We start from the raw sequence: 56,664 nt of genomic DNA on the forward strand, positions 1-56,664 counted from the left end.
TCAGATTGACTTGCAGACACTGAGCTTGATTCAGATTGTGACGCACTCACTGACGAGCTTTCGGATTGACTTGCAGACACTGAGCTAGACTCAGACTGCGAAGCACTTACTGACGAGCTTTCTGATTGGCTGGCGCTTACTGAGCTGGACTCAGATTGTGATGCGCTTACTGACGAGCTTTCAGATTGACTCGCAGATACTGAGCTAGACTCTGATTGCGAAGCACTTACTGAGGAGCTTTCAGATTGACTCGCTGACACTGAGCTTGATTCAGATTGTGACGCACTTACTGACGAGCTTGCAGATTGACTTGCAGACACTGAACTAGACTCAGACTGTGATGCGCTTACTGACGAGCTTTCGGATTGACTCGCAGATACTGAGCTTGATTCAGATTGTGACGCACTTACTGACGAGCTTTCAGATTGGCTGGCGCTTACTGAGCTGGACTCAGATTGTGACGCGCTCACTGACTGTGATTCTTCTACTGCTGAAGCTGAAGCACTTTGTGACGCGCTCACTGACTGTGATTCTTCTACTGCTGAAGTTGAAGCACTTTGTGACGCACTTACTGACTGTGACTCTTCAACTGCTGAGGTTGAAGCACTCTGAGATTCAGATTGAACAACAGATTCACTGTTTGAAATACTATTGTTATCTTTCGTCACATTTACTGTAACCTTAGTATCATCTTTTGTTCCATCTGGATAATTAACCACAACAGGAATCGTTACCGTACCGTCTTCAGGACGTCCCTTACCCGGAGTAAAGGTCACTTGACCAGTATTAGGATCGATCATTGCTGTATCTCCAGTGTTCGGATCAGTCCAGTTCGTACTCCCATCCCCAAAAGTAAAGCTTGTACCAGCTGGTGGTGTCACATTATCTTGATGGGTCTTCGGACCAGTTGGATTGTTTGGATCATTTGGAATTTCACCACTGAAGCTTGGAGTTACAGTCGTTGATGTTGGGTTTTCGCCTGATTCTACTTGTCCAGTTGGGTAAGTTGGTTGATAAGTTTCATTGTTTGGATTATCAACAATCACTTTTACCGTTGCTGGATCTGTCGTCCCATCTGGATAAGTTACAGTTACAGGAACTTCATGAACACCTGGCGTGTTGCCGTCTGGTAAAGCACTTGGATCATCAATCGTTACGGTTGGCGTTTTACCTGGATAAGATGGGTTTTCTTGGTAATCAGGTACAGTTACCGCATTCTTGATTTCATCTTCACTTGGCGCTTGACCATAGTCTTTCTCAACTGGTGTTACAGTTGGATCATAGAGTTCATTCTCAGGCTTGCGGGTAATGTCAACATAGACATTGACGGTATCTGTTGTGTTATCCGCATAAGTAATGGTGACTGGAATTTGAACCTTTTGGCCAGCCTTGCCTTCAGTAAAGCTTGCAGGGATAGTGATTGAGCCGTCAGCGTTGACGGTGACACCTGCTTCGCTTGTTGTGAATTGGCTAACTTCTGGCTGAGCCACTTGACCGTTCTTGATGAAGGTTGGTGCAGCGACGGTGTCAGCTTTACCCTCTTCAACAGAAACATTGTCATAACCTGGCTCGAATTCTTCAGCCATGGTAACTTTTTGCCATTGGGCATAGACGGTGGTTGAGTTTTGGAAGGCGGTTTCCCGAGTAATGTATTCTCCTGAACCATCCTGAGCGGTATTCCAGCCTAAGAAACGGTAACCTTCCAAGGTCGGATCCTTGGCCATATTGCCTTCAAGACCGTTGTTGGTGTAGCCCACTTCATTGGAGAAGTCTTCGTTACGAGGAACATCAGAGTTCTCGATGGCTGTCGTGTTGCCTGCTGCATCATTAGTTTCTACTGGCGCTGCGTAGGTCATCACGCGACGAGCAGAGCTTCCGTTAGGATTGTTGAGATCATAGGTAACCTGAATGAGAACCCGAGCGATAACCGCATCTGAACCTACAGATGTTTGGATGGCTTCCTCATCTTCAGAAAGCGCTCTTTCTTCAACGTCTTTAGCTGTTTGATAGTTAAAGGATCTTGCCACAATTGGTGAATCCTTGACTACCCGGTCTGTATCCGGAATGGCATATTCAAACTTATACAAGCCCTTGCCTGCTTCTGGATAGGTCTTGTCGCCTTCCACCGTATAGGTCGCACCAGGTTCTGCCGTGTTGCCTGACATGGCACGGACATAACGGGTCTGGCCAGAGTTAGCATCAATATAGGAAATTTCCACTAATTGGTTAGGCACATAGGTATAGCCGGTAATCACCTTGTCAAAGTCATACATGTCCTTAACGACTGGCATGTATTGGGTTCTGTCGAGTAAGGCTGAAGAGTTCACTTCTGTCCCGATGATTAAACGTGGGGCATAGGATGTTTCAGCCTGACCTTGACCAAATTCGGCAACCTTGACACCATTGATGTAGACTTCCCCGCTGTTATTAACTAGTTTACCGTTGGCCCCGGTATAAAGGCTAATATCGGATCCAGCGGCTAACTTGAAGTCATGAGGCAAGATATAGGTATAAACCGTATTATTGGCATTGACATCAAAGTCGTAGCGGGCATCCGACCCTCTGGCACCACGGGAAGCTGGGTAAACCCCTAAGTGACCGATGATTGGCGCTTCGCCAGCTTTCATGGCTAATTTAGAAGCAGAAGCTGCCCAATAGAGGATCTCACTATTGATCAAGTCTGACCGTTTGACACCCTGGTTAGTTGGTCTAGCAAAGCGGATTTCAATCTTATCCCCTTGTCTAGCTACAACATCCTGATTTGTTCTCATCTTCACCCGGTCAATCCCATGGTCATTTTCAATGATCATACCCGTATGGACTGAGATCGCAGTCATTTCAGGTTGTTGGTTATTGATGGTTGGGTAAAGTTTCTTTAGGTTGTCTGAGTCAACATTCAAAGTCGTTAGGGTAAATTGTTGGCCTGATAGCTCAGTCGAAACATTATCGATAAAGCCTTGGGTTCCCTTGTTGGTGTAAACAATCTGGCCGATTTCATCGTTGGTGTCGAACTCTTCAGGTGCATAGATGACATAGGCCATGTCTCCTACCACATTGACCTGGCGTCGAGTGAATCCTGTGCGGACATCATTTGGATTAACGGCGCCCTTCATTCCTGAAGTGATAGAAGGCTCAACATAACCGATATAACCATTGTCATCTTCTTTTAACACATCCAATAATTCCTTATCGAAAGCTAAGCGATAGGCAATGGATTGTCCGTTGAGATTCTCATTTCGGTTATTAGTATCCTTCTTGTGGAATTGACTCGCCACATAGAGCTTGTTTTCAGACGGATTGTAAGAAACCGTATTTTGGCTGGACACAAAATCTGGGGCCTGGTCGACAGAAGACTTAATCTGCAGGTAAGGATTAAGCCCTGTCTTTAGGTTAGTGGAAGTCGTCTTAGGAATAGTCACGGACTGGGTATAGGACCCATAGCCGGTTAAATTCATGTTGGAATCATCTGTACCACCCATAAACTTAGTGTAAACATTCCCGTTACGATCGAGAAGCCGAGCCTGGATCGTCGTGTCAATGTTATCCAATTCTTCTCGGGTCACATTGTCCCGCAAATAGAGGCGGATAGGTGAGCGCTTGGTCTCCGTTCCGGTCTCGATATCATTCATCATTAAGATCTTATCGTTAGCGTAAGTTCCGTTTGTAAAGCGATATACCTTTCCATTTCGGTCTTCATAGTAAGACTTGGTCCAGTCGATCCGTTTTTGCAGGTCGTCAGAAATTCTTAGATTAAGTCGATTCCAAGCGTAAGCTGAACGCGGGGTGTGGGTATACATCATATCAATCACTTGGTCCCCATCAGCTGTCTCATGGAAGCCTTTATATTTCAGCTGTTGGACACTCAGGGGTTCGGATGGGTTATTGATGAGTCTTAATTGTTGTCCAGGTTCCAATTCCCAACGCATGGAATTTTGACCCTTAATGGAATCTTCATTCCAGTTAGGCTCCAGATAATACTTCTTACCCGTATCCATATCTTCAAAGTATTTCCGGCCATCTTGGTCGGTCTTTGTTGTCAAGATCGTATCCGCTGTGGTTGAATCGTTGAGGTCAGAGATAATCTTATCGATCTCTGCAGCGGACTTAGCCTCATCAATCCTAGCTTGAACAGCTGCCACATGAGCGGGGTCAGCGCTAGTTGTTTGCGAATTAGTCGCCTGGGTTCGTGCGTCTAGGATGGTCTTGGCGCTCGCTTTAGCAGACTCTTTGATGCGATTAAGTTCCGCTTCCTTCTGCGCTTTTTCTTCAGCGGTTTCCTCTTGAGGCTCTACATTAGCCGCAGGATATTTTGTTTGAGCTTCTTTGACTACCGCACCAATTTCTTCAATGGTGTTGGCAGCGTCGATTCGAGACTTGTAGAAAGCTAAATCACTAGCTGCTCCATCATTATGAGCTAGAGCTTTTTCTAGGTCTTCCTTGACCTGTGCCTTATTGCCTGCGAGATTGCTTACAGCTGCATAGTAACCTGCTTGGCTGCGGTCATCTTCTTGGGCAGTCGAACGTTCTAAACCTGCTTGGAGATTCTCATCTTCACGTGCCGCTTCGTCCTGGGTCTTACCATTGGCTTGAACACTTGCTGCACCAGCCAGAGCAGTTACTTCCGCACCATTCTGGGCAATGACTGGATTGACTGCTGTATCCAGGTCAAAACGAGCCTGGTCCACATTAAAGACCTGGCTGCTTGTTCCCGCTTCAAGACGTGTTTGAGCCTGAGCTTGTGGTGCTTGATCAGCGGCGGACTGGTCTTCTAGAACGGTTTCACGGCTTGCTTCATCGGCAGATTGACTGTCTCCAGCTGCCTTATCACTTGTTTCAGTTTCAGAACTTGCCTCTGATTCAGACTTACTCGCTTTGTATCCTTCAGAAGTCGAAGTTTCCGCACTTTCAGACAAACTAGCCGCGTCAGAGCTTGATCCACTGGCTGAAGCGGATTCAGATTCTGAGGCACTGATAGAAGCCGACTCGCTCACAGAAATTGACAGTGATTCACTAATTGAGAGCGATTCGCTGATGGAAGCAGATTCGCTTAAAGATGCTTCATCTTCTTGACCAGTTGCTGTTTCACTCACTATATCTTGGTCTGGTGCTTCAGATCCAGCCGATAGTTCTGCTGTTTCTGCTTCAGCTAGGGTTTCCTTCTCATAGGTCTTCTCTGTGGGGAGTTCATCCGCAGAGACCTGGGCGGACGTTAATCCAGCCCCACCAACTAGGGCTCCCAAGGTGGTTAGCCCCTTGAACAAGTGGCCCTGGCCGCCGAGGTCAAGGTCTTGTGAAATTTCAACATTTTCGACAACTTCTTGGCTGCCAAAGAAACGCAAAAGGCCAAACTTCGACAGGCAAGTACTAACCCAGTTCTTCCCTGACTTATGAAGTTTGACACGGGTCTTGCGTTCCGTCTCCAAAAAGTCGCCATGTCTAAACTTTCTCTTCATAGACTCTCCTTCTTTTCTTATAAAAACTCACGAATAGACATAATAAATGCTTAAGTACTTTAGACTTAAAAATGACCGCCAATGTGATCATCACGGGCAGTTATAACCATTTAAGCAAAAAATAATTATAGTTTCAAATTATTATATTTTTCTTCTATGAAACACTAAAAAAAATTCCTTTTTGTACTAAAAACAGGTAATTTTGTATTCCATTTTGTTTTTATTATTATAATTTTTATCATCATTTGCTAATAAATAAATCAAAATGTTCTTCCCTTAACGAATAAAAAGACCACCTCCTGCTTAAATAAGCAGGAAATGATCTTCCTTACCAAGTGGCTTAATTGCCTCGTGCCAGGCTTTCCTTGTGGTCGGCTTGGATTTGGGCTAGGGTGTCTGGTTCTAGAATCAAGTCGAGGGCAGTGCAAGCTAGGAGGATGGCTGCGATGCGAATCGAATCCAGCCCTTCTTCAGAAGCTGCCGCATCCACCAAGGCCTGAGAATGTCCAGGAATGTTTTCCTTGGAGATAGCGAGGAAGGGCTGGATAGTTGGTACGGCATAGCTGACATTGCCCACATCAGACGAACCGTGAGCCTGGCTGTCAGCTTCCCCGATGTCGTCTGTTGTCAGTCCAGCCCAGGCGATCTGCCTGAAGAAGAGGCGGTCGAAACTCTCAGTAATGATCATATCGTCCACCTTGTTCTGGAAGAGGCCGAACTTGAGCTCAGCTCCTGTCCCATGGGCAGCGCCTTCCGCAATCCGCTTGACCTTCTCGCGGACCTCGTCTAGAGTCTTCCGGTTCTTAGCCCGGATATAAAAGCGGCCCCTGCTGTAATCCGGTACCACATTGGCCGCCTGACCCCCGTCCAGGATAACGCCGTGGATGCTGACGTCCTTGGGTAGGTGGAAGCGGAGGGCGTCGATCCCGACAAAGGTCTGGATCAAGGGGCTAAGGGCAGAAATGCCGTCTTCGGGTGCGGCCGTGGCGTGGGAGGACTTGCCGAAGAACTCAATGTCTACGGGGTCATTGGCTAGGAGATGGCTGGTGGGAATATGCTTGCTCGATCCCGGATGGGCGCAGAGGGCGGCATCGACATCATCGAAGAAACCCTCACGGACAAAACTTTCCTTGGCCGAGCCATTCTCGCCCCCTTCTTCTCCCGGCGTCCCATAGACCCGGATCTCACCACCAACTTGGTCAATCACAGACTTCAGGGCAGCAGCGGCCAAGCTTGAATAATTGCCGAAGAGGTTGTGGCCACAACCATGGCCCAGCCCCTCTAAGGCATCAAATTCTGCCAGAAAAGCCAGAACTGGCCCTTCCTTAGCGGCTTGGTAGCGGGCATCGAAGCCGGTCGGATGGCCGGCAACATCCCGCTTTACGTTAAAGCCCTCAGCCTCCAATTGCTTGGTCAAGACATCCTGGGCAAAGTACTCATGGTTAGAGGTCTCTGGTTGGCTATGGATACGGAGAGCGTTCTCCTGGTAGGTCGTCAAGTGTTGGTCGACGAAGTCTACAATCTGTTCTTTCAACTGGTCTGCTGTCATCAGGCAGGCTCCTTTCTTATTTTTTACCGAATTCTTCCCAGGCTGCTAGATTAGCGCCTTTACTCTTCTCATCAATGACTTTCTTGGTCTCATCTGTTTGATAGCTGTCTACTACTTTTGCATAGACCGGATTGTCCTTGTCTTCTTTACGAGCAGCAACGATATTGACATAGGGTTTTGACCGTTCGTCGACTGGCTCGGTAAAGAGGGCATCCGTCTTAGGATCCAAACCCGCATCGACAGCATAGCCTGAGTTCACGAGGGCAATGTCCACATCACCGAGGGCTCGAGGGGTTTGTGAGGCATCCATTTCTTCAATCTGCAAGTTCTTATCGTTTTTCGTGATGTCATTCAAGGTCGGGGTGATTCCAGCGGCGTCGTCCACTTCAATTAGACCAGCTGATTCTAAGAGGATGAGAGCCCGACCTCCATTGGTCACGTCATTCGGGATAGCTACCTTGGCCCCATCTGCCAAGTCCTCGATCTTATCAATCTTATTGGAATAAATAGCGAGTGGAGCAACCACTGTATTCCCAATCGCAACTAAGTCTGTCCCAAATTGTTCGTTAAACTTATCCAGGAAGACCTGGTGCTGGAAGGCATTGAGGTCAACAGCTCCCTGGGCTAGAGCCTGGTTAGGCTGGTTATAGTCTGAGAATTTGACGTATTCTAGCTTAATTCCTTCATCTGCCAAGCGGTCACGGACACTGTCCCAGTCTCTGGTATCATCCCCCACGAGGCCGAGTTTTACTGTTTCCGTCTCTTGCTTAGCTTCCTGGCCATTCCCACAGGCGGTGAGACCTAGGAGAGCAGTCAGTCCAATGATTACTGTTTTAGTCCATTTATTCATTTTATTCACTTCTTTCTATTTGCTTATTTCTTTCCAAATTCTTTCCAGGCGGCAATGTTGACTCCTTTGCCGATTTCATCGATAACTTTGGCTGTTTCATCGGTCTGATAGGCGTCAACCACCTTGGCGTAAATGGCATTATCTGCATCTTCTTTACGGGCGGCGACAACATTGACATAGGGTTCTGACTTCTCATTAATCGGTTCGGTGAAGATCCCGTCAATCTTAGGGTTAAGCCCTGCTTCTACGGCATAGTTGGAATTGATCAGAGCAATATCCACATCCCCTAAAGAGCGTGGGGTCTGTGAGGCATCCATCTCTTCGATCTGAAGATTCTTGTCATTCTTAGTGATGTCACTGAGGGTTGGCGTAATCCCAGCTGCATCGTCGACTTCGATCAGACCCGCTGATTCGAGGAGAATGAGCGAGCGCCCGCCCATGGTCACATCGTTAGGGATTGACACCTTGGCCCCATCCGGTAGATCCTCAATCTTGTCATACTTGTTGGAATAGATAGCTAATGGGGTCACTACTGTATTCCCAATCCCTACTAAATCCGCCCCATACTGTTCATTGAAGTTATTCAAGTAGACCTTGGTCTGGAAGGCGTTGAGGTCCACCTCTCCTTGGGCTAGGGCCTGGTTGGGCTGGTTGTAATCTGAGAACTTGACATATTCTAAGTTAATCCCTTGGTCAGCTAGGGTCTCCTTGGCAATATCCCATTCCCTGGTGTCGTCTCCGACCAAGCCTAATTTAACGGTCTCTATCTTTTTCTGAGCGCCTTGGCTCCCGTTAGCGCAGGCGGTCAGACCTAGGAGGGCAGTCGCCCCAATGACCAGTGCTTTCGTCCATCTCTTCATATGAACCGCTCCTTATCTTTCCAATAAAAAAGTCCCCTGCCCGGTTTATCACCAGACAAAGGACGACGTATCGTGTTACCACCTTTAATTCAGAGCCTCAGCTCCCTTAACCCAACCACTATTATTAAGTGAATGGTGCTCCAATTAGCGACTGAGCTAAGCCGGGAAGAACTCTGATTGCCCTTCCTCTCTCCAAGGCCATCTTCAATCTTCCTTCACTTAGCCCCTTCCACCACCAGGGCCTCTCTAAAAAGTTCGAAAGATTTACTCTCCTTATCAACGAGAACTCTTTATTAATGATAGATTTAGTCTAACATAGGCTAGCTGTTGGAAACAAGCTAGGCCACGATATCAAAAATTCATCATTTATGATCGCTTATACCGATATCAAATGATGACTAAAAGGCTTAGCCGATCGCATAGCTTCAGCTAAACTTACCAGGCTGCCTGGCTGGCTCCCCTGCTGGTCTCTTGGATCAGAGCTTTCATATCAGCTACTTGGAAGGCTTCCACCAGCTTCCGGTAACGGGGATCGCTAGCCTCGTCCTCTCTCACCGCAATCACTTGGCTATAGGCTGCCGCCTCTTCTTCTGTCAAGTCTTCGCGGACCAAGGCCTCTTTAAGGGGGTCCATCTTGGCATCCAAGGCAAAGTTGGTATTAATGACTACCGCATCGGCATCGGTCAATTTAGGTGGTGTCTTCGAAGCTTCCACTTGTTCAATCTTGAATTCCTTAGGGTTATCCTGGATATCTTTTAAAGTGGGATAAGTTTCTAGGGTCTCCTTGAGGGTAATTAAACCGGCAGCCTCCAACAAGTTCAGAGCCCGTCCGGCATTGGTCGGGTCCTTGGGAATAACAATCCGCGCCTTGTCCCTGAGACCATACAAGTTGTCGACCTCATGGGAATAGAGGCCAAGGGGGCTGAGCATCGTATGGGCAATAGGGGCCAGTTGGGACTTGCGGTCCCCATTAAAGTCGTCCAGATAGGCTAGCGTTTGACTGGCATTAGCATCGATACGGCCAGCTAATAGATCCTTGTTGGCTTGGTCATAGGTCATTATCTTAACCAGGTCTAGCTCAATCCCTTCCGCCTTGAGACGCTTTTGGACGGGCTCCCACAGGCGGGTATCATCCCCCATGATCCCTAGGCGAATCCTTGTCTGGTCATCCTCGGCAGAGCTGGACGGTAGCTTCCCACTTTCCAGGTGCAGACTAGTACAGCCGGTCAAAGTGATCAAAGCAAGCAAAAACAGCATCAAGAGTGCTTTATACCCCTTCATTGTCTTCCTCCTCATAAGTTCCCCTGCCCCTTCTTTAGGCTAGGCAGCGCATTTTGCTAGGAATATCTTAGCACGACCAGGCCCTAGGAACAAGAGCGGAGAAAAAGCTTTAGATAAACAAAAAGAAGCCCACACCGGGACTTCTCTTGCGTGTAAGTATTAGTTATCCTCTGCGTCATCTGTCATCGTCTGACCGAGTTCGGTCACTTCATCATAGAGTTCCTTGTTATCGACCCGTGATTCATCGTAGAGGGCCCGCATGTCAGCCGCTTCTTCCCGGCCAAATTCATAATCCTCATCTTGGCGGTTCACTTCCATCTTAATCAACTCATCACGCACCTGGATTTCCCGGTGGATGTGGCGGTAACGAATCGCCCACTGGATAATTAGAAGGGCAATCACGAAGAAACCGCAATAGCCGATGAAGGGATAGAGATAGGCCACTAAGGTATCAAAACCGGCGAAGGAAAGCACGAAGCCGATCCCAACCAAGATGATCATATTCCGAGTAAAGTTTTCTGGTTTTGACCGGGAAACCCGTTTGGCCAAGGCGTAGTACATCCCGATAGCCGTATTGTAGATCATCCCGAAGATGATAATGGCCATAGCCACTCCCAATCTTGGGTCTAAATTATCGAAGAGGGTCAATAGCGGCATAGAAGAGCCGAGAACCCCGTCGATATTCAAACTGATTGAGAAGAAGGAAGCAAAAAGTAAGCCGCCGACGAGGACCCCACCAAAGAGGCCACCGAGTCCTGCTTGCTTAGGACTATATTCCTCGCCCCCAATGACCACCGCCATAGAAATGGCTAGCATCAGAGCCAAGCTGGTATAGTTCAAAGTAGAGATCAACCAGTTCGGCAGGGTCGTCGCTTGGGCAGCTGCCGTCGCCATGGCTTCCTCATAGGGAATCGGCATTGTATTGAGGGTATGAATAAAGATCCCGAGCAAGAAGACAATCACAAAGGGCGTCACCATCCCGATCAAGCCCGTTACTTTATCCACATCCATAAAACCAGTCACAATGACCAAGGCTGAGACTAGGAGCGCCCCGGCCCAAATTGGCCAGTTGAATTGCTGGTTGAGGTTGGTCCCTGCCCCAGCAATCATAATAAAACCAGTACAAAAGAGTGTCATATTGATTAAGAAATCAATCACTTTGGAAATAAATGGTGATGAGATGTGGTTAAATACCTCACTGTGCTCCTGGACCTTGTAGTAGCTCCCGAATTGCAAGAGGACGATCCCTCCAACAATAAAGAGAATAGAGGAGATAACCAATCCCCAAATCCCCATTTTACCAAAACTTACAAAATACTGGAACATTTCTTGCCCAGAGGCAAAACCTGCTCCGATGATCACGCCGAGATAGGCGAGACCAATTTTTACCATACTTTTAAATGTATTCATATTCCTTCCTTTCCTTACACTGTTTACTATTATAAGGAAAATTAATGCAGATGCATATTTTATGTTTTTTATAGATAGCCAAATGCGATTTAAGCTTATAAAGTAAGAATAAAGCCTATTGTTAAGCTTATCTTAAGCTTTGTACCAATGAAAAAGGAGTACAATTATTGTACTCCTCGATTAATCAAATTTTATTACCTTACATTGGTGAGCATCTATTTCGTTAACCTAACAAAACTGGTCCTAGTCTTCAAGCAAGACCCATCGTCCAGTCAGCATATCCATCTGGTAGACCTGGCCTGTTGCTTCGTCAACTTGGTAGAGACCTTCCAAATGAGATACCCGACCATCGGGGCTATCGACCCGGTAGTCGTACTGGGTCCGGCCGGTCTCAGGATCTTGGCTTGGGCCCATCAGATAGCTCTTTTGGGTTGCTGGAGCCTTTTCTTCCATCGGTTCAGCTTCCCTTTGTCTTGCTGGAGCCGGCTTAGTGGGCTGTAAGTTTTGTTCAGGAGCTCTTGCTGGTTGGATAGCTGCAATCTCCTGGTTTTGACGGGCTTGAACTGGTGCGATATCTTGGACACTGGTTCGAATATCGACAATGTGGGGAGCTGCGGTCAATTGATTGATGACTGGAATTTCTTTAATAAAGGCTTGACTGGCTTCATTCGGATTCATTTCTACGAGCGATTGACTAGCCGTTGCATTTGGCGCATTGAGGGCCACCAGTAAAGCGGCGAGTCCAACACTGGCAATAACACTCTTTTTCATGGGGATCCCTCCTCTGTCCTTCTTACCCTCATTGTAACACACTTGTAACATTTTGTTAATTATTATGTAAAAGAAAAACTGTGTTATGATTAAATAAAGGAAAGGAGCGATTCCATGTGCGGACGCTATGAATACCAGCTCAAGGACCCCCTCTTGGCCCACTTCTACAGGAAGTTGAGCCAGGAAAGCGCGGCTGCGACAGGCACAGTCTATCCCGGCCAAGAGGTGGTCTGCCTGGGTCTGGACCCCCAAGCCAAGGTCCGGGTAGCCAGTATGCGCTGGGGCTTTGATGGTTTCAAGAAAAAACAGCTTCTTATCAATGCCCGGTCGGAAAGCATCAACGATAAGCTAGCCTTTGCCCAGGCCTTCCGCTACCGCCGCTGCATCTTCCCCATGTCCGCCTTCTATGAGTGGTCGGCCGACAAGACCCGCTTCCTCTTCTCAGCCAGCGAGGTCCTCTTCGTGGGTGGCTGCTACCAGGTTCTTCCGCAAGCAGATGGCCTAAGCCAGGCCCAGGCAGTCCTCATGACCCGGGCTGCTGACCAGGTTGTCGGCCGCGTCCACCAGCGCATGCCCTATTTCATCCACCAAGAAGACCTCCGCGCCTGGCTCAATGACTGGGACTACGCCTCCAACTACCAGGGCCAAGCCCCCGAACTCGCCATGCAAAAGGACAGCCCCGACCGTCTCAGCCACTTGGTCACCCTGGACTTAGAATAAGAGAGAATCACTTTTATCACATTGTATTATGAGCATCCGTTTCACTTTTGCTCAAAAGTAGCTGTTATGGAGATTATTCTTTCATGTCCAATCAACTCCTTTGAAAAAATGACTAATCACAAAAAGCAACTGGACTGATAACGCCAGTTGCTTTTCTTATGGTTAATTCTTAATATGGTCTACCAATCAATCCAGTGGTAGAGGTAGAGGCGGTAGCCGATCCACTTCAGGACTTCCATCCGGGCCATGCGGCGGCCATTGGGGGTTGCCCGGTAGCCGTGGCCATCCCGGTGGGCACTGACAAAAGTCAGGTCAAAGCCATACTGGCGGTTGGCCCGGCGGAAGGTCAGCATAGTCCGACGCATATGGTAGTCGCTAGTCACCACATTGGCACTGGTCCAGCCTCGGTCGGCCATGATAGCGAGGCTGTTCACCGCATTGGTCCAGGTGGAAGTCGCCTGGTCTTCGGCCACTAGACTCTCCGGCGGCGCCCCCTTCTTCACATAAGTGGGAAAGATATCAAAATCTTCACGCGCATGGCGGGGCGACACCAAGAGATAGCCCGTCTGGCTGTAGCCCGCCCTTAAGAGATCCACAGCCTGGTCACTCCGTTCAGGTGCCGGCCCCTCAGCCACCAGAATAATATCAGCCAGCTGGGGTGTTTGGCCGGTGTCCAAATGATAATAGAGATAGACTAGGCGGGCAATCATTAATAAGATAGCAAGAAATCCGATTCCCAGATACAACACGACAAGCCCTCCTTTCAGCGCTTGCCCTATTCTAGCAAGTTTCCGAATACTTTGCTTATTTTAGCTCTCCAAGAGCCTTTTAATCCCTGCCTGAGCTTAAATAATTCACCAAAAACGCCTCAATCCGTTCATAATAGCCTGGCTGGAACTTAGCTTCGGCATGGCCTCCATTTGGCAGGAGGAAGAGTTCTTTAGGTCCCTGCTTCTTACTGGCATAGAGTTGGTGGGCCATTTCCACTGGCACGAAGTCATCTTTTTCGGTATGGATAAAGAGAATGGGCAATTCACTCTTAGCCACATAGTCCTTGGGTTCAGCCCAGCGGATATCGTAGCCCGCCTGGAGCCGGCCCATGAATTCCGCCATATAGAGGACAGGAAAGGCTGGGAGATTAAAGCGCCATTTCAATTCTGAGGCAAAGATATCCCAAGTTGAGCTATAGGCACAGTCCGAGACAATGGCCTTAACTTGCTTGGGAAGCTCCAAACCCGAGGCCATCAAGACACTTGCCCCACCCATAGAAGTGCCATGGTAGACAATCTCCGCGTCTGGATTTTCCTGGATCAGCCACTTGGTCCAAGCCAAGAGGTCGTCCTTCTCAAAGTAGCCCATCCCAATATACTTGCCTTGGCTGGGCGCATGGGCACGTTGACTGTAGGTCAAAACATTATAGCCGGCCTCATCGAAGTGCCTGGCCAACAGATTAGACTCGTCTTCACTGGACTGGTAGCCATGGACAATAATTACCCAGCGCTGACTGGCTTTGTCCTGCTTAATCTGGTGGCCGTAGAGCTTCAAGCCGTCAGTTGACTGGATGGTCACCGGTTGGCGTCGCTCACCTACTTGGTCTAACCAAATCGCCCGCTCTTCTTCTTCCTTATCCCGGGCCCGATCAATCGCCAATTGGCCCGCTGACCGATCAACCACTTCTTCACGCTTCTCTGCCCCTTGCTGGGGAACCAGGGCATAATTAACGAAATAAGAGCCCACCCCATAAGTAGCCAAGCCCAAGAGAAGCAAAATTATGACTAGACCGTACAGGCAGCCTTTTCTTCTTTTTTCTTTCAACTGATCGCTCCTTATATTGTTTAATAATTTATATTTTAAACAATTAAGGCTCGCTCTTCAAACTTTTTATTAATAGCAATTTGCTTGAGGGCATCGCGGAGCTCTTCAAGTGCGGCATCCGTCGTGGCCCAGCTGGTGACAAAGCGGAGGACCACTTGGCCATCAAGGTCTGGATTCCAGACGCTAAAGCCGACATAATCAGCCAAGCGCTCGGCTTCTGCTGGCGACAGGCAGACAAATTGTTGGTTGGTATAGGAATCTGTATAGAAGCTATAGCCCGCCTCCGCAAATATTTCTTTGACAGTCAGGCCCTGCTTGACCGCATGCCGGCTCAGGTCAAAGTAGAGGCCATCCTTAAATAATTCCTCAAATTGGATGCCGAGCAGGCGACCCTTGGCGACCAAGCCCCCATGTTTTTTCACCAGGGCGGGGAAATAGGCCGGTGCTTTCCTCTGGCTAAAGACTACAGCTTCCCCACAGAGGGCACCGATCTTGTTGGCCCCAATATAGAAAACATCGCACAAGTGAGCCAATTCAGCCAGAGTCAGGTCGGCTTCGGGACTCATCAGGCCGTAGCCGAGCCGGGCCCCGTCAATGTAGAGGGGTAGGTCGTGGGCCTGGCAGACCTGGTAGATGGCCTGCAAGTCTGCTTTAGAGTAGAGGGTGCCGAGTTCACTTGGATAAGTGATGTAGACCATGCCCGGAGCCACCATGTGGGCGCGGTTGGGATTAGCTTCAAAGGCTTGCAGATAGGCCTGGAGCTGGTCAGCTGACAGTTTACCCTGGTCATTCGCTAAGCTTAGGATCTTATGGCCACAGGATTCAACAGCCCCGGTCTCCTGGGTGTTGATATGGGCGGTATCTGCCGCCACCACCCCGCGGTAGTCCGTCAGCAGGCTATCAATTACCAGCTTATTGGTCTGGGTCCCTCCTACCGTAAAATAAACTTCTGCTTCAGGGCAAGCACAAGCACGCCGGATGGCTTGGACCGCCTGATGCGTATAAGGGTCCTGCCCATAGCCTGGCACTTGGTCACGGTTATTTTCCATCAGACGACTGAGCAAGCGTTCATGTGCCCCCTCTAAATAATCACAGGCAAAAGAAAACATATTGAGCCACCTCTCATTTTAAGTTTTAATTCCTTTTCTTAAAATTATATGTATAAATAATAGGATGTCTAATCAGTTTTTTACTCTTCTATCATAAAAAAAACTTTATTCACAAGAGCTTAGAACAGAATTTTCACGCAATTCATGTTAGAGTAAAGATAGGTTATTTTTATACTTTAAATCAAAAAAGGAGGTTTTTTATGCCATTTTTACGTTTTCTTCTAGCCATTGCCTTGGTCTATGGAGCAGGCCGCTTAATCCAAAAAATCAAACTGCCTGCCATCCTAGGCTGGCTCCTATGCGGCATGGTTGTGGGGCCTAACCTGCTCAATCTTTTTCACGAGAGCATCACTGGCCACCCCGCCTTCCAACTCTTGGCGACCCTGGCCCAAGTCATTGTCGGTATCATGATTGGGTCCAACTTAATCGTAAGTAAAATAAAAAAAGTTGGGACTTCCATCTTTAAACTCGCTATCTGGCAGATACTAGGTATTTTCCTGATGGTCAGCCTAGCTTTTGGCTTGATTTTCTCTTGGATAGGGGTGCCTTTCCTGATTGCCATTATTTTCGGGGTCATCGCCATGGCCACAGCCCCGGCCCCCGTGCTATCGGTCATTAACGAATACAAGACAGATGGGCCACTCTCACGGACAACTGTTTCCATGACCGTCATGAATACCCTCTTAGTAAACATAATCTTCTATTTCTTCATTTCGGTCGTCCAATCACAAGTGACTGAGGCTTCAACTTCGGCTGTACTCAACCTGTCCTTGATGATGGTCCTTCCGATACTGGTCGGTGTCGGCCTAGGTTATCTAGCCGGTCGTTTCTTATCCGGAGCGGAAGAATCAGGTATCGGTCGCTTCCTCACGACTATTGTATTGACGACTGCTATCATGCTAGCAATTGACCATTGGCTCTACCCTAGCCCCATGGCCAATTACATCATCCTGGGAGCCGCCTTCTCAGCCGCCCTAGTCAACGGTATTTCAGATGACCAACGCGAAGCCCTAAGTGATGACTTTAGCCCCATCCAATCAGCTGGACTCTTGCTTATCATCTTGAACCTCGCTGCCCCACTCGATCCTGGCTTGCTCGTCCAAGCTGGTGTCTGGAGTTTGGCCTATATTAGCTTCCGCCTACTTGGAAGCTTTATTGGGTCTTATCTGGGAGGTAAGCGCATCGAAGCAGACCCCAGCGTCCAAAAATACCTGGCCTTAACCATGATGCCCCATTCTGGTATTTCCCTCGTCTTCTCCTCCATGGCAGCCCAGGCAATTGGTCAGGCAGCCAGTGACCTCGGCGCCAGTATCCAGATCATCATCCCTGCTGCTGCTCTAATCAATGAGATTATCGCTGTACTCATGGCTAAGAAGGCCTATGAATGGGCCGACGAAACGGACCAAGCCGAAGACGATGATGACTATGTGAACGAGGACACCTCTTATTGCACACAGAGTCGGGATACTCGCTACTACGATTATTAACATTTAAATTTAAAGGAGGACTTCTAATGACTCAAAAGAAACCAAATATTATTTTAATTTTTGCCGACGACTTAGGAATGGGTGACGTATCTGCCTTCAACCCTGAGTCCAAGATTCATACCGAACACATTGATGCCCTCGCTCAGGACGGCATGCGCTTCACTGATTCCCATGCCACCAGCGCCCTCTGTACGCCCTCAAGATATGGGCTCTTAACCGGCCGCTACAACTGGCGGTCTCAGCTCAAGAGTATTGTCATCCCTGGCGACGCCCAAAGTCTGATTGAGAAAGACCGGCGCACCCTCCCTCAAATGCTCAAGGACCACGGCTATCAAACAGCAGCCATCGGTAAGTGGCACTTGGGGATGGAATGGACCTTAAAGGACCACAAAGACTATGAGCGCTATGGTGTCGACGGAGACAAGTACCGCGATCAAGAGGCGGACTATCAGAAGGGCCGCCCTTACTTCGGCAATGCCACAGCGGAACCCATCTTCCGGGGAACAGACATCGATTATAGCCAACCGATTAAATTCGGGCCGCTCAACTATGGCTTCGACTACTTCTACGGGACGGCAGCCAGTCTGGACCAAGGCCCCTTTACCATCATCGAGAATGACCGGGCCCTCTACCAACCTGAATACATGGCCGGGGACCATAATATTTCTCGGGTTGAGCCTGAAACCAACCGCTCCATCGAAGCCGGCGTGATAGCCCCTGAGCACAGCCCCTACCATGTCCCGGACCAAATGCAGGCCAAGGCACTAGACGTCCTAGATGATATGATTGAAGCGGATGCCCCCTTCTTCCTCTACTATCCTAACCACCTGGTCCACGGTCCGATTATTCCTCAAGAACGTTTCCGCGGTAAGTCAGGGATCGGTGACTACGGCGATTTCGTCCTCCAACTGGATGCCTATGTCGGTGAAATAGCCGACAAGCTCAAGGAAGCTGGCATCTACGAAGACACCCTATTCATCTTTACTTCCGATAATGGGGCCTCTCCGATTGTCGATATTGACCGCTTGAAGGAAGAAGAAGGCCACGACCCAAGTAATGGGCTCCGCGGGCATAAGATGCATATCTGGGAAGGGGGCCACCGGGAACCTACGATTGTGACCTATCCGCGAATGATTGAAGCCAACACGGTTTCTAACCACATGGTCTCCCACTCCGACTTCTACAACACCATCGCCGATATCCTCGGTGAGGACAAACGCGATAATGTCGCTGAAGATAGCTACTCCAACCTCCCCCTCTGGCAGGGTGAGGACCAGGCTGTCCGCGAAGACATCATCCATTCAGCTGGTAACGGGGGCTTCTCCATTCGCCGTGACTTCTGGAAACTCATCATGGTCAAAGATGGCGGCCTAGGCGGTTATGACCGTAATGTGGACAGCTATAAGGAAACCTTCCAAGCAACGGAGCTCTATGACCTGCGTGATGACCTCTCCGAAAGCCACAATGTTATCGACGACCATCCGGATGTTGTGACTGAATTGAGCCAAGCCTTGGTCGACTACATCAAGGAAGGCCGATCAACGCCTGGTGAGCCTCAAACCAACCAAGCCGACCTACCGACCGGTGACTGGGAACAAGTCGCCTTCATGCCAGACTATGAAGACTATGTCCAAGGCCTTAACCAGGCAGCCGTAGAAAAGGGACAAATCAGCCAGGAGGAATTGGACAAGAATTCTGCCCTTAAGGATAAGGACTAGAACTATAAAGATAATCTCTAAAAAAGCAAAAGCAGTCTAGACGTTATTTATTTGGCGCCTAGGCTGCTTTTTCATCTTCTCTTATTTGAGGCTTAGCGCTTGACTAAGCGGAGTTTTGACTTGCTAATGAGGTAGGCCGTGGTGGCAAAGACTAGACCTCCTATGACATAAATCAGGGCCTTAGCCCAGTGCCATTCGATCGGCCGCCCGTCCAAGTAAGGAAAGACCACTTCCATCCAAAAGATCATGCCCAGGGTCCACAAGAGGCCAGCGCGGAACATTTGCTGGCGGAGTTGACGGACTGCTTTCTTATAATCTTTGGCATCATAGAATTCCGTATCGGTTAGCCGGTACTTGCGGGTTTTAGCTAGGATGTAGAGGGAATTTCCCATCATGATCAGAAAGAGAAAGATGGTCCCCAAGCTGACCTGACCCTGATGGATATCCCAAATCAAGCTGATTAACATCAAGATGGCAATGGCATACTGGGTCACAATTCCAGCAAAAGCTAAAACTTCATTCAGTTTCTGTTCTTGGTATTCATCACGGTGGCCGACAAAGCCAAGGTAGTGTTGGATAATACGTTTTTTCATTTAAGTTTCCTCCCCATTCCAAAACAATTGGTTTAGATCAGTTCCCAAAGCATGAGCTAAGCGCAGGCACAGGTCGAGCGACGGATTATACTTATCATTCTCAATTAAATTGATGGTCTGCCGAGCCACCTCTACCCGCCGAGCGAGTTCCGCCTGCGAAATACCTATCTTTTGGCGGTAAAAGCGCACATGGTTCATGGCCTCCCCTCCTTACTGTCATCTATATATGACACACCTTCAGTTTACACCTGATCAGCCAAGATGTCAAATATAAATGACATCGTTAAAATAAAAAAAGCGAAAGGTCTTGCCAGCACAGGTTGAGCATCACTTTCGCTAAAAAAGAACTTAAAGCATTTCAAAATTAAAGATAAAAGGCCTGGTAGCCAAGCTGACAGCCAACAGACCTAGCAGCTGAGAAAATTGCTTCCCCGTCTACCTGGCCTGGAATGGCAGGGGTCAAGTTTAATTCACAGCGCGGCCCCCTGTAGAAGGCGAGGTGCTTGGAATCACCCTGGCCCTTACGCCATAGAATCTGGTAGAGTAAGCCCGGAATCGCCCGCCAATCCAGGTCATGGACCACTACAAGGGCCAGGTCGCCCTCTAGTTCTGCCACCCGAGGATCGAGCTGAATGCCTCCGCCAAAGTAAGGATTCAACATAACCGCTACCAAGCTAACATCAGAAAAATGTTGGCTATGACCGCCTAGTCTTACATCGAGGGCAAAATTAGGAACGCGACGCAAGGACTGAAAGAGGCTCACCAGATAGCGGACCCGGTTTGCCCAGGGGACTTGCCAGATTCCTCCCTTGGCTTTGAATCCTTCACTTTCATGGATGACCTGACCATCGAAACCAAAGCCCAGGCTATTGACAAAGACGCCCCCAGCCTTGCCTAGGCTGGGATCGATACGACCAATTCTAAGCCGGCGAACCTGGCCTTTAAACATGGGGGCGAGCAAGTCTTCGATGGTCTCTTTGCCTGCCTGGTAGTAGCGGCTAAAATCATTGCCCGTCCCGGCTGAAACAAAGGCAAGAGGTAGGTCGAGCCCCCGATCGGCCAAAAGATTCACCAATTCATGTAGACTGCCATCTCCACCAACCAGGATTAAGCTATCCTCTTCTTTAAATTGGTCCAAGCAAGCGGTTAAGAGCTCTCCCATATGACCAGGATACTGGGTCAAGTAAATCTGATAGTCCGCCCCCCAGCTCTCTAAATAGCTAGTGACTTCGTTCAAGCGTTTCCTCCCTCTCCCCATCCCCGATTTCGGGTTACAGATAATATGCATGCACTCCACAAGCCATTAACTCCTTTACTTCTCTAGATTTACCTAGAGCAATCTAAACACAGTCCTTTTTAAGTTAAATGGTGAATGCGTTCATCACATTTTGCTATTGAATTATAACTACCATCACTATAAACATTATTTTATATATTAGCAGTCAATAATTTTAAAAAAGCAATTGCTACATTAGCTATTTTGAGCAGTAGTGCTTTGAAGTTGGTCCTTAGCCATGAACAAGCAAGCAAAGCGAATTACGGATCGTTGGCGCAAGCCTTACGAGCCGTTTGAGACTTGCTAGGTGAGAGACCTTGGCTCGAACCGATGCTGCTATAGCCGTTGGAGCGCTAGCGACTTACGGATATAGTACAAAACGGCTTTAGCCGTTCTTGACCCTCTAAAATTTAAGGACCAAATTCAAAAGCGGAACGGATGCTCACCAGCGGAACGGATGCTCACCAATACAATTTTATACAAAAAAATTCATCCAACCTTTTGTCCTATTTTATCAAATTTATAAGCTAAAGCAAGCACAAAAAAAGCACCTGCCATGGGCAAGTGCTGGAAAAGTTCTTGGTCGCCAATTCTTAACGTTTTGAGAATTGAGGCGCTTTACGAGCTTTCTTAAGACCTGGTTTCTTACGTTCTTTCATACGTGGGTCACGTGTGAGCAAGCCAGCGTCTTTTAATGGTTTACGGAAGTCTGGGTCAACTTGCAGTAAGGCACGGGCGATACCGTGACGAGCTGCACCTGATTGACCAGCGTAACCGCCGCCGTTAACGTTGATGTATACATCGTATTGACCTTCAGTTTGAGTAACTGCTAAAGGTTGTTTAACGATAACGAATAGTGATGCGTATGGAAGGTAGTCTTCCATTTCTTTGCCATTGAAGACGATCTTCCCATTACCAGGTACTAAGCGTACACGGGCAGATGAGTTCTTACGACGTCCAGTTGCTTGATATTGTGCTTGTGCCACTAGCTGTTCCCTCCTTAAATTAAGTCCTTGATGTCTACAGTTTCAGGTTGTTGTGCTTGGTGTGGATGTTCCGCGCCAGCATACACATGTAAGTGTGTGAATTGTTGACGACCTAATTTGTTCTTAGGAAGCATGCCTTTAACTGATAATTCAATTAAACGTTCAGGTTTTTCCTCACGTAAAGTCCCTGCAGTAGTTTCGTAGATACCACCTGGGTAACCTGAGTGGTGGTAGTATTTCTTATCAGATGCTTTTTTACCAGTTAATTTAACTTTTTCAGCATTGATGATAATGACTTGGTCACCAGTGTCTACGTTAGGGGTGAAAGTTGCTTTGTTTTTACCGCGCAGCATGGATGCTGCAACTGTTGAAAGACGACCTAATGGAATATCTGTTGCGTCTAAGATAACCCATTGGCGTTCAACTTCGTTAGCTTTTGCCATATATGTTGTACGCATTATCTACTTTTCCTCCGTTTTTCTTGACTGATTGTTGCAATTCACAATTGATTTCCGGGGCAATCGTGGGGCAAACAATACCGTTTAATATCTTACCTTATCCGTCAAGAGAAGTCAATGCTTTAGCTTAATTTTCTTTGGAAAGATTGCTATAATATAAGTAAGGAGGTGTCCCATGAAGAAGAGCTACGCCCTTGCCTTCCTTGTTGAAGGCATCCCTATTCTAACTTTAACCAGCCTGGTCCTCTCCCATCTCTTCCACAAGAAGGAAAAGGATCTATCAACCAAATAATTCGCTAAATGAAAAAGAAACTGGAAACAAAGCCCAGTTTCTTTTTTTCGTCAACTTTAAACGCTATTGCCCACACCCTCCAGTTAGGCTCGCAAAGGCAGAAAAGGAGTGACTTCGGCAAAAGAAAACAAGCAGTTAAAAGCGTTCTTATCCCTTTTACCTCCAGTCATCCTTTTCTAACCGCCTTTGCTCACACCCTATAGGTGGTCAGCATGGAATTTCAAATGGTCTCCGATAAAGGTCGAAATGGTGTAATAGGAATGGTCATAGCCTTCTTCCTTTTGATAGCGGACCGGATAGTTAGCGACTTCTGCTGCTTCTAGGAAGGCACTTTCGTCCAATTGCTCAGGGTAAAATTCGTCTGCTGTGCCTTGGCTAATGAAGATAGGAATTTCATCTTTAGCTTCCTTAACCAAGTGGACAGGATCCCACTCAGCCCAAATACTTTCGTCAGGTCCGAGATAGGCAGTGAAGGCCTTGCGACCCCAGGGGACCTGAGTCGGATTTGAAATGGGTGCAAAGGCCGAGATGCTCTGGAAGCGATGGGGATTTTTCACTCCCATCACCAAAGCGCCGTAACCGCCCATGGAATGCCCCATGATGGCTTGTTGGCTAGAGCCATGGGGGAGGCAGTCTTCAACGAGCTCAGCAAGCTCTTCCAATAGATAATCATACATCCGATAGTGGCTAGCCCAAGGTTCCTGGCTGGCATTGAGATAGAAGCCAGCGCCTTGGCCCAGGTCATAGGCCTCATCATCGGCGACTTCTGATCCGCGTGGGGAGGTATCCGGAATTAAGACCGCTAATCTCAAGTCTGCTGCATAGCGCTGGAAGCCCGACTTGGTGGAGAAGTTCTGGTCATCACAGGTCAGCCCCGACAAGAACCAGACCAGGGGCACTGGACGGTCTTGGGATTCTTTTGGCAGAAAGAGGCTAAAGACCATCTCACAGCCAAGGACCTTGGACACATGCTTGTAGCGGACCTGGTCTCCGCCAAAAATTTTCTTACTTTCAATTAATTCCATGGTTAAACCTCCTAGAAAGTCAGAATATCTCGCAGGGATTCACCGTTCTCTTGCCATTCGATGGCTTGTTCAATATCGTCAAAGGCAATGCGGTGGCTGATGAAGGGCTTGAGGTCAATGCCACCCTCAGAGTATTCTTCCACTAATTCGCTGAGTCCCGTACGTCCAGTGACGCCACCAAAGGAAGTTCCTAGCCAAGTCCGACCGGTAATCAATTGGAAGGGACGGGTTGAGATCTTGTCATTGCCGGCAGCTACGCCCATAATAACACTTTCTCCCCAGCCCTTGTGCGTGGCTTCTAGACCAGCATTCATCACGTCGGTATTGCCCACACAAACAAAGCTGAAGTCAACCCCGCCATCGGTCAATTCGATAATTTCTTCCTGGACAGGGCGGTCCAATTCGCTCGAATTAATGAAGTCCGTCGCCCCGAAGTCGCGGGCTACTTCTTCTTTGTTAGAATCGATATCGACTGCAATAATGCGTTCAGCTTGTGACCGCTTGAGTTCTTGGATGGCAGCTAGACCCAGCGTCCCGATACCAAAGACAGCCGCACTTGCCTTCTCATAAACGGCAGCATCATTGCGGACAGCCCCAATCCCGGTTGTTACCCCACAGCCCAAGAGACAGACTTCATCCATGGGCACTTCGGGATCAATCTTGGTCAAGGCAATCTCAGGCAGGACGGTATATTCACTGAAAGTGGAGGTCCCCATGAAATGATAGATGGGCTTACCCTCATAAGAGAAGCGCGGCCTTCCATCGGGCATCACGCCTTGGCCTTGGGTTTCACTAATGGCTGAGCAGAAGTTCAAGCCTTTCTGACAATAGTCACATTTCCCACATTCTGGCTTCCAGAGAGGGATCACATGGTCGCCCACTTCAACACTCTCAACGCCATCCCCAACTTTTACCACTTCACCCGCAGCCTCATGCCCCAAGATACAAGGGAAAATAGCCGATGGGTCATCACCTGATAAGCTATAAATATCCGTATGACAAACCGAAGTGTAGGCAATCTTAACCATTACCTCACCTGGATGCGGATCCTCAACATCTACTTCAACCATTCTTAAATCATTAGGCCCAAAAGCCACTGCTGCTTTACTTTTCATGCTATCCCTCTTTCTGTTATCGCTTGCTAATTTGCACCACTATTACTGATTCTATCATGACATAAAGCCGCCCAAACTACAATTAAAAGCCCTTTCATTATCCCTTCACTTGCCTCTCGCAAAAAGAACATTTATTGTTTATAAACTGCCCAGAAACAATTAGTTTATTATTAGAAAAAGACCTTATCAAAATACATCACTCCCTGATTGACTGCGCTTTCATCATTATATCGAAAGCTTATTGATCTTGTTTAAAGTTAATGACAATTTTATTAATAGAACAATAATTGTTTTTAGATTAAGTGTTATTAGTTTGTGAAATCGCTGTCAACGTGTATAATAAGATTGTGAAAGAGTTAGTAATAGATTTAACTTTAATATAAAGGAGAATGCCAGATGAAAGTAATTGTAATTGGCTGTACCCATGCCGGAACTGCTGCAGTAACAACCATGTTAAACGAGAACGAGGACATCGATGTTACGATTTATGAACGGAACGATAATGTCTCTTTCCTCTCATGCGGGATCGCCCTCTATGTTGGTGGTGTCGTGAAGGATGTTGACGGCCTCTTCTACTCTAGCCCCGATGCCTTAGCTGAACTCGGCGCCAATGTGAAGATGGAACACGATGTCTTAGAACTCGATCAAGCCAACAAGAAAGTCCAAGTCAAAGACTTGAAAACAGGCGAAGTCTTTGAAGATAGCTATGACAAGTTAGTGCTTTCTTCAGGTTCTTGGCCAATTATTCCTCCAATTGATGGCTTGGATCTTGACAATGTTCTTCTCTGCAAGAACTTTAACCATGCCCAAGAAATTATTGCTAAGAAGAACGATAAGAAACGGATAGCTGTTGTTGGTGGGGGCTATATCGGGATTGAACTTGTTGAAGCCTTCGCTGAAACTGGCAAGGAAGTTGTCCTGATCGACGGCATGCCTCACCCACTGAGCAAGTATCTCGATAGCGAAATGACCGATATCTTAGAAGAAACCATCCAAGAACATGGGGTTGAAATGCACATGTCTGAATTTGCGGATGGCTTTGTTGGAGATGAGAATGGGGCTGTCAAAGCTGTTCGGACCAACAAGGGCGAGTATGAATGCGACATGGCTATCCTCTGTGTCGGTTTCAAACCTAACAATGAACTCTTCGGCGACCTCAAGACCTTCGATAACGGTGCTTTAATCGTCGATGACTTCATGCATACCTCTGACCCAGATATTTACGCTTGTGGCGACTCTTGCGCCGTGAACTACAACCCTAATGATGGCCATGCCTACATTCCATTGGCTACCAATGCCGTTCGTATGGGGAACCTAGTTGGTAAAAATATTAAAGAAGACCGCGTTAAATACCGTGGTACCCAATCCACTTCTGGTCTGAAACTCTTCGGCTGGAACATTGGCTCGACAGGGGTTAACGACGGCTCTGCTGAATCATTCGGCCTAGACACTCGTTCTGTCTATGTCAAAGACTTTTACCGTCCCGAATTCATGCCAACTAATGAAGTCGTTCATATGAAACTTGTTTACGAAGTAGGCACTGGTCGGATCGTTGGGGGCCAATTAATGTCCAAGTATGACATTACCCAATCTGCCAACACCCTCTCCTTGGCCATCCAAAACCATATGACCATTGAGGATTTAGCCTATGTCGACTTCCTCTTCCAACCTCACTTTGACCGCCCATGGCACTATCTCAACATCCTAGCCCAAGCGGCTCTAGACCAAGAAGCTAAGTTAGCTGAATAATTCACAGGATAAGAAAAAACTCCCAGTCCATCTGTGACTGGGAATTTTTTTGCCTTCAATAGCTGATTTAGGCCCATAAAACATGATACTAAGCAGAGATCGTCATAAAGAGCACGGCCGTCGCAAAGACCCAAAAGAAGAGGCCAATGCCAATAAAGAGCAAGTACCACTTATTGCGCGACCGTTTGTATAAATAAAAGGACGATCCTACCAATAAGAGCGACACCACAATGCCAAGAAAAATAACAACTAACAGAACAAACGCCTCCTCTTCCTATGCATCAAAATCTGCTTCCTTCTTAAAATTCAACCACTGGGCAGTCTTTTGAGCCCGGTCTTCTGCTGATAAATAGAAAACTTCATCCAAGTAGAGGCCATGAGCGGCTGCAGTGGGTCCTGCTTCATTGCGGTCTCGAACTTCAAGCAAACGGGGCATCTCCTCAATCGGCTTGAGCCCGTCACCAATTTGGAGCAGGGTGCCCACCAAAATACGGACCATATTGTACAAGAAACCATCCCCCTCGAAGAGGAAGTAATAGCTAGAAGGGTCTGGCCCTGGATGGACTTCTGCCCGGTAAATAGTCCGTACAAAATTCGTCTTATCGGTATGGGTCGAACAAAAGCTTTCAAAATCATGCTGGCCCTTAATATAACTAAGAGCCTGGGCCATACGGTCAAGATCCGTTTGATAGGGATGGTGGAGGGCATAGTGGCGCTTGAAAGGGGACATGAAAGGCCCCCCTTCCACCCGGTAGATGTAGCGCTTGCCCGAGGTGTGGTAGCGAGCGTGGAAAGTGTCTTCCACCGCTTCAACCTTCTGGATACAGATACTATCGTCACAGATACTGTTCAGGGCACGCAGGAGCGCCTCTTCAGCTATCGGCGCCGGGTAATCGAAGTGGACCACCTGACCATAAGCATGGACCCCAGAATCTGTCCGTCCAGAGCCATGGACATTAATCGTCTGGCCCTTGGTCATCAGTTTTAAAGCCCGCTGCAGTTCCCCCTGGATACTAGGTCCATTGGGTTGCACTTGAAAGCCAACATAGGGACTGCCATCATAGGCCAAAGTCAGCTTGTAACGTTGCAAAAAATCCCTCCTTAATCTTTGAGTAAAAGAAGTCCTAGGCAGACCAGACCTACCACGACAAGCGATAGCGTATCTCGGCCCTGCCAGGTCAATTCCCGGTACTTGGTCCGCCCTTCTGCCCCGCGATATCCCCGTGCCTCCATAGCCGTGGCCAGGTCATAAGCCCGGTTAAAGGCATTGACAAAGAGCGGGATTAAGATTGGAATAAAGGCTTTCACCCGTTCGAAGAGATTGCCTTCATTGAAGTCCACACCCCGCGCACGCTGGGCATTCATAATTTTATCCGTCTCATCAATTAAAGTCGGAACGAAGCGCAGAGCAATAGAGAGCATAAGCGCCATTTCGTGGACAGGTAAGACCTTACGGAAAGGTGAAAATAAACTTTCGAGGGCATCGGTTATGGCTAAGGGTTGGGTGGTCAGGGTGAGCAAGGTTGAAATAAAGATAATCAAGACAAAGCGCAAGAAGATAAAGGCCGCATTCATCAAGCCATCCTTAGTCAAAACTAGGAAGCCCCACTGCCAAATAACCTCCCCGGTCCGGGTGAAGAAGAGCTGCAAGATCACCGTAAAGAGAATCAAGACCACCATGGGCCGCAAGCCCTTGATAAAGACCGACAGGGAAATATTCGTCAAAGCCACCATAAACATGACAAAAGCAAATAAGAGGGCATAGGACCAGACATTATTAGCAAAGAAAATAAAGATCAGGAGAAGAACCATAGCCAGCAACTTAGCACGCGGGTCTAAGCGGTGGATGAAGGAATCCCCCGGTAGGTAACGTCCTAGGATAAATTTATCCTTCATTGGAGTCTAGCCCCCTTCCTAAATCTGCCAGGATAGCATCGGCTAAGTGGTCCACTGTCAGAGCTGTCCCGCTTAAGGGCCTGCCCGTTTGAGCTTCATAAGTCCGGGCAAAGTGCAGGCTATCCGGCAAGTCCAACTGGTGCTGGTGGAGCCAGTCAGGATCCTGAAAAATCTCTTCAGGACGACCTGAGCGGATACAAGTCCCGCCCTCCATAACGATAACATGGTTAGCATACTTGGCCACGTCATTCATATGATGGGAGACCAAAACCACTGTTAAGCCCTTGTCCTGGTAGAGCTGGTAGAACATTTCCAGCATTTCTTTTTGTCCTTTAGGGTCCAGACCAGCAGTCGGCTCATCCAAGACAAGCACTTCCGGTTGCATGGCGAGGATCCCGGCAATAGCCACCCGACGCATCTGGCCGCCCGATAATTCAAAGGGAGACCGGTCATGGAGATCAGGAGCTATACCCACTAAATCTAAGGCTTCCAAGGCCCGTTCCCGTGCCTCTTCTTCGCTGGCACCATAGTTCTTAGGCCCGAACATAACGTCGGCCAAAAGGGTTTCTTCAAAGAGTTGGGATTCCGGAAATTGAAAGACCATGCCGACTTTTGCTCGCAAGTCCTTCAAGCCTTTGCCCTTACTTTCCGAGTTTAGAACAAAATTACCCAAACGGACCTCTCCAGAGCTGGGAAGGAGCAAGGCATTGAGGTGTTGAATCACTGTCGATTTACCAGAGCCTGTATGCCCAACCAAGGCTGTAAAGCTCTTATTTGGGATGGTTAAGGTCGCATCGTGCAGGGCCTGCATCTCAAAGGCTGTTCCTGCACCATAAGCAAAGCCTACCTGGTCGAATTCAATTTGCATAGATAGTCCACCAACCCTTCTTCCGTTAAATAAGCTTCTGGCATGTCAAGTCCCCGTGCCTGGAGGGTCTCCTTTAATTGTTCGGCAAAAGGAACGTCTAAACCCATCTCTACCAGGGCCTGGCCCTCCTTAAAGATTTCTTCTGGGCGGCCCTTTTTGACAATTTGCCCCTGGTTCACGACAAAGATTTGGTCTGCCATAGCAGCTTCATTGAGGTCGTGAGTAATGGATAGGACCGTCATCTCCTGGCTCTCCTTAATGTCCTGCATCAAAGAGACGACCTCATGCCGGCCTTCTGGGTCTAGCATGGCCGTCGCTTCATCCAAGATAATAACTTCTGGTTGTAAGGCGAGGACGCCCGCAATGGCCACTCGCTGCTTCTGTCCGCCAGATAGGCTAGAAGGCTCCCGGTCCTTGTACTGACTCATATTGACCTGGTCTAAGGCCCGATTGACCCGTTCAACCATTTCGCTTCTAGGAATGCCCGCATTCTCCAAAGCAAAGGCCACATCGTCTTCTACTGTCGCCCCAACAAACTGATTATCCGGATTCTGGAAAACAAAACCAACCTTTTGGCGGATCTCCCACACTGTCTCTTCGGAAAGTTCTTGACCGTCCACATAAATATGGCCGGATTGGGCCTCCAAGAGCCCATCGATGAGCTTAGCCAGAGTCGATTTTCCTGACCCATTATGGCCAATAATGGCTAGCCAGTCCCCTCGTTTAATCTCAAAGGATACCCCCTGGATGGTGGGCCTCTCTTGGTCTTCTTGATAGGCAAAGATTAAGTCCTCGACACGAACGATCGTATCTTCCATAGCTGCCTCCTTAATTAAAAGGACCCTACCGCAAGTCCGGCAGAGTCCATTATTCTTTGTTTAATCAGTTGAGTTGCCAAACCGCCTCTAAAGGCTGAATGGTCAACCCTGCCACATATTAAGGTGATACTTACAGTTTACGCTAAAATGCTTAAGACTGCAATCATAAACTTATGAAGCGAGGGTCAATCTTGGCTCTTCTTTCCCTGGTCTTCAGGAAGTTCTTGGTGCTCCGATTCATAGATAGCCCGGGTCACAAAGGCCACCCACTGCTTACGTCCTTCATCATTGAAGTGGACACCATCGTCGCCTAGCCAGCTCGGTGCGGCCTCCTGACTATTGAAGTAAGCATTCCAATCCAGGTAGTGAACCTTATCCCCTAATTGATCAGCGGCGGTCTTGAGATTGGCATTCACCTCGTCGCGCCAAGGCCGGTTAACATGGGTATTGACCAAATAAATGGTTCGATCCTTGCCGATCTGTTCCACCATATCCACAATTTGCTGGCTAGAGAAGCCGCCATTGGCTCCCAAGTTAATAACTACTGGATTAAAGAGGGCCTGGTTGGCTTTAAGCTGTTCAATCACCGGCGCAATGGCATAGACTTGCCGGCCCACTTCCGCACTAATATAGGAATTAGGATAAGTAATCGACAGCACTTCAGAAGCTCCTAAGAGCAAGGAATCACCGATAAAAGTTGCCTGGAGGTTATGGGCCATCTGCACCTGTTCTTTAGGAAGAGAGGAGAGGAAGCCCTGTTGGTCGGCTGGCAATTGGTCGATATAGGCTTTAATTTCTTCTTCGCTGGCCGGATCTGACACATTACCCTGGGCGATGGCTTGGTTTTGCTTCTTCAACGCTGCCTTTTGCTCTTCAGCCTGGCGGATCTGGTCGGCCGTTTCATGTTCAATCGGTGCTAGGGCGAGCGCAACCCCAGTCCCCACTAACATCGCGAGATAGGCCCAGAAGGCAATCCGACTAGCTAGTGACGTGTCAGAAGATAAGGCAGCTCTAAAGCCTGATTTTAACTGGAGGGGGACTCCCTTAGGCCGGTTGAAGATGGGAACGTAGGCCTTCCGATGAACCACCACAATATGGGTCAGCGCCCCGAGGAATATAATAAGAGCCAGCTGCCAAGCAATCGAGGAGACGAAGAAGTTAGACGACTTGGGCGCTGAACGGAAGATAATGAAGACAGGATAGTAGAAGAGATACATCCCATAAGTCATCTGCCCCAACCAAGATAGGGGACGGAAGCGTAAGAGCTTGGCGATTAAGTTGCCTGGCAGGGTTAAGAGAACCATAAAAGCAAGCACTAAGAGGTCAAAAACAAACATCCCCCCGTAATAGGTCAGACTCCATGAATCCGTTAAATACCGCATCATGAAGAAAATGAGGCCCCCGATTCCCAAGGTCAAGAGCGAAGTCAACCAAGTGGCCCCCTTCTTGATGATCTGACGGAATTTATCCGTCTGCATCATTGTTCCAGCTGCGGCCCCTAGTGCAAAGCTGAAGAGCCGGGTATCCGTCCCATAGTAGACGCGACTCGGGTCCTTGCCTGGATCAAAAAGTACCGCCATCAGTATGGCACTCAGAACAGCTAGGATGAGGTAGAAGCAGGAAGCCCCTTTAGCAGACTTTAAATGGGGCCTGATCAAACGAACCAGGGCCGGCCATAAGAAGAGGAACTGGGCATACATGCTCAAGTACCAGAGATGGGTAAAGATCGAGGGGTGGGCGAAATCCGCAAAATACGAGCCCCCTGCTAGGATCTGCGACCAGTTATTGACAAAGACCAAGCTGGAGAAGAACATACGCGGTAGGTTGGTCAAAAGGTCAAAACGGAAGACCAAGAGATAGCAGGTCCCCACCACCAGGACGAAGAGCATGGGCCGGAAGAGTCGCCCCAGTCGCCTGAAAAAAGTCGACCAAAAACGCGGGAATTCTCCCGTCATCTGATATCCCCTCTCCAGCCGTCCACTAATTAAGAAAGCTGAGAGGATAAAGAAGATATCTACAGCTAAAAAGCCCCCTGGTAGGAGGTGTTTTGTATAATGATAGAAAATAATAGCCAGCATCGACAGAAAGCGTAGGCTATCAAAGGGTCTAAAATATTTACGTTTGGACAAAGTTGCCCCTCCTCATCGATAATAATCCAATAATAGCACTAAAGCGCCTGACTGTCTTCAAAATCCCAGATTATTTTCCTTAATTTTATAAATAAGCGACCATCTAGACTTATTACACATTCAACTTAGCTTAAAAAAGCGGCAGACGTATCGACTTCCCATCCAAATCGGACTAAGACACTGCAAGCTACACTTAGGGGACTTAACTGTGGCCTCCTCCCCATTAAGCCACATTAGCCCTTCTCAATTGTGGCTTAGAACTTAGTCACCCACATTCGCAGTAATTGATTGTGGCTTGACAAGAATTAACACCCACTGCTAAGCCTTAATTGTGGCTCCACATTGATTAAGCCACACTCCTCGTGCTTAATTGTGGCTTGGGAGAGAGTATAGACAAGAACCAGCTGCTCTTGTACTCCCGCTAGCCTTCCCACCCTGTCTAGTCGGGTTCGACTTGGCAGGCTTGGAGTGATTTCACAAGTAAGGAACGAGCGAATTCTTCGCTCTTATCCTTACTTGCTCCAATCATCCAAGCCTAAGCGCTAAGTCTCACACCCTGTCTAGTCGGGTTCGGGCTGGCAGAAATAGCTCCTCTTCACCAAAATCCGCCGAAGACTTTCAGTCTTCTCTGGCTTTTGGCTCCAGAGGTCTATTTCTCCCGCCAGCCCTCACACCCTTATAACAAAAAAAGCATTCATGTAATAACATGGATGCTCGTGTTTTGGAATTAGGATATATTTTCACTTCCGGAGCACCTGCCCCGGAAGTGAAAGAGCTAGACTTGGGTTACCCCATCATCATAACGCTCTACATACATCTGGCTTACACTAATTCAATAATCGCCATCTTAGAACCGTCACCACGACGAGGTTCAGTCTTAAGGATACGGGTATAGCCACCTTGACGATCTGCATAGCGAGGGCCTAACTCGTTGAATAATTTTTGTAAGGCTGTTTCAATAACGATGTCATCATCTTCCGCACGAACATCAGCGATTTCGTTACGAACAAATTTAGCAGCTTGACGACGTGCGCTAAGGTCACCTTTCTTGCCTAAAGTAATCATTTTTTCAGTAGATTTACGGATTTCTTTAGCACGAGATTCGGTTGTTTCGATACGTTCATTGATAATTAAATCAGTCGTCAAATCACGTAATAAAGCTTTACGTTGTGAGCTGGTGCGACCTAATTTACGGTAACTCATCAGAGAATTCCTCCTTCACTTTATAATTAATCTTCTTGGCGTAAGCTTAAATCGAGAGCAGCCAATTTATTCTTGACTTCATCGAGTGACTTACGGCCTAAGTTACGAACTTTCATCATTTCTTGTTCAGTTCGGTCAGTTAATTCATCCACAGTATTGATACCTGCACGTTTCAAACAGTTGTAAGAGCGAACAGAAAGATCCAATTCTTCGATTGACATTTCGAGCATTTTTTCTTTCTGAGTTTCTTCTTTCTCGACCATAATTTCAGCAGATTTTGCTTCATTGGTCATGTCAACGAAGATCGCCAAGTGTTCCGTTAGAATCTTAGCAGCTAAACTCAACGCTTCATGAGGGGCTATCGTCCCGTCAGTCCAGATATCATAAGTCAACTTATCGAACTGGTTGATTTCACCAATACGGATATTTTCAACTTGGTAGTTAACTTTTTCGATTGGTGTGTAGATTGAATCTACTGGAATTACGCCAATTGGCATATTTTCTGATTTGTTATGTTCAGAACGAACAAAACCACGACCATTTTGAACATTCATCAGCATATGGAAACGAGCTCCATCTTCTAAGCTGCAAATGTGCAAGTCTGGATTCATGATATCAAAATCAGCATCGGCCGTAATATCCGCTGCAGTGACCTCTGCTGGGCCAACTACATCAATTTCGACTTGTTTTTCTTCAACATCATAAAGTTTCAAGGAAAGCTTCTTGATGTTCAATACAATTTGAGTGACATCTTCGCGGACACCTGGGATTGTAGAATATTCATGTAAAACATCATCAATCTGAACTGATGTTACCGCTGTACCAGGCAATGATGAGAGTAAAATACGACGCAGGGAATTGCCTAAAGTTGTTCCGTAACCACGTTCTAATGGTTCAATCGCAAATTTACCAAATTTGTTATCATCGCTGATCTCAATCGTTTCAATAGTTGGTTTTTCAATTTCGATCATAATCTACAAGTATTCCCCTTTCAAAACGTGAATTTTGCACCACTACTGCTTCCAAAAAGTTTTCGGCAAGCTGTTTGAAAAACAGTACTATACACGACGACGTTTTGGAGGACGGCAACCGTTGTGTGGGATTGGGGTTACGTCACGAATTGAGGTAACTTCAAAACCAGCAGCTTGTAAAGCACGAATTGCAGATTCACGACCAGGTCCTGGGCCTTTAACAGATACTTCAACAGTCTTCATGCCTTGGTCCATAGCTGTCTTAGAAGCAGCTTCTGAAGCCATTTGGGCAGCATAAGGTGTTGATTTACGGGAACCCTTAAAACCAAGTGCACCTGCGGATGACCATGAAATTGCATTACCATGTTCATCAGTAATCATAACAATAGTATTATTGAAAGTTGAGTGGATATGAGCAACACCAACTTCAACATTCTTTTTCACGCGACGTTTACGTGTTTGACGTTTTGCTTTAGCCATTTGATTAACTTGCCTCCTTTACTTTAAATTAATTATTTCTTCTTACCTGGGATCGCTACACCGCGACCTTTACGGGTACGAGCATTGTTCTTAGTATTTTGACCGCGAACTGGTAGGTTACGACGGTGACGCATACCACGGTAGGAACCGATTTCTTGTAAACGTTTGATGTCCATGTTGACATCGCGACGTAAGTCACCTTCAACCTTGATCTTATCAACTTCTGCACGAATCTTATCTAATTCGTCATTGCTTAAATCATTCACACGGATATCTTCAGAAACGCCAGCATCAGCTAAGATCTTTTTAGCTGTTGTGTTCCCGATCCCATAAATGTAAGTTAAGGCAATGACAATACGTTTGTTACGTGGAATATCTACACCTGCAATACGAGCCATTCGATTGGCACCTCCTTTATTAACCTTGGCGTTGTTTATGTTTAGGGTTTTGGCAAATTACCATGACTTTGCCATTACGACGAATCACTTTGCATTTGTCGCAAATTGGTTTAACAGACGCTCTAACTTTCACGATTGACCTCCTTATATCATTTAGAAATTACTTGAAACGATATGTAATCCGTCCCTTGGTCAGATCATATGGAGACATTTCGACTTTTACACGGTCACCCGGTAGAATTCGAATATAATTCACACGAATCTTCCCAGACACATGGGCAAGAATCTCTACGCCGTTTTCAAGTTCGACTTTGAACATTGCATTAGGTAAAGTCTCGGTGACTGTACCTTCTACTTCGATCATATCTTCTTTAGACACTATATTTCCTCCTCGTTACACATATGTGCGACACGACAACATGAAGAAAAACTCATCTCAAAAGTTCTCAATAGGATTAACCTGAACATTATACCATTAAAGAACATCTAATGCAAGACTTTATTCAATGATCTTTTTGATTTCGTTAAAGACATTATCGATTCCGATGTCACCAGGCACCCGGTAAACCTTGCCTTGACTTTCGTAGAAGTCGAGGATTGGGGCTTGTTGCTCTTGGTTGACTTCGATCCGATTCTTAACCACTTCAGCCTTATCATCGTCGCGGGTATAGAATTCTTCTGCCCCACAACGATCACAGACGCCTTCTTCTTTTGGCGGGTTAAAGTTGACATTGAAGGTTGCCCCACAATTGCCACAGATGATCCGACCACTCAGGCGTTTTTCTAGGACTTCAGGGTCAACATCGATATAAATGACAGCATCGATGGTCTTGTTAATGTCTTCCAAGATTTCTTCCAAGGCCTTAGCTTGGTTGAGAGTCCGTGGGAAGCCATCTAGCATGAAACCCTTAGCTTCTGTGTCTGCTTGTTGTAAACGTTCTTTAACAATCCCATTCGTTACTTCATCTGGCACAAGGCCACCCTTGTCCATGTATGATTTAGCTTCTTTACCGAGTGGGGTTTGGTCTTTGATGGCTTGACGGAACATATCTCCTGTTGAAATATGAGGAATGTCATAAGTTGCCACAATTTTTTCTGCTTGGGTACCCTTACCAGCACCTGGCAGCCCCATCAAAATAATATTCATTTCCATCCTCCGAACTTCAATTCTTGACTAGCGAATAAAGCCTACATAGCGACGCTTGATTAAGCGACCTTCAATTTGTTTAGCTGTATCGAGTGCGACACCGACAACGATGAGTAAACTTGTCCCTCCAAGACCAATCGTTCGTGGAAGATCAAAGAAATAGGACCCCATTAGAGGTAGGATGGCAATCATCATTAAGAATAATGAGCCCACACTGCTTAAACGATTGAGCATCTTGGAAATATAACGTTCTGTTGGTAAACCAGGACGCACACTAGGGATATAAGCGCCTGATTTTTGGAAGTTCTCGGCAACGCGTTCAGGATTAATTTGGATATGCGCATAGAAGAATGTAAAGAGTACAATCGTTACCGCATATATGGTCATCCCGATTGGTTGTTCGAGATTAAAGACTGTCTCTGCTGTTTTGAACCAAGCGGCATCTGAAAACTGGGCCGACAAGAGGCTGAGAACCGTTTGTGGCACCATGATAATAGAGCTGGCAAAGATAACTGGAATAACCCCTGCTGAGTTAATCTTCAGCGGCATATGGGATTGTTCCACTACTGTGCTCGCCCTTTTGGAATAGCGTACCGGAATACGCCGTTCAGCTTGGTTGACGTAAACAACTAAGATAATTAGAAGTAATGCAACAAGGGCAAAAATACCCCCAAAGATGGCATTTTGAGTGAGCTGAGCTTGGTCAGTCACATCAATTAAGCCTTTCTTAACAGCGGTGAGGACTTCACCGGGAATCCGAGCAACAATCCCCGAGAAGATAATCAGAGAAACCCCATTCCCGATACCGAATTGGGTGATTTGCTCCCCGATCCATACAACGAGCATGGACCCAGCTGTCATGACCAAGGCAATAATGCAGTAAGTTAGCATTCCTGGATCCTTGATCAGGCCGAATTGCGAGAGGGAGTTAAAGCCAACCGAAATCGCAATGGCTTGGAAGAAAGAAACAAGAACAGAGAGATAGCGTGTCCACTTATTCAGCTTACGCCGTCCCACTTCACCTTGTTTCGACCATTCTGTAAAGGCTGGCACAATGTCCATCTGCAAAAGCTGTACCACAATCTGAGCCGTGATATAAGGGGAGACCCCTAAGGAAAAGATTGAGTAGTTATGCAAGGCCCCGCCGCCAAAGGTATTCAACAGACCAAAGAGCCCTGAATTAACGAGCGTATTTATCGCTTGTGCATTCACACCTGGAACTGTTATATGTGTCCCGAGACGGAACACAATTAACATTCCCAAAGTAAAGAGGATGCGACTTCTAACGTCTTTATCCTGAAATACAGCTTTCAGAGTAGTGAACATTAGATCACCTCGATTGTGCCCCCAGCTGCTTCAATTGCTTCTTTAGCTGTAGCTGAGAATTTAGCTGCTTTAACGGTTAGTTTGCGTTCTAATTCACCAGCACCTAAAACTTTAATAGCTTTCTTGGTATTCTTAACAAGACCAGCTTCAACTAAAGCTTCTGGCGTTACTTCAGCCCCATCTTCAAAAACGTTTAAATCGTCGATATTAACGATGGCGTATTCTTTGCGGTTAATGTTTGTAAAACCACGTTTAGGGATACGACGGTACAATGGGGTTTGCCCACCTTCAAAACCTAAACGTACTTTACCGCCTGAACGAGCTTTTTGACCTTTTTGGCCGCGACCTGAAGTCTTACCGTTACCTGATCCAGATCCACGTCCTAAACGGTTACGAACATGACGTGATCCTTCACTTGATTTTAACTCGTGTAATTTCATAATCTTCAAGGCACCTCCTTATTTCTTATTGTATTATTTTACTTCTTTAACTTCAACTAAATGGGCAATCTTCTTGATCATTCCGTCGATTGCTGCATTAGTTTCTTTTTCAACTGTACGACCAGTCCGGGTTAGGCCCAGCGCTTGGCAGGTTTTGATTTGGTCATCTGGACGACCGATAACACTGCGTTTTAAAGTTATTTGAACTTTTGCCATGTTGTAAGCCTCCTTAACCTAAGATTTCTTCAACTGATTTACCACGTAATTCAGCGATTTCTTCAGGTGATTTCAATTCTTTTAGCCCTTGGATGGTTGCACGCACAATGTTAATTGGAGTGTTTGATCCGAGTGACTTAGAAGTGATATCTGCAATACCTGCTAATTCAACAACGGCACGAACAGGGCCACCAGCTGCTACCCCAGAACCGTTCTTAGCTGGTTTCAAGAGGACTTGGCCTCCGTTGAAGATACCTAATACTTCATGAGGGATAGTGGTACCTGCACGAGGAACTTCGATCATGTTCTTCTTAGCAGCTTCAACCGCTTTACGGATTGCTTCAGGAACTTCAGCAGCCTTACCTGTACCGAATCCAACGTGTCCATCTTTGTCGCCAACAACAACAAGTGCTGAGAAGTTCATGCGACGGCCACCTTTAACTACTTTAGTGACACGATTGATAGCAACAACGCGATCTTCGATTTCACGGTCGTTAACTTGTACAAATTTGTTTGTCATGTTATGGCTTCCTCCTTTTCCTAAAATTCTAGTCCGTTTTCACGTGCAGCGTCAGCCAAGGCTTGAACACGGCCGTGATATTGGTAACCGCCACGGTCAAAGACAACGGTTTTGACATCTTTTTCTGCTGCGGCTTGGGCAATCTTCTTACCAACAGCTGCAGCTTTTTCAACTTTTGTCCCAGTTTCTTCACCATCAGAGGCACTTGCAAGCGTAACACCCGCTACGTCATCAATTAATTGAGCGTAGATGTGTTTATTTGAGCGGAAAACGCTCAAGCGTGGGCACTCTGCTGTTCCAGAAATGTGACGACGTACACGTGCGTGACGTTTTTTACGTAAGACATTTTTATCTGGTTTGCTAATCAAAATGGTTCACCTCTTAATTTCTACTTTAATTTGATAGGTAAGGATAATCCTAAGATTATTTACCAGTTTTACCTTCTTTGCGGATAATGTGTTCGTCAGAGTAACGTACCCCTTTGCCTTTGTAAGGTTCTGGACGACGAATTTCACGAACGTTAGCGGCGAATTGACCCACTAAGTCTTTATCTGCACCTGAAATATTGATTTCAGTATTTGATGGTAAATCAACTTCGATACCTTCAGGAATGTCAAATTCTGCTGGGTGGGAAAGACCAACGCTTAGCGTTAATTTGTTTCCTTGGGCTTGTGCACGGTAACCTACCCCTTGTAAGAGTAAGGTTTTCTTGAAACCTTCGCTAACCCCTTGAACCATGTTATTAACTAAAGCACGAGTAGTCCCGTGTAAAGCGCGAACATTCTTTTGGTTGTTAGGACGTTCGAAAGTGATTTCGTTTTCTTCTACATTGATTGTAATTTGTGGATCGAATGTACGAGTTAGTTCACCTTTAGGGCCTTTAACGGTTAAAGTGTGGCCTTGTACATCGATGGTTACGTTACTAGGAATTGTTACTGGTTTATTACCAACACGACTCATCTAGACTGCACCTCTTTCAATTTTATTTTTTAGGGCCTACCATACGTAAGCTAAGACTTCGCCACCAACGTTTTTAGCGCGAGCTTCTTTATCAGTGATAACACCTTCAGAAGTTGAGATGATGGCAATTCCTAAACCGTTCAAGACTTTAGGGACTTCATCAGTTTTCGCATATACACGTAAACCTGGTTTAGAAATACGTTTTAAGTTTGTGATAACACGTTCGTTATTCTTACCATATTTCATGAAGACACGGATGATACCTTGCTTGTCATCTTCAATGACTTCGAAATCTTTGATGTAACCTTCTTCTTTAAGAATCTTTGTGATTGCAACTTTCATTGCTGATGCTGGAACTTCAAAAGACTCGTGGCGTACCATATTAGCGTTACGCACGCGTGTTAAGAAATCAGCGATTGGATCTGTCATGACCATTACCTGTTCACCCTCCTTTACTTATTACTCTCGATTACCAACTAGCTTTTCTGACACCAGGAATTTGTCCTTTATAGGCAAGTTCACGGAGGCAGATACGGCATAACTTGAATTTACGGTAAACAGAGTGTGGACGGCCGCAGCGTTCGCAGCGTGTGTATTCTTGTGTTGAATATTTTGCTTTGCGTTTATTTTTCGCAATCATTGATTTTTTAGCCAAATCGATTCCCTCCTCCTATTATTTTTGGAACGGCATTCCAATTTGAGTTAATAACTCTTTTGATTCTTCATCAGTGTTCGCAGTTGTAACGATAACGATATCCATCCCGCGTACTTTGTCAACATTGTCAAAGTCGATTTCAGGGAAGATTAATTGTTCACGAATACCTAAAGTGTAATTCCCACGGCCATCGAATGAGCGTTTGCTGATCCCGCGGAAGTCACGTACACGTGGCAATGAAACAGTGATTAGCTTGTCTAAGAAGTCATACATGCGTTCACCACGTAGGGTTACTTTTGCACCGATAGGCATTCCTTCACGTAAGCGGAAGCCAGCGATTGATTTCTTAGCATGAGTAATAACTGGTTTTTGACCTGAAATTAAAGTTAACTCTTCAACTGCTTTGTCTAAGTTCTTAGAGTTGGTTACAGCGTCACCAACACCCATGTTGATCACAATTTTGTCAATCTTAGGTGTTTGCATTGGAGAGCTATAATTAAATTTTTCAATTAATGCTGGTACGATCTCGTTTGAGTATTTTTCTTTTAAACGATTAGTCATGTTCTATTGTCCTCCTTCCCGTATTAGTCAATTACTTCGCCAGATTTACGAGCTACACGTACACGTTTGCCATCTTTTTCTTCGATACCTACGCGTGTTTTTTCGCCCGTTTTTGGATCTACTAATTGAACGTTAGAAACATGGATTGGCGCTTCTTCTTCCACAATACCGCCTTGTGGGTTAACTTGTGAAGGTTTTTGGTGTTTCTTAACAATGTTTACGCCTTCGACAATGACTTTATCTTGTTTTGGTAAAGTTTGCTTAACAGTTGCTTGCGTTCCTTTATCTTTACCTGCAATCACAATTACAGTATCACCTGTTTTAATACGCATCGATGGGCACCTCCTTTTTGATCTATTTATTATAATACTTCCGGAGCTAGGGAAACAATCTTCATGAAATTGTTTTCGCGCAATTCCCGAGCAACTGGGCCAAAGATACGTGTACCACGAGGTGTCTTGTCGTCGCGGATAATCACGCATGCATTTTCGTCAAACTTGATGTATGAACCATCTGCACGGCGAGCCCCGCTCTTGCTACGAACGATAACAGCTTTGACAACGTCACCCTTCTTAACAACGCCACCTGGTGTAGCGTTCTTCACTGAACAAACTACGACGTCACCAATATTAGCGGTTTTACGGCCTGATCCGCCGAGTACACTAATAGTTAAAACTTCACGAGCGCCTGAGTTATCAGCCACTTTCATACGAGTTTCTGTTTGAATCATCCTAAAGTATCCTCCTTCCAGTTAATTGTTAAATGATAACTGATTCTTCAACGATTTCAACAAGACGGAAGTGCTTATCTTTGGATAATGGACGTGTTTCCATAATTCGTACAATATCACCCATTTTTGCTGAATTGTTTTCATCATGTGCTTTATATTTTTTAGAGTATTTAATACGTTTTCCATAAGTTGGATGGAATTTAAAAGTATCTACTTGGACAACAATGGTCTTTTCCATTTTGTCAGAAACGACACGTCCTTGGTATACTTTACGATTTTTACGTTCTGCCATACTACTGGGTTCCCTCCTTCACTGATGATTACTTAGCTAATTCTTCCTGGCGTAGAGCGGTTTTAATACGAGCAATTTCTTTGCGCACTTGTTTGATGCGTGCTGTATTTTCTAACTGACCTGTTGCCAATTGGAATCTGAGATTGAACAACTCTTGTCTGTATTCTTTTTCCTTTGCTTCAAGTTCAGCAGCGGATAAATTTTTAATTTCTTCAAATTTAGTCATTCAGTTCACCACCAATTTCACGTTTTACGATTTTGCAACGAACTGGTAATTTATGCATTGCTAAACGAAGCGCTTCTTTTGCTACTTCTTCAGGAACGCCACCTACTTCGAACATGATTTTCCCACGTTTAACGGGAGCAACCCATCCTTCAGGAGCACCTTTACCAGAACCCATCCGAACACCAATAGCTTTTGCGGTATATGATTTATGAGGGAAGATTTTGATCCAAACTTTCCCGCCACGTTTCATGAAACGTGTCATGGCGATACGCGCAGATTCAATTTGACGGTTAGTAATCCATTTTGAATCTAAGGCTTGTAGACCGTATTCGCCGTAAGCAATTTCTTTTCCGCCTTTAGCTTCGCCGCGCATTTTACCGCGGAATTCACGTCTATGTTTTACACGTTTTGGTACTAACATGCTATTCCTCCTCTTGATTATTTACTGTAGGAAGGACTTCACCACGACAAATCCATACTTTGACACCGATCTTACCGTAAGTTGTATCTGCTTCTTCCCATGCATAGTCAATATCTGCACGTAAAGTATGTAATGGAACAGTTCCTTCGTCAGTTGTTTCTGAACGCGCCATATCTGCACCGTTTAAACGGCCGGAAACCATAACTTTGATCCCTTGGGCGCCAGCTTTCATTGTACGTTGAACAGCTTGTTTTTGCGCACGGCGGAAGGCCACACGGTTTTCAAGTTGTTCGCAAATATTCTTAGCAACTAAGCGTGCATCTAAGTCTGGGTTCTTGATTTCAACCACATTGATGTGTACACGTTTACCTGTTAAGTTATTTAAGCTCTTACGTAAAGCATCAACTTCTGAACCACCTTTACCGATAACCATACCTGGTTTAGCAGTGTGGATGTTCACGTTAACCTTGTTAGCTGCACGTTCGATTTCTACGTTGGAAACTGAAGCTTCGCTAAGGGCTTTGTCGATGTATTCACGGATGCTTAAGTCTTCATGCAAAGTATCTGCGTAATCTTTTTCTGCATACCAGCGTGCGTCCCAGTCTTTGATAACTCCGATACGCAAACCGGTAGGATTAATTTTTTGACCCACTAATTATTCCTCCCCTGCTTCTTTTACCACAACAGTGATGTGACTAGTACGCTTGTTGATTCTTGATGCGCCACCTTTTGCACGAGGGCGGAAACGTTTCATTGTTGGCCCTTCGTTCACATATGCTTCACTGATAAATAATTTGCTAACATCTAAGTCATAGTTGTGTTCTGCATTTGCGATTGCAGAGTTCAACACTTTCTCGATTACAGGCGATGCTGCACGAGGAGTGTTCTTTAGAATAGCAATTGCTTCGCCGACTGTCTTGTTACGGATTAAATCAATAACTAAGCGTGCTTTGCGAGCAGAGATGCGAACTGTTCTTGCAGTTGCTTTTGCAGTTGTTTGTTCTGCCATTATTTATTTCCTCCCCTCATCTTAACGACGTGTTGCTTTATCGTCTTTCGCATGTCCACGATAAGTACGTGTTGGTACAAATTCACCTAATTTGTGGCCAACCATGTCTTCTTGAATGTAAACTGGTACGTGTTTGCGTCCATCATAAACAGCGATGGTTAACCCGATGAAGTTAGGGAAAATTGTTGAACGACGTGACCAGGTTTTGATTACTGATTTTTTTTCGGCATCTTGCTGTGCTTCCACTTTTTTCATTAAATGGTCGTCACAGAAAGGCCCTTTCTTAATACTACGGCTCATATATTTGGCTCCTTTCGTATCTCCTATTTAATGGAAGTGCTATTTGTTGCGACGACGAACAATAAGTTTATTGCTGCGTGCGTTCTTATCACGAGTCTTGATCCCACGAGCAGGTTTGCCCCAAGGTGTCATTTGAACCTTACGTCCGATTGGTGCACGACCTTCACCACCACCGTGAGGGTGATCGTTAGGGTTCATTACAGAACCACGAACAGTTGGGCGTTTGCCTAACCAGCGTGAGCGGCCTGCTTTACCAACAGTTACTAGTTCATGTTGTTCATTACCAACTGAACCAACTGTTGCCCGGCAAGTGCCTAAGATCATACGAACTTCGCCTGAGCTTAATTTAACTAATACGTATTTGTCTTCTTTACCCAATACTTGAGCGCTAGTCCCAGCTGCACGAACTAATTGGCCACCTTTACCTGGCTTAGTTTCGATATTGTGGATAACAGTACCCACTGGGATAGAGCGTAATGGAAGTGCGTTACCTACTTTAATGTCGGCATTTTCACCAGACATGATGCGGGTACCTACTTTAAGGCCCTTAGGTGCAATGATGTAGGCTTTCACACCATCAGTGTAGTGGATTAAAGCAATGTTTGCTGAACGGTTTGGATCGTATTCGATTGCTTTAACTACACCTTCGATATCATCTTTATTACGTTTGAAGTCGATAATACGGTAAGCTTGCTTGTGGCCGCCTCCGTGGTGACGAACTGTGATGCTACCACGGTTGTTACGACCTGCGCGCTTGCTTTGTTTTTCTAAGAGTGTTTTCTCAGGAGTCGATTTGGTGATTTCTGAGAAGTCATAACCTGACATGTTACGACGACCATTAGAAGTAGCTTTATATTTTTTAATCGCCACGTTCGTTTCCTCCTATTCTTATTCTGCGTCTTCTGCGCCGAAGATTTCGATTGCGTCGCCTTCAGCTAAAGTTACGATTGCTTTACGGGTTTTACGCGTGTAACCAGCGTAACGACCCATACGTTTTAATTTACCTTTCACGTTCATGATGTTTACTTTAACAACAGTTACGTCAAAGATTTCTTCGATGGCATGTTTAACTGCTGCTTTATTGGCGTTTACATCAACTTCGAAGGTATATTTATTTTCGTCCATGGCATCCATTGATGCTTCAGTGATGACTGGACGTTTGATAATGTCATGTGCTGTCATTATGCAAGTACCTCCTCTAGATCAGAAAGTGCAGATTGCGTAATGATAACTTTTTCGTTATTTACGAGGTCATAAACGTTCACGTTCTTTTCGTCTACAACGGTTACCTTAGCCAAGTTACGGGCAGCACGAGCTGCTTCTTGGTTGTCGGCATCGATTACGGCAAGCACTTTGCTGTCAACATTTAAGTTGTTTAATACGGCTTTGAATTCTTTAGTTTTCGCTTGTTCTAAGTTTAAAGCGTCCACAACGATTAAATTACCTTCAGCAACTTTTTGTGATAACACAGATTTAAGTGCTAAACGACGTACCTTGCGAGGTAATTTATATTGGTAAGAGCGTGGAGTTGGTCCGAATGCGCGGCCACCGCCTACCCATTGAGGAGAACGGATTGAGCCTTGACGTGCACGGCCAGTCCCTTTTTGACGCCATGGTTTACGGCCACCGCCGCTTACTTCGCCACGTGATTTTACATCGTGGCTCCCTTGGCGTAAAGAAGCTTGTTGCATAATTACGACATCATAGATTGCGTTTTCGTTAGGTTCAATTGCGAACACGTTGTCGTTTAATGTGATTTCGCCTGCTTGTGAACCATCTTGTTTAAATACTGTTACATTAGCCATTCTGAAATTCCTCCCTTCCTCAATTATTAGGCTTGTGCGCTGTTAGCAGTTTTGATTTCTACTAATGATTTCTTAGCACCTGGTACGTTACCTTTAATTAAGATAGCGTTTTGGTCAGCTAAGACTTTAACGATTTCTAGGTTTTGGATTGTTACGGTGTTGCCACCCATGCGGCCTGGAAGAGCTTTGCCTTTGAATACTTTAGAAGCATCAGAAGCCATACCCATTGAACCAGCTGCGCGGTGGTAATGTGAACCGTGTGACATTGGGCCACGTTGTTGACCATGACGTTTGATCGCGCCTTGGAAACCTTTACCCTTAGAGGTTCCAGTTACATCGACAATGTCGCCTGCTTGGAAGATATCCACCGTTACTTCTTTACCTACTTCGTACTCTCCAAGCTCAACATTACGAAATTCGCGAATGAAGCGCTTAGGAGTAGTTTCTGCTTTTGCTACATGACCTTTTTCAGGTTTGTTAGCTAATACTTCACGTTTATCGTCGAAACCTAATTGCACTGCTTCGTAACCATCTGTTTCATTAGATTTTACTTGCAACACAACGTTAGGAGTTACTTCGACAACAGTTACAGGAACTAATTCACCTGACTCAGTGAAGTATTGCGTCATCCCTACTTTTTTACCTAAGATTCCTTTAGTCATGATTACACCTCCGTAATTTTTTTAATTTTGATAACTATATTAATGCGAAGTTATACAACTTCTCTAGGATAATGGAATTAAAGTTTAATTTCAATGTTAACGCCTGACGGTAAATCTAATTTCATTAACGCATCAACCGTCTTAGGTGTTGGGTTTACGATATCCACTAAACGTTTGTGGGTACGTAGTTCGAATTGTTCACGGGAATCTTTGTACTTGTGAGTCGCACGGATTACTGTGAATAATGAACGTTCAGTTGGAAGTGGAACTGGTCCAGCAACCTCTGCCCCTGTACGTTTTGCTGTTTCTACGATTTTTTGTGCTGATTGATCAAGTGCACGGTGTTCGTATGCTTTTAAGCGGATACGAATTTTTTGTTTTGCCATGTTTGTTTCCTCCTCGTCAGTTTTTATAAATTGACTTGCTCCGCGTAAATGACCGGCCCGCCCTCTATGGCAAAGCGTCCGGGCGTGTCGCAACCTTACGCATCAAAGCTCCTCAACCCATTGATTTATATGGGTTTGCGCCCTTTCTGGTGGGCACTCGTAATATTATACAGATACTTAATGGATATTTCAAGCTTTTTCGCGATTTTTTTATATTTCTTTCTAAGACTTAAAAAGCAAGATTTTGAAGGCAACGCTGCCTAGCGAGTCGCAATTTCTTTTGAGTGATCGAAATAAAAAAACTCCCTAGTTTCCTAGGGAGGCTTAGTCCGATGATATGCTTATACTTCTGAAGCTCCAGAGTCGATATCTTTTTCGCCTGTTGCTTCTGCTTCACTCGCACCTGAAGAAAGATCGGTGGATTCACTATCGCTAGCCCCGCTATCAGCGTCTGAACTGTCGGAGTCATCTGTTCCCCAGGCGCCACCCATGGAGGCGCCGGAATCGGCATCAGTTGACCCAACCAACTGTTGACCCGTTTGTTCTAGATACCAGTCAATCACAGGTTGTAAGTCGAGAACATGCTCATTAATCCCTCTGTACTTACCCTCTTCATCATGCATAGCTACATAATTATGAACGACGTAATGGTCTTTGTGGATAGGGACATGGACGTGGACGCCGTCGAGATTGCCTGAGCGTAATTGGGAAATCACCCACGACACATTCTTATAAGTCCGAGGGGGGTGAACACTACCTAATGCTTTGCCCACATCGGGTTCGTAGCGGGAGGCAAACATATCTTCACCTGGTTTAACCCGGTTGTAATAGAGGTATTGGTTATTCTCATCCGCATAAGTCAATTCTAAGGGGATGGTCTTAAGGAACCAATTCAATTGGTCCACAGTAAGTAGGCCGCGGTCTAACTTAACATAGGTATCACCTGATACCGCGCCAACTTTTTCAGCAGCTTTTTCTACCCACTCAGGGTCGGTCATATCAACACCTTCAATGGTCGTCTCTGTGCCCTTCTGAGCGGTTAAATCTTCATCTGGGAATTTATGGGTGTATTCAAGTGGCTTAAGGGCTTCCACATATTTGATAAATTTCTTCAAGGATTCGCGAAGGAAGTAAACAGTCTCTTGGTCTTTCAAGCGTCCTTCAGCATCAAAGGCGGTCTGACAATTGCCCAACAAGAATTCCTGTCCCGGCATAACCAAAGCATCGATCCCTGGTGCTTCTAAAATTTGACGGAGGTGGAGCTGGGACCGGGAAGTGCCTTGGTCCAGATAAGAGGCCCCCACGATCTTAACTGGTTTATTCTTTAGGGGATGAACGGTGAAAGACAGCCATTCTAATAAACTCTTTAAAGGTCCTGGGATGGTATGGTTGTGCTCGGGTACAGCAATAATCACCCCATCCGCTTGTAGGATCTTCCGATTAATGGTATGGAGAGGCCCTTCAACCATTAATTCTGGGTGGTCTTGGTTGAAAAGGGGAAGGTGTTTAATCTCCACAATCTCTAAGTCAAAAAGATCAGTAAACTCTGATTGAATATAATGAAGCAATTGGCGATTGTATGACTTATCACCAGCTGATCCAACAATTCCTACGATTCTCATTAGGCGTCTCCTTTCTCTGCTTCATCTTGCCAGGAGAAGTTCTTCACTTCTGCCTTAACATCTGCATTATTTGCGACAAATTCATTGGTGTAATCAATGTAATTAAGGAAAGAGTCGAACATGTCTTCTAGTTGCTTAATTTCTTTAGGATCCTTCAAAGCCCCATTTTCATCGAAGGCTTGCAGAGAAAAGCCTAGAAGAAATTCCTCGTTAGGCATAACCCGCGACCGAATATCCGGTGAATCTAGAATCTGACGTAGGTGCATCTGAGCCCGAGAAGAGCCTAAGCGCCCATAGGAAGCCCCCGTGATCATCACTGGCTTATCAGCGAGTGGGTACTGGTGGTAGGACAACCAGTGTAAAGCATTGGTCAATGCTGAAGTAATGGAATGGTTATATTCCGGTGTACTGATGACTACCCCATCGGCTTGGTCGATACGTTTACCCATCTCAAGAGCGAGTTCTGGCACCTTGCCTTCCTCATTCTTAGCAAAGAGGGGCAAACCATCGATCTCAATGATATCGAATTGGGCCCGGTCTTTGAAATGGTCCTTCATATACTTTAAGAGGTCACGGTTGGTCGAATGCTTGGAATTCGTTCCAACGATAGCTGCAATTTTTTTCATAACTGCCTTCCTTTCTATTAATTTCTTATTTCAATACCTGCAAACGATCTAAGAGGCCGCGACTGGCTAGGAAACGCCCCTGCTTGTCGATAACTAGAGCCTGGTAGTCTCTAGCCTGGGCCAATTCCGCTTGAATCTCGGCCAGGCCCATTGGATAAAGACGGGTGGTCCAAACCTCGGCCATTACCGACTGATCGGTTAAGACACTCACGCTAGCCACTTCATTCTCAACTGGATACCCCGTCCGACTGTCAAAAATATGCTGGTAGAAGTGACCGTCTACCTCCAAATGTCGCTCATACCCCCCTGAGGTAACCACAGATTGATTGTGGACCTGGAGAACCGCGCAATTCTGCCCTCTCGGCTTGCGAGGGTCTTGGATTCCAATCCGCCAATTTATTTGGTGGGGACGTTTGGGAGGCGATCCGTATACTTTCACATTACCTCCTAGATTGATCATAGCCGATTGGGCACCCGCACGAATAAAGTCATCCATGATTCGGTCAGCGAAATAACCCTTGGCCAAGGCACCCAGGTCAATTTCCATTCCCTCCTGGGCTAAATAAACCTCCTGGCTGGCTTCCTCCAACTTAATCTGTCGGGGATCTATTTTTTCCAGACAAGCCGCAATGGATGAGTCGTCTGGTCTATGAGCGCCTTCAAAGCCAATCCCCCATAATTTAACTAAGGGCCCAATGGCAATATTTAAGCGTCCCTCAGAAGCGATGCTCTGGGCTTTGCCTAATTTAATAAGCTCGAAGAGGTCTGGGTCCACTGCCATAGGAGCATGACCAGCTCTTTGGTTGACCTGCATCAATTGTGAGGAAGGATCATTGGCACTGAAGCGCTCATTATAGTCATAGAGCTTTTGAATCGCATGGGCAACTAGGCGCTTAGCCTCTGCATGGCAAACATAGAGGTCTATCCAAGTTCCCATCAACCGTATTCTACTATTAGCCTCTGTCACTGGCAGTCCTCCTATTCATGAATAGTCTTAATGCGGAAGAAGAGAAAATAGCCAAAACACAGGCCGCAAATAATAATGAAGAGGCGCACTGGCCACAAGGGAACAAAGTAAATGGAAATTCCCATCACCAGGTAGGTAAAGATCAAAATCTGCCACTTCTTCCGCCAACGAATACCACCTGTCCGCTCATATTCTCCGACATAAATCTGATAAAGCCGGGTATTTTCCAACCAATGGCGAAAGCGCTCAGAACTACGAGCAAAGAACCAGGCGGAAAGTAAGAGTAGAGGCGTTGTCGGTAAAACTGGCAGAACAACCCCGATGGCTCCAATTAGGAAAGAAAGAAAACCTAGGACAATATAGAGCTTTCGTTTGATAGGATCCCCTCCTCTCAATACACACATTTTCTTCAGTGTAACATAAGATAAACTTTTAACCTAGGAAAAAGCCAGTAAAAAAGGCGGAAGCTAATACTCCCGCCCTGGTAAAGAGCTAGTCATCATTCATTAGGTGGTTTGGAGAATATGGCGCAGTTGAACGGCACTCGGTGATACAATAGGGAGAAAAGCTCCTTCATTCCAGCGGCGAATGAAACCTGACTCGGCTGCCTTGAAATACGCGCTTCCTCCACCTGCTTGAAGTTCAAGTAAGAGACTCTGTGCGACAACATCAACAATATCAATCCGCAATTGGAAGAGTTCACGCGGGTGGTCCACAAAGTAGTGGGAGCTCTCTAAACCTTGATAGAGCTCAGCTGTAATACGTTGGAGTTCAATCTGGTTAGCCTCATATTCCGCCTCTAGGACTTGGCGTCGGTCTAAGTGCCTGGCGACTTCAGAAAGTGACTTCTCGGCCAAACCGAAAGCCAGACCAAATTGAAATCCTAGGAAGTTCGGACGGTTTTCTTTAAGGAAGGCCTCGGCATCTTCGGCAATTAACCAGTTGTCATCCAAGTCAACCCCGTCGAAGCTAAGGGCAGCTGTATTAGAGCCTTGGAGGGAAACGAATTCTAAGTCGCGCGACCGGTGGAAGTGAGCGGCATGAGAGGGGACGGCAAGGACCAGCGGCGGCCGGTCCTGCCCTTCAAAGCCAGCCACAAAAATGGTAATAAAGTGACGGGCCCGAGCATTGGTGACCCAGGGTAAGCGGCCATACAGCTTATAGCCTCCCTCTTCCTTACGAATCGTCACATTGAGCTCTTCTAAATCTGACAAGAACTTAACAGCATTAGACAGGGCTGTTGCCCCAGCATAGTCTCCTGTCAGCAGACGGTCCAGGTAATGGTCACGGTAGTAAGGATTTGCACTATGGAGAATATTATCAATAAAGGTCCGATGCCCCCAGGAAATAAAAGCGGCAGTTAAAGAGTGTTGAGCTAATTCTGAGAGAAGCTCAACTACATCTTGGGGCCCTCCCCCACTCCCACCTAAAGATTCAGGAACCCCGACGCGGAAGACTCCCTCCGCACCTATTCGTTCCAATAGGGCATCCCCATAGCGGCCGGACTCTTGATCGATAATATCAGCATGTTGGTCTAAATATCTAATAAATTCTTCTGAGAAAAATGACATTGTAAACCCTCCTAAGCATATTCCTGAAGTTCAGGGTTAATCGGGGTATGGGCCAAGTTATTAGCATAATTACACAGAGTCGCCAGACTGACTCCTAGAACCACTTCTAAAGCCGCTTGCTGGTCATAGCCAGCCGCGAAAAAGCCAGCTAGGTCTTGGTCACTCGCCTTGCCTCGTTCTTGGATCAATGCACGGGTAAAGTTGGCTAGAGCATCCAATTTCCTGTCACTAACAATTGGACTTTGGTCTTTTAAAGCTTTCAAGAGTTCGGGATCAATATTTAATTGCTTAACCGAAAAGGCAGAGTGCCCAGCGACACAGAAGTCACACCCATTCCTACGGGCAGCGGTAATTTGGACAACTTCACGTTCTAAAGGAGATAGGCTAGTTTTTCGATTAATAGCCCCTACTTTGCGGTAGGCTTCTAAACTTGCGGGAGCATTGGCAAGTAAACCGATGAGATTTGGAATGTAACCTTGGTTTTCCTTATAAACACTTTCTAAAACTTTTTTCGACTTTTCTGGAGCTGTCTCAATCGTATGAATAGTAAATTCAGACATGTAATCACGCTCTTTCTTTTTGGATTACACTTACTTTATCATAGTAATTTAAGCTTGGATAATACTGGCTTTAGCTCAAAGCTGATCGAAGATTCAAATTAAAGGAATTGACGATCAGCTGTGATGACTACCTAACTCCTTGTCCGTCTAAAGTATCTAAGCCATTAAAAAGCAGCCCCTCACAAGGCTGCTTTCTATCCGAATTATGACTGATCGGGCTTTAGAATCTGCCGTGATTGAATCATCAAATCCGATCCAAACTCATAAACAATAGGCTGAGCATTAGGGATCTCGACGCTTTCAATGGCATCATCCGAAATATTTTCAATGTATTTCACTAAGGCTCTTAGACCGTTACCGTGGCCAACGACTAGAATATTTTGCCCTGCTTTGAGGGCAGGCGCAAGCGTATCCTGCCAATAAGGTGCGACACGGTCTAAGGTATCCTTAAGCGACTCGCCCGCTCGCAAGGCCCCCTGGTCTAAGCCCCGATAGCGGGGATCCTGAATGCCTGTTGGGTCAAGGGGTGGTCGCACATCAAAAGTCCGCCGCCAGGCATGAACTTGGTCAGGTCCATACTTGTCTTTCATAGCCTGCTTATTGTGGCCTTCCAGCGCCCCATAATGGCGGCCATTCAAGCGCCAATCCTTCTGGTAAGGAAGATAGAGTTGGTCCATGGCCGACAGGACAAAGTAAGTGGTTTGGATGGCTCGGCTAAGCAAGGAACTGTAGGCTGCATCTAGTTTGATACCTTCTGCTTTAAGAAGACAACCCGCTTGGTGAGCATCCGCCTTGCCTTTGTCTGTTAAGGGAGAATCAAACCAGCCTGTAAAAAGATTCGCGAGATTTGCCTCACTCTGTCCGTGTCGTATTAAGATTAGTTTCATATCAATCCCTCACCTTATTTAATTTCTAGCTAGCCAACTTGTCTCCTGGCGCTACTTTTTTCTAGCTTAATTTTACACCAATCCACTAAAGCTGAAAAGCGGCTGAAAGGCCACATTAAGTTCGAGCAATTTTCTGAATTAATTCCCGGGTAAATTTAATATGGTCGGTATTATTATTAATCATAAAGCCCGCTAAATGAGGATTATCTTCCTTTCGCAGAAACATCGCCGCTAAGTCTTTATAGGAAAGCTGCTTGGTCTTCATGGGGCCTAAGTCAGCCAAGACACTTGCCTCTCCCCTTGGGGTGAAGACTGCCAAGTAGGTCAAGCCATCTGGACTTTTGACCGTAATCAAACGCTCCTGTTCTCCGGATACAGATCCTTCTTGGTCCTGAGCAAGCAGAACTTGAAAGTGGCCTGCTTGAACAGCTTGTAACAAGGCCAGGGTATTAGCCCCTGACCGCTCCGCCTGATAATGATCGATTGCAGCTTCTACATCCTTTGTCATGAATAGGCCCCCTTTTCTCTCCATAAAATATAGCATGATTTCAGATTGAGGACAAATATTTAAAGGCTCTATCCTTTAAATAAGAGTCTCGCCAGAAAAAAGCAAATAAAAAGAGGGCCTAGGCCCCCTTTTTCGTCTGAACATATTTAGCTTGAGTGTCAGTCAATAAGGCTTTAATTAGCCGTTAATTTTTGATACAACGCCGGCACCAACAGTGTGGCCACCTTCACGGATTGAGAAGTTTGTCCCTTCTTCGATCGCAACAGGGTTGATCAATTCAACTGACATTGTAACGTTGTCACCAGGCATAACCATTGGTGTATCTTCTGGAAGAGTGATCACACCAGTGATGTCTGTTGTACGGAAGTAGAATTGTGGACGGTAGTTAGATAAGAATGGCGTATGACGGCCACCTTCTTCTTTAGTCAACACGTAAACTTCTGCTTCGAATTTAGTATGTGGTGTGATAGTTCCCGGTTGAGCTAATACTTGACCACGTTCGATGTTTTCACGAGTAACCCCACGTAAAAGGGCACCTACGTTGTCACCAGCTTCTGCATAGTCAAGAGTCTTACGGAACATTTCAAGACCAGTAACAGTTGTCTTAGTGATATCTGGGTTGATACCAACGATTTCAACTTCGTTACCAACTTCAACTTTACCACGTTCAACACGGCCAGTAGCAACTGTACCACGACCAGTGATTGAGAACACGTCTTCAACTGGCATCATGAATGGTTTATCAGTATCACGTTCTGGAGTTGGGATGTATTCATCAACTGCATCCATTAATTCCATAATCTTATCTTCGTATTCTGCGTCGCCTTCAAGGGCTTTAAGAGCAGAACCTGCAACGATAGGTGTATCGTCACCTGGGAAGTCGTATTCTGATAAGAGGTCACGAACTTCAAGTTCTACTAATTCAAGTAATTCTTCGTCGTCAACCATGTCGCATTTGTTTAAGAATACAACGATGTAAGGAACCCCTACTTGACGAGCTAAGAGGATGTGTTCACGAGTTTGAGCCATTGGGCCGTCAGTTGCAGCAACTACTAAGATAGCACCGTCCATTTGAGCAGCACCAGTGATCATGTTCTTAACGTAGTCCGCGTGTCCTGGGCAGTCAACGTGAGCATAGTGACGGTTAGCTGTTTCGTATTCGATGTGTGAAGTATTGATTGTAATACCACGTTCTTGCTCTTCTGGAGCGTTATCGATAGCAGCGTAGTCTTTAGCTTCACCAAAGCCTTTTTTAGCTAATACAGTAGCGATAGCTGCTGATAAAGTTGTTTTACCGTGGTCAACGTGACCAATTGTACCGATATTAACGTGTGGTTTTGAACGATCAAAATGTTCTTTTGCCATTTTTTAAATTTCCTCCTCAGATTTTAAGCAATATTATCCATAATAATCTACTATAGATTGAATGATTATATTATAAGAGGGACAGGGGCTAAAGTCAAGAAAACTTGCTCATTTTGCCCTGTCAACTCTTTCTTTGTCAAGACTTAAGCCTTAAAGTCTTAAGCTTATTCGCCACCCTTGCCGAATTTAGCAACGATGTCGTCCCCTACAGATTTAGGTACGGGCTCGTAGTGGTCGAAAGCCATGGTGAAGGTACCGCGACCTTGAGTTGCAGAACGTAAGGTTGTTGCATAACCGAACATTTCTGAAAGTGGTACCATGGAGTGGATTTGGATTGCGTTCCCGCGTGGTTCTTGACCTTCAATCCGGCCACGACGCGCAGAAACGTGTCCCATAACATCCCCTAGGTATTCGTCTGGAACAACCACGTCAACCTTCATCATTGGTTCAAGGATAACAGCCCCAGCTTCTTTAGCTGCATTACGTAATGCAAGAGAAGCGGCAACCTTGAAGGCAGACTCACTGGAGTCGACATCGTGGTAAGAACCATCGTAAAGTTTAGCCTTCACGTCTACTAATGGGAAACCTGCGAGAACACCATTTTCCATAGCGTCTTTCAAGCCAGCTTCAACTGAAGGGATGTATTCACGAGGAACAACCCCACCGACGATAGCGTCTTCGAATTCGAAGCCTGCGCCTTCTTCGTTCGGTGTGAATTCAATCCATACGTCACCGTATTGACCTTTACCACCAGACTGACGAACGAATTTACCTTGGGCTTGGGTTGCCTTAGTGAAGGTTTCACGGTAAGAAACTTGTGGTGCACCTACAGAAGCTTCAACGTTGAATTCACGTTTCAGACGGTCAACGATGATGTCCAAGTGCAACTCACCCATCCCGGCGATGATCGTTTGACCAGTTTCTTGGTCAGTTGTCGCACGGAAGGTAGGGTCTTCTTCAGCTAACTTAGCAAGCGCTAATTGCATCTTGTCTTGGTCAGCCTTAGTATTTGGTTCAATCGCAACTTCGATAACAGGTTCTGGGAATTCCATACGTTCAAGGATAATTGGTGTCTTAGTATCACACAAAGTATCCCCCGTAGTCGTATTCTTCAAACCAACAGCTGCTGCGATATCACCAGAGAAGACTTCATCAACTTCAGAACGCGAGTTAGCGTGCATGAAGAGGATACGACCAACACGTTCACGTGTGTCTGATGTCGCGTTTAGAACGTAAGAACCAGCTTCAAGCGTACCTGAGTACACACGGAAGAAAGTTAGACGACCAACGTAAGGGTCAGTCATGACCTTGAAAGCTAAGGCTGAGAATGGTGCGTCATCATTTGCACGAACTTCGAAGGTATGTTCTGGGTCATTAGCCATTTCTGCTTCGATTGGTGGTACATCAGTTGGTGCTGGTAAGTAGTCAATTACCGCATCCAACATCATTTGAACACCCTTGTTCTTGAAGGCAGACCCACACATTACTGGGAAGAAGTCTAAAGCTAAGGTTGCTTTACGGATAGCAGCCTTCAATTGGTCTTCAGAGATTTCTTCGCCTTCGAGGTAAGCCATCATTAATTCTTCGTCTGTATCAGCGATAGCTTCAACGAGGTCTGTACG

The 56,664-nt window shown here is 46.2% G+C and carries 65 protein-coding genes (1 of these 65 only partly in view); 4 read left to right on the top strand and 61 right to left on the bottom strand.

The genetic code is table 11. The annotated features are described in order from the left end of the window. From QP339_RS07330 to QP339_RS07360, 7 genes are all read right to left on the bottom strand, one after another. Window positions 1–5,453 (bottom strand): Rib/alpha-like domain-containing protein (locus QP339_RS07330; protein ID WP_284910993.1); only part of this gene is annotated, 5,453 nt, incomplete at its 3' end. Window positions 5,454–5,793: 340 nt separating this feature from the next. Beyond that, window positions 5,794–7,002 (bottom strand): M20 family metallopeptidase, encoded by a 1,209-nt coding sequence (locus QP339_RS07335; protein ID WP_284910994.1) that lies wholly within the window; start codon window positions 7,000–7,002, stop codon window positions 5,794–5,796. 16 nt (window positions 7,003–7,018) lie between these two features. Further along, the gene (locus tag QP339_RS07340) at window positions 7,019–7,852 is read right to left on the bottom strand and encodes a MetQ/NlpA family ABC transporter substrate-binding protein (protein ID WP_284910995.1); all 834 of its coding nucleotides are present in this window, start codon (window positions 7,850–7,852) and stop codon (window positions 7,019–7,021) included. A 23-nt stretch (window positions 7,853–7,875) separates the two neighbouring features. Continuing rightward, window positions 7,876–8,712 carry a MetQ/NlpA family ABC transporter substrate-binding protein gene (locus QP339_RS07345; protein WP_284910996.1) on the bottom strand — a complete coding sequence of 279 codons (837 nt, stop codon included), beginning with the start codon at window positions 8,710–8,712 and terminating at the stop codon, window positions 7,876–7,878. Between the two features lie 435 nt (window positions 8,713–9,147). Further along, window positions 9,148–9,993, bottom strand: a complete 846-nt coding sequence (locus QP339_RS07350; protein ID WP_284910997.1) for a MetQ/NlpA family ABC transporter substrate-binding protein — start codon at window positions 9,991–9,993, stop codon at window positions 9,148–9,150. Window positions 9,994–10,152: 159 nt separating this feature from the next. Further along, entirely contained in the window at window positions 10,153–11,403 is a 1,251-nt protein-coding gene (locus QP339_RS07355; protein WP_284910998.1) for a YkvI family membrane protein, read from the bottom strand. A 243-nt stretch (window positions 11,404–11,646) separates the two neighbouring features. Beyond that, on the bottom strand, window positions 11,647–12,174 hold the full coding sequence (locus QP339_RS07360; RefSeq protein WP_284910999.1) for a hypothetical protein: 528 nt from the start codon (window positions 12,172–12,174) through the stop codon (window positions 11,647–11,649). Window positions 12,175–12,288: 114 nt separating this feature from the next. Between QP339_RS07360 and QP339_RS07365 the strand changes: the two genes are divergently transcribed. Continuing rightward, complete coding sequence (locus tag QP339_RS07365) at window positions 12,289–12,894, top strand: SOS response-associated peptidase (RefSeq protein ID WP_284911000.1); 606 nt, start codon at window positions 12,289–12,291, stop codon at window positions 12,892–12,894. Between the two features lie 179 nt (window positions 12,895–13,073). On the opposite strand, the gene QP339_RS07370 is transcribed toward QP339_RS07365, so the two are convergent. From QP339_RS07370 to QP339_RS07380, 3 genes are all read right to left on the bottom strand, one after another. Beyond that, a complete protein-coding gene (locus QP339_RS07370) occupies window positions 13,074–13,643 on the bottom strand; it encodes a YdcF family protein (protein WP_284911001.1) in 570 nt (189 codons plus the stop codon). A 79-nt stretch (window positions 13,644–13,722) separates the two neighbouring features. Next, window positions 13,723–14,709 carry an alpha/beta hydrolase gene (locus QP339_RS07375; protein ID WP_284911002.1) on the bottom strand — a complete coding sequence of 329 codons (987 nt, stop codon included), beginning with the start codon at window positions 14,707–14,709 and terminating at the stop codon, window positions 13,723–13,725. Between the two features lie 35 nt (window positions 14,710–14,744). Further along, on the bottom strand, window positions 14,745–15,818 hold the full coding sequence (locus tag QP339_RS07380; protein WP_284911003.1) for a threonine aldolase family protein: 1,074 nt from the start codon (window positions 15,816–15,818) through the stop codon (window positions 14,745–14,747). A 200-nt stretch (window positions 15,819–16,018) separates the two neighbouring features. On the opposite strand from QP339_RS07380, the gene QP339_RS07385 reads away from it, so the two are divergent. Together QP339_RS07385 and QP339_RS07390 are read left to right on the top strand one after the other, a co-directional pair. After that, a complete protein-coding gene (locus QP339_RS07385) occupies window positions 16,019–17,305 on the top strand; it encodes a cation:proton antiporter (RefSeq protein WP_284911004.1) in 1,287 nt (428 codons plus the stop codon). 26 nt (window positions 17,306–17,331) lie between these two features. Then, window positions 17,332–19,023 (top strand): sulfatase family protein, encoded by a 1,692-nt coding sequence (locus tag QP339_RS07390; RefSeq protein WP_284911005.1) that lies wholly within the window; start codon window positions 17,332–17,334, stop codon window positions 19,021–19,023. A 92-nt stretch (window positions 19,024–19,115) separates the two neighbouring features. Here the strand turns inward: QP339_RS07390 and QP339_RS07395 are convergent, their stop codons facing one another. The 7 genes from QP339_RS07395 to QP339_RS07425 all read right to left on the bottom strand — a co-directional run bounded on the left by QP339_RS07395 (window position 19,116) and on the right by QP339_RS07425 (window position 24,768). Further along, window positions 19,116–19,616 (bottom strand): DUF3278 domain-containing protein, encoded by a 501-nt coding sequence (locus tag QP339_RS07395; protein WP_284911006.1) that lies wholly within the window; start codon window positions 19,614–19,616, stop codon window positions 19,116–19,118. Next, window positions 19,617–19,814: a helix-turn-helix transcriptional regulator gene (locus QP339_RS07400; protein WP_070616388.1), complete on the bottom strand. Its 198-nt coding sequence runs from the start codon at window positions 19,812–19,814 to the stop codon at window positions 19,617–19,619. 166 nt (window positions 19,815–19,980) lie between these two features. Continuing rightward, a complete protein-coding gene (locus QP339_RS07405) occupies window positions 19,981–20,904 on the bottom strand; it encodes a diacylglycerol/lipid kinase family protein (protein ID WP_284911050.1) in 924 nt (307 codons plus the stop codon). A 581-nt stretch (window positions 20,905–21,485) separates the two neighbouring features. After that, complete coding sequence (gene rpsI / locus QP339_RS07410; RefSeq protein WP_070618589.1) at window positions 21,486–21,878, bottom strand: 30S ribosomal protein S9; 393 nt, start codon at window positions 21,876–21,878, stop codon at window positions 21,486–21,488. A gap of 14 nt (window positions 21,879–21,892) precedes the next feature. Continuing rightward, window positions 21,893–22,336 (bottom strand): 50S ribosomal protein L13, encoded by a 444-nt coding sequence (gene rplM, locus QP339_RS07415; protein WP_070618587.1) that lies wholly within the window; start codon window positions 22,334–22,336, stop codon window positions 21,893–21,895. Window positions 22,337–22,825: 489 nt separating this feature from the next. Next, window positions 22,826–23,653, bottom strand: a complete 828-nt coding sequence (gene fghA, locus QP339_RS07420) for an S-formylglutathione hydrolase (RefSeq protein WP_284911007.1) — start codon at window positions 23,651–23,653, stop codon at window positions 22,826–22,828. Between the two features lie 11 nt (window positions 23,654–23,664). Beyond that, window positions 23,665–24,768 (bottom strand): alcohol dehydrogenase catalytic domain-containing protein, encoded by a 1,104-nt coding sequence (locus tag QP339_RS07425; RefSeq protein ID WP_070618581.1) that lies wholly within the window; start codon window positions 24,766–24,768, stop codon window positions 23,665–23,667. 396 nt (window positions 24,769–25,164) lie between these two features. Between QP339_RS07425 and QP339_RS07430 the strand changes: the two genes are divergently transcribed. Then, entirely contained in the window at window positions 25,165–26,517 is a 1,353-nt protein-coding gene (locus QP339_RS07430) for an FAD-dependent oxidoreductase (RefSeq protein WP_070618578.1), read from the top strand. 274 nt (window positions 26,518–26,791) lie between these two features. Here the strand turns inward: QP339_RS07430 and truA are convergent, their stop codons facing one another. From truA to fusA, 44 genes are all read right to left on the bottom strand, one after another. Beyond that, entirely contained in the window at window positions 26,792–27,607 is an 816-nt protein-coding gene (gene truA / locus QP339_RS07435) for a tRNA pseudouridine(38-40) synthase TruA (RefSeq protein WP_284911008.1), read from the bottom strand. An 11-nt stretch (window positions 27,608–27,618) separates the two neighbouring features. After that, window positions 27,619–28,413: an energy-coupling factor transporter transmembrane component T family protein gene (locus QP339_RS07440; protein WP_284911009.1), complete on the bottom strand. Its 795-nt coding sequence runs from the start codon at window positions 28,411–28,413 to the stop codon at window positions 27,619–27,621. Next, a complete protein-coding gene (locus tag QP339_RS07445; RefSeq protein WP_284911010.1) occupies window positions 28,403–29,281 on the bottom strand; it encodes an energy-coupling factor transporter ATPase in 879 nt (292 codons plus the stop codon). Before QP339_RS07445 ends, QP339_RS07440 begins: the two co-directional genes overlap by 11 nt. Beyond that, entirely contained in the window at window positions 29,257–30,099 is an 843-nt protein-coding gene (locus QP339_RS07450) for an energy-coupling factor ABC transporter ATP-binding protein (RefSeq protein WP_284911011.1), read from the bottom strand. Before QP339_RS07450 ends, QP339_RS07445 begins: the two co-directional genes overlap by 25 nt. Before the next feature lie 185 nt (window positions 30,100–30,284). Further along, window positions 30,285–32,228 (bottom strand): acyltransferase family protein, encoded by a 1,944-nt coding sequence (locus QP339_RS07455; RefSeq protein WP_284911012.1) that lies wholly within the window; start codon window positions 32,226–32,228, stop codon window positions 30,285–30,287. Between the two features lie 822 nt (window positions 32,229–33,050). Further along, complete coding sequence (gene rplQ, locus QP339_RS07460; protein ID WP_067972980.1) at window positions 33,051–33,431, bottom strand: 50S ribosomal protein L17; 381 nt, start codon at window positions 33,429–33,431, stop codon at window positions 33,051–33,053. A gap of 26 nt (window positions 33,432–33,457) precedes the next feature. Then, complete coding sequence (locus QP339_RS07465; RefSeq protein WP_067972982.1) at window positions 33,458–34,402, bottom strand: DNA-directed RNA polymerase subunit alpha; 945 nt, start codon at window positions 34,400–34,402, stop codon at window positions 33,458–33,460. Between the two features lie 87 nt (window positions 34,403–34,489). Continuing rightward, the gene (gene rpsK, locus QP339_RS07470) at window positions 34,490–34,882 is read right to left on the bottom strand and encodes a 30S ribosomal protein S11 (RefSeq protein ID WP_284911013.1); all 393 of its coding nucleotides are present in this window, start codon (window positions 34,880–34,882) and stop codon (window positions 34,490–34,492) included. A gap of 32 nt (window positions 34,883–34,914) precedes the next feature. Continuing rightward, the gene (rpsM, locus tag QP339_RS07475) at window positions 34,915–35,280 is read right to left on the bottom strand and encodes a 30S ribosomal protein S13 (protein WP_067972988.1); all 366 of its coding nucleotides are present in this window, start codon (window positions 35,278–35,280) and stop codon (window positions 34,915–34,917) included. A gap of 19 nt (window positions 35,281–35,299) precedes the next feature. Then, on the bottom strand, window positions 35,300–35,413 hold the full coding sequence (rpmJ, locus tag QP339_RS07480) for a 50S ribosomal protein L36 (RefSeq protein ID WP_083272385.1): 114 nt from the start codon (window positions 35,411–35,413) through the stop codon (window positions 35,300–35,302). 27 nt (window positions 35,414–35,440) lie between these two features. Next, window positions 35,441–35,659, bottom strand: coding sequence for a translation initiation factor IF-1 (gene infA, locus QP339_RS07485; RefSeq protein ID WP_067972992.1), 219 nt, complete (start codon window positions 35,657–35,659; stop codon window positions 35,441–35,443). 120 nt (window positions 35,660–35,779) lie between these two features. Then, a complete protein-coding gene (locus tag QP339_RS07490) occupies window positions 35,780–36,427 on the bottom strand; it encodes an adenylate kinase (RefSeq protein WP_067972994.1) in 648 nt (215 codons plus the stop codon). 27 nt (window positions 36,428–36,454) lie between these two features. Continuing rightward, the gene (gene secY, locus QP339_RS07495) at window positions 36,455–37,753 is read right to left on the bottom strand and encodes a preprotein translocase subunit SecY (RefSeq protein ID WP_067972997.1); all 1,299 of its coding nucleotides are present in this window, start codon (window positions 37,751–37,753) and stop codon (window positions 36,455–36,457) included. Continuing rightward, window positions 37,753–38,193, bottom strand: coding sequence for a 50S ribosomal protein L15 (rplO, locus tag QP339_RS07500; RefSeq protein ID WP_284911014.1), 441 nt, complete (start codon window positions 38,191–38,193; stop codon window positions 37,753–37,755). Before rplO ends, secY begins: the two co-directional genes overlap by 1 nt. 33 nt (window positions 38,194–38,226) lie before the next feature. Continuing rightward, the gene (gene rpmD / locus QP339_RS07505) at window positions 38,227–38,409 is read right to left on the bottom strand and encodes a 50S ribosomal protein L30 (protein ID WP_070430159.1); all 183 of its coding nucleotides are present in this window, start codon (window positions 38,407–38,409) and stop codon (window positions 38,227–38,229) included. 13 nt (window positions 38,410–38,422) lie between these two features. Next, window positions 38,423–38,929 carry a 30S ribosomal protein S5 gene (rpsE, locus tag QP339_RS07510; RefSeq protein WP_070430158.1) on the bottom strand — a complete coding sequence of 169 codons (507 nt, stop codon included), beginning with the start codon at window positions 38,927–38,929 and terminating at the stop codon, window positions 38,423–38,425. A 20-nt stretch (window positions 38,930–38,949) separates the two neighbouring features. Beyond that, a complete protein-coding gene (gene rplR, locus QP339_RS07515; protein ID WP_070618564.1) occupies window positions 38,950–39,297 on the bottom strand; it encodes a 50S ribosomal protein L18 in 348 nt (115 codons plus the stop codon). A gap of 55 nt (window positions 39,298–39,352) precedes the next feature. Further along, entirely contained in the window at window positions 39,353–39,889 is a 537-nt protein-coding gene (gene rplF / locus QP339_RS07520) for a 50S ribosomal protein L6 (protein ID WP_284911015.1), read from the bottom strand. Window positions 39,890–39,925: 36 nt separating this feature from the next. Next, window positions 39,926–40,324 (bottom strand): 30S ribosomal protein S8, encoded by a 399-nt coding sequence (gene rpsH, locus QP339_RS07525; protein ID WP_067973014.1) that lies wholly within the window; start codon window positions 40,322–40,324, stop codon window positions 39,926–39,928. Between the two features lie 34 nt (window positions 40,325–40,358). After that, a complete protein-coding gene (locus QP339_RS07530; RefSeq protein WP_083272384.1) occupies window positions 40,359–40,544 on the bottom strand; it encodes a type Z 30S ribosomal protein S14 in 186 nt (61 codons plus the stop codon). A gap of 18 nt (window positions 40,545–40,562) precedes the next feature. After that, window positions 40,563–41,105, bottom strand: coding sequence for a 50S ribosomal protein L5 (gene rplE, locus QP339_RS07535; protein ID WP_067973015.1), 543 nt, complete (start codon window positions 41,103–41,105; stop codon window positions 40,563–40,565). Window positions 41,106–41,128: 23 nt separating this feature from the next. After that, window positions 41,129–41,437: a 50S ribosomal protein L24 gene (gene rplX / locus QP339_RS07540; RefSeq protein WP_067973017.1), complete on the bottom strand. Its 309-nt coding sequence runs from the start codon at window positions 41,435–41,437 to the stop codon at window positions 41,129–41,131. Window positions 41,438–41,466: 29 nt separating this feature from the next. Next, window positions 41,467–41,835, bottom strand: coding sequence for a 50S ribosomal protein L14 (rplN, locus tag QP339_RS07545; RefSeq protein WP_067973021.1), 369 nt, complete (start codon window positions 41,833–41,835; stop codon window positions 41,467–41,469). A gap of 28 nt (window positions 41,836–41,863) precedes the next feature. Then, window positions 41,864–42,127, bottom strand: coding sequence for a 30S ribosomal protein S17 (gene rpsQ, locus QP339_RS07550; RefSeq protein ID WP_067973024.1), 264 nt, complete (start codon window positions 42,125–42,127; stop codon window positions 41,864–41,866). A 28-nt stretch (window positions 42,128–42,155) separates the two neighbouring features. Further along, window positions 42,156–42,353: a 50S ribosomal protein L29 gene (gene rpmC, locus QP339_RS07555; RefSeq protein ID WP_067973027.1), complete on the bottom strand. Its 198-nt coding sequence runs from the start codon at window positions 42,351–42,353 to the stop codon at window positions 42,156–42,158. Next, entirely contained in the window at window positions 42,346–42,774 is a 429-nt protein-coding gene (gene rplP / locus QP339_RS07560; protein ID WP_067973029.1) for a 50S ribosomal protein L16, read from the bottom strand. Before rplP ends, rpmC begins: the two co-directional genes overlap by 8 nt. A 1-nt stretch (window position 42,775) precedes the next feature. Then, the gene (gene rpsC, locus QP339_RS07565; protein WP_067973033.1) at window positions 42,776–43,426 is read right to left on the bottom strand and encodes a 30S ribosomal protein S3; all 651 of its coding nucleotides are present in this window, start codon (window positions 43,424–43,426) and stop codon (window positions 42,776–42,778) included. A 3-nt stretch (window positions 43,427–43,429) separates the two neighbouring features. After that, entirely contained in the window at window positions 43,430–43,783 is a 354-nt protein-coding gene (gene rplV / locus QP339_RS07570) for a 50S ribosomal protein L22 (protein WP_067973036.1), read from the bottom strand. A 21-nt stretch (window positions 43,784–43,804) separates the two neighbouring features. Then, complete coding sequence (rpsS, locus tag QP339_RS07575) at window positions 43,805–44,083, bottom strand: 30S ribosomal protein S19 (protein ID WP_070618559.1); 279 nt, start codon at window positions 44,081–44,083, stop codon at window positions 43,805–43,807. A 39-nt stretch (window positions 44,084–44,122) separates the two neighbouring features. Beyond that, entirely contained in the window at window positions 44,123–44,953 is an 831-nt protein-coding gene (gene rplB / locus QP339_RS07580; protein WP_067973042.1) for a 50S ribosomal protein L2, read from the bottom strand. Window positions 44,954–44,971: 18 nt separating this feature from the next. Further along, window positions 44,972–45,265, bottom strand: a complete 294-nt coding sequence (rplW, locus tag QP339_RS07585; RefSeq protein ID WP_067973045.1) for a 50S ribosomal protein L23 — start codon at window positions 45,263–45,265, stop codon at window positions 44,972–44,974. Further along, entirely contained in the window at window positions 45,265–45,888 is a 624-nt protein-coding gene (gene rplD, locus QP339_RS07590) for a 50S ribosomal protein L4 (protein ID WP_284911016.1), read from the bottom strand. The genes rplW and rplD overlap by 1 nt, the downstream gene beginning before the upstream one ends. A gap of 26 nt (window positions 45,889–45,914) precedes the next feature. Continuing rightward, on the bottom strand, window positions 45,915–46,550 hold the full coding sequence (rplC, locus tag QP339_RS07595; RefSeq protein WP_070618553.1) for a 50S ribosomal protein L3: 636 nt from the start codon (window positions 46,548–46,550) through the stop codon (window positions 45,915–45,917). Window positions 46,551–46,627: 77 nt separating this feature from the next. Next, window positions 46,628–46,936, bottom strand: a complete 309-nt coding sequence (gene rpsJ, locus QP339_RS07600) for a 30S ribosomal protein S10 (RefSeq protein WP_067973054.1) — start codon at window positions 46,934–46,936, stop codon at window positions 46,628–46,630. Between the two features lie 341 nt (window positions 46,937–47,277). Next, window positions 47,278–48,558, bottom strand: coding sequence for an NAD(P)H-dependent oxidoreductase (locus QP339_RS07605; protein ID WP_284911017.1), 1,281 nt, complete (start codon window positions 48,556–48,558; stop codon window positions 47,278–47,280). Beyond that, window positions 48,558–49,184 carry an NADPH-dependent FMN reductase gene (locus tag QP339_RS07610; protein WP_070618546.1) on the bottom strand — a complete coding sequence of 209 codons (627 nt, stop codon included), beginning with the start codon at window positions 49,182–49,184 and terminating at the stop codon, window positions 48,558–48,560. The genes QP339_RS07605 and QP339_RS07610 overlap by 1 nt, the downstream gene beginning before the upstream one ends. A gap of 25 nt (window positions 49,185–49,209) precedes the next feature. Beyond that, a complete protein-coding gene (locus tag QP339_RS07615) occupies window positions 49,210–50,151 on the bottom strand; it encodes an FAD:protein FMN transferase (RefSeq protein ID WP_284911018.1) in 942 nt (313 codons plus the stop codon). A gap of 11 nt (window positions 50,152–50,162) precedes the next feature. Continuing rightward, complete coding sequence (locus tag QP339_RS07620; RefSeq protein WP_246818931.1) at window positions 50,163–50,546, bottom strand: YbaN family protein; 384 nt, start codon at window positions 50,544–50,546, stop codon at window positions 50,163–50,165. A 111-nt stretch (window positions 50,547–50,657) separates the two neighbouring features. Next, window positions 50,658–51,722, bottom strand: coding sequence for an acyl-CoA dehydrogenase family protein (locus QP339_RS07625; RefSeq protein ID WP_284911019.1), 1,065 nt, complete (start codon window positions 51,720–51,722; stop codon window positions 50,658–50,660). An 11-nt stretch (window positions 51,723–51,733) separates the two neighbouring features. Further along, window positions 51,734–52,282: a carboxymuconolactone decarboxylase family protein gene (locus tag QP339_RS07630; protein WP_284911020.1), complete on the bottom strand. Its 549-nt coding sequence runs from the start codon at window positions 52,280–52,282 to the stop codon at window positions 51,734–51,736. A gap of 203 nt (window positions 52,283–52,485) precedes the next feature. Continuing rightward, window positions 52,486–53,169 carry a 2,3-bisphosphoglycerate-dependent phosphoglycerate mutase gene (locus QP339_RS07635; protein ID WP_284911021.1) on the bottom strand — a complete coding sequence of 228 codons (684 nt, stop codon included), beginning with the start codon at window positions 53,167–53,169 and terminating at the stop codon, window positions 52,486–52,488. 115 nt (window positions 53,170–53,284) lie between these two features. After that, entirely contained in the window at window positions 53,285–53,677 is a 393-nt protein-coding gene (locus QP339_RS07640) for an SseB family protein (RefSeq protein ID WP_284911022.1), read from the bottom strand. A 177-nt stretch (window positions 53,678–53,854) separates the two neighbouring features. After that, a complete protein-coding gene (gene tuf / locus QP339_RS07645; protein WP_070618528.1) occupies window positions 53,855–55,042 on the bottom strand; it encodes an elongation factor Tu in 1,188 nt (395 codons plus the stop codon). Window positions 55,043–55,206: 164 nt separating this feature from the next. Next, on the bottom strand, window positions 55,207–56,664 hold the 3' portion of the coding sequence (fusA, locus tag QP339_RS07650; protein ID WP_070618524.1) for an elongation factor G. It continues 633 nt past the right edge of the window; 1,458 of the gene's 2,091 nt are visible here — the last part of the coding sequence; its start codon lies off the right edge, out of view; its stop codon occupies window positions 55,207–55,209.

The organism is Aerococcus sp. UMB7834 (assembly GCF_030215145.1).
GTDB lineage: Bacteria > Bacillota > Bacilli > Lactobacillales > Aerococcaceae > Aerococcus.

Excerpts from the sequence above, each read along its gene's own strand:
- QP339_RS07335 (WP_284910994.1), bottom strand. The coding sequence starts at position 7,002 with ATGACAGCAGACCAGTTGAAAGAACAGATTGTAGACTTCGTCGACCAA.
- QP339_RS07340 (WP_284910995.1), bottom strand. The coding sequence starts at position 7,852 with ATGAATAAATGGACTAAAACAGTAATCATTGGACTGACTGCTCTCCTA.
- QP339_RS07345 (WP_284910996.1), bottom strand. The coding sequence starts at position 8,712 with ATGAAGAGATGGACGAAAGCACTGGTCATTGGGGCGACTGCCCTCCTA.
- QP339_RS07350 (WP_284910997.1), bottom strand. The coding sequence starts at position 9,993 with ATGAAGGGGTATAAAGCACTCTTGATGCTGTTTTTGCTTGCTTTGATC.
- QP339_RS07355 (WP_284910998.1), bottom strand. The coding sequence starts at position 11,403 with ATGAATACATTTAAAAGTATGGTAAAAATTGGTCTCGCCTATCTCGGC.
- QP339_RS07360 (WP_284910999.1), bottom strand. The coding sequence starts at position 12,174 with ATGAAAAAGAGTGTTATTGCCAGTGTTGGACTCGCCGCTTTACTGGTG.
- QP339_RS07365 (WP_284911000.1), top strand. The coding sequence starts at position 12,289 with ATGTGCGGACGCTATGAATACCAGCTCAAGGACCCCCTCTTGGCCCAC.
- QP339_RS07380 (WP_284911003.1), bottom strand. The coding sequence starts at position 15,818 with ATGTTTTCTTTTGCCTGTGATTATTTAGAGGGGGCACATGAACGCTTG.
- QP339_RS07385 (WP_284911004.1), top strand. The coding sequence starts at position 16,019 with ATGCCATTTTTACGTTTTCTTCTAGCCATTGCCTTGGTCTATGGAGCA.
- QP339_RS07390 (WP_284911005.1), top strand. The coding sequence starts at position 17,332 with ATGACTCAAAAGAAACCAAATATTATTTTAATTTTTGCCGACGACTTA.
- QP339_RS07395 (WP_284911006.1), bottom strand. The coding sequence starts at position 19,616 with ATGAAAAAACGTATTATCCAACACTACCTTGGCTTTGTCGGCCACCGT.
- QP339_RS07400 (WP_070616388.1), bottom strand. The coding sequence starts at position 19,814 with ATGAACCATGTGCGCTTTTACCGCCAAAAGATAGGTATTTCGCAGGCG.
- QP339_RS07405 (WP_284911050.1), bottom strand. The coding sequence starts at position 20,904 with ATGCATATTATCTGTAACCCGAAATCGGGGATGGGGAGAGGGAGGAAA.
- rplM (WP_070618587.1), bottom strand. The coding sequence starts at position 22,336 with ATGCGTACAACATATATGGCAAAAGCTAACGAAGTTGAACGCCAATGG.
- fghA (WP_284911007.1), bottom strand. The coding sequence starts at position 23,653 with ATGGAATTAATTGAAAGTAAGAAAATTTTTGGCGGAGACCAGGTCCGC.
- QP339_RS07425 (WP_070618581.1), bottom strand. The coding sequence starts at position 24,768 with ATGAAAAGTAAAGCAGCAGTGGCTTTTGGGCCTAATGATTTAAGAATG.
- QP339_RS07430 (WP_070618578.1), top strand. The coding sequence starts at position 25,165 with ATGAAAGTAATTGTAATTGGCTGTACCCATGCCGGAACTGCTGCAGTA.
- QP339_RS07440 (WP_284911009.1), bottom strand. The coding sequence starts at position 28,413 with ATGAAGGATAAATTTATCCTAGGACGTTACCTACCGGGGGATTCCTTC.
- QP339_RS07445 (WP_284911010.1), bottom strand. The coding sequence starts at position 29,281 with ATGCAAATTGAATTCGACCAGGTAGGCTTTGCTTATGGTGCAGGAACA.
- QP339_RS07450 (WP_284911011.1), bottom strand. The coding sequence starts at position 30,099 with ATGGAAGATACGATCGTTCGTGTCGAGGACTTAATCTTTGCCTATCAA.
- rplQ (WP_067972980.1), bottom strand. The coding sequence starts at position 33,431 with ATGAGTTACCGTAAATTAGGTCGCACCAGCTCACAACGTAAAGCTTTA.
- QP339_RS07465 (WP_067972982.1), bottom strand. The coding sequence starts at position 34,402 with ATGATCGAAATTGAAAAACCAACTATTGAAACGATTGAGATCAGCGAT.
- rpsK (WP_284911013.1), bottom strand. The coding sequence starts at position 34,882 with ATGGCTAAAGCAAAACGTCAAACACGTAAACGTCGCGTGAAAAAGAAT.
- rpsM (WP_067972988.1), bottom strand. The coding sequence starts at position 35,280 with ATGGCTCGTATTGCAGGTGTAGATATTCCACGTAACAAACGTATTGTC.
- QP339_RS07490 (WP_067972994.1), bottom strand. The coding sequence starts at position 36,427 with ATGAATATTATTTTGATGGGGCTGCCAGGTGCTGGTAAGGGTACCCAA.
- secY (WP_067972997.1), bottom strand. The coding sequence starts at position 37,753 with ATGTTCACTACTCTGAAAGCTGTATTTCAGGATAAAGACGTTAGAAGT.
- rplO (WP_284911014.1), bottom strand. The coding sequence starts at position 38,193 with ATGAAATTACACGAGTTAAAATCAAGTGAAGGATCACGTCATGTTCGT.
- rpmD (WP_070430159.1), bottom strand. The coding sequence starts at position 38,409 with ATGGCAAAAGTTCAAATAACTTTAAAACGCAGTGTTATCGGTCGTCCA.
- rpsE (WP_070430158.1), bottom strand. The coding sequence starts at position 38,929 with ATGACAAACAAATTTGTACAAGTTAACGACCGTGAAATCGAAGATCGC.
- rplF (WP_284911015.1), bottom strand. The coding sequence starts at position 39,889 with ATGAGTCGTGTTGGTAATAAACCAGTAACAATTCCTAGTAACGTAACC.
- rpsH (WP_067973014.1), bottom strand. The coding sequence starts at position 40,324 with ATGGTCATGACAGATCCAATCGCTGATTTCTTAACACGCGTGCGTAAC.
- rplE (WP_067973015.1), bottom strand. The coding sequence starts at position 41,105 with ATGACTAATCGTTTAAAAGAAAAATACTCAAACGAGATCGTACCAGCA.
- rplX (WP_067973017.1), bottom strand. The coding sequence starts at position 41,437 with ATGCGTATTAAAACAGGTGATACTGTAATTGTGATTGCAGGTAAAGAT.
- rplN (WP_067973021.1), bottom strand. The coding sequence starts at position 41,835 with ATGATTCAAACAGAAACTCGTATGAAAGTGGCTGATAACTCAGGCGCT.
- rpsQ (WP_067973024.1), bottom strand. The coding sequence starts at position 42,127 with ATGGCAGAACGTAAAAATCGTAAAGTATACCAAGGACGTGTCGTTTCT.
- rpmC (WP_067973027.1), bottom strand. The coding sequence starts at position 42,353 with ATGACTAAATTTGAAGAAATTAAAAATTTATCCGCTGCTGAACTTGAA.
- rplP (WP_067973029.1), bottom strand. The coding sequence starts at position 42,774 with ATGTTAGTACCAAAACGTGTAAAACATAGACGTGAATTCCGCGGTAAA.
- rplV (WP_067973036.1), bottom strand. The coding sequence starts at position 43,783 with ATGGCAGAACAAACAACTGCAAAAGCAACTGCAAGAACAGTTCGCATC.
- rpsS (WP_070618559.1), bottom strand. The coding sequence starts at position 44,083 with ATGAGCCGTAGTATTAAGAAAGGGCCTTTCTGTGACGACCATTTAATG.
- rplW (WP_067973045.1), bottom strand. The coding sequence starts at position 45,265 with ATGACAGCACATGACATTATCAAACGTCCAGTCATCACTGAAGCATCA.
- rplD (WP_284911016.1), bottom strand. The coding sequence starts at position 45,888 with ATGGCTAATGTAACAGTATTTAAACAAGATGGTTCACAAGCAGGCGAA.
- rplC (WP_070618553.1), bottom strand. The coding sequence starts at position 46,550 with ATGACTAAAGGAATCTTAGGTAAAAAAGTAGGGATGACGCAATACTTC.
- rpsJ (WP_067973054.1), bottom strand. The coding sequence starts at position 46,936 with ATGGCAAAACAAAAAATTCGTATCCGCTTAAAAGCATACGAACACCGT.
- QP339_RS07605 (WP_284911017.1), bottom strand. The coding sequence starts at position 48,558 with ATGAGAATCGTAGGAATTGTTGGATCAGCTGGTGATAAGTCATACAAT.
- QP339_RS07610 (WP_070618546.1), bottom strand. The coding sequence starts at position 49,184 with ATGAAAAAAATTGCAGCTATCGTTGGAACGAATTCCAAGCATTCGACC.
- QP339_RS07625 (WP_284911019.1), bottom strand. The coding sequence starts at position 51,722 with ATGTCATTTTTCTCAGAAGAATTTATTAGATATTTAGACCAACATGCT.
- QP339_RS07630 (WP_284911020.1), bottom strand. The coding sequence starts at position 52,282 with ATGTCTGAATTTACTATTCATACGATTGAGACAGCTCCAGAAAAGTCG.
- QP339_RS07635 (WP_284911021.1), bottom strand. The coding sequence starts at position 53,169 with ATGAAACTAATCTTAATACGACACGGACAGAGTGAGGCAAATCTCGCG.
- QP339_RS07640 (WP_284911022.1), bottom strand. The coding sequence starts at position 53,677 with ATGACAAAGGATGTAGAAGCTGCAATCGATCATTATCAGGCGGAGCGG.
- tuf (WP_070618528.1), bottom strand. The coding sequence starts at position 55,042 with ATGGCAAAAGAACATTTTGATCGTTCAAAACCACACGTTAATATCGGT.